This window comes from Paraburkholderia solitsugae (assembly GCF_013177695.1).
Lineage (GTDB): Bacteria > Pseudomonadota > Gammaproteobacteria > Burkholderiales > Burkholderiaceae > Paraburkholderia > Paraburkholderia solitsugae.
The window spans coordinates 1-57,671 of the sequence record NZ_WOEY01000090.1 but is presented as its reverse complement, the minus strand read 5'-3'; the positions used below and the strand labels follow the sequence as shown (position 1 = coordinate 57,671).

The following is a 57,671-nucleotide window of genomic DNA, read 5'->3' as shown; positions in this document are numbered from 1 at the left end:
TGTTCGCCGAACACCACGGGCTTCAGTCCGCCACCGAGGCGGCGATCGCCTGCGCGACTTTCGGCCTCGTGATGGGCGGCATTCTCGGCGGCCCAGTGGCGCGCGTGCTGATGCGGCAAGTCGCCAGGAAGGACGCCGCGCATCATGCAGCGAATCAAGCAGAGAGCCACGGCGACAGCCCCGTCGAGGCGCCGCTCGCCTTCGAAGAACCGAAGGCGGAACAAGCCACCACACCGGGCGCCTTCATCGAGACGCTGGCACTGATCGCGATCAGCCTCGCGGCCGGCGACGCGCTCGCACAAGTATTGGCCGGCACCGCGATCGAACTGCCGACTTTTGTCTGCGTGCTATTCGTCGGCGTGGTGCTAAGCAATGCACTCGGGCTCGCGGGCAAGCCCGTTCTCGATCACGCCGTCGCCCTGCTCGGCAACGTGAGCCTCGCGCTGTTCCTCGCCATGGCGCTGATGACGCTCAAGCTCTGGGACCTCGCCTCGCTAGCGCTGCCGGTCGTTTCGATTCTCGTTGCGCAGACCGTTTTGATGGCGCTCTATGCGATCTTCGTCACGTTCCGCGTGATGGGTCGCAACTATGATGCTGTCGTGCTCGCCTCCGGCCATTGCGGTTTCGGACTCGGCGCCACGCCCACGGCCATTGCCAACATGCAGGCCGTCACGGCCCGCTTCGGCCATTCGCACCTCGCCTTTCTGGTCGTGCCGATGGTGGGCGCTTTCTTTATCGACATCGCCAATGCGATCGTCATCAAGGGATATCTGGCCTTGCCGATCTTTCATTAGCCGATACGGCCGCGGCCGTTTCAGCGACATGCCAGCGCCGCGGCGCGTCATCGGTTCCTGGCACCGCAACGCGCCGCAGCCGATTTCAGATCACTTCCAACGCCAGCGCAATCCCCTGCCCACCGCCGATACACAACGTGACGACGCCGCGTTTCAGGCCGTCGCGGCGCATTGAATGCAGGAGACGCGTCGTCAATACCGCACCGGTCGCGCCGATCGGATGACCGTGCGCGATCGCGCCGCCTTGCACGTTGATCAGCTCATCCGCGATGCCGAGTCTGCGCGCCACCGCGAGCGGCACGGCTGCGAAGGCTTCATTGATCTCGAAGCGTTCGACGTCCTCGAGTTGCCAACCTGCGCGGGCCAAGGCCATTTGCACAGCCGGCACCGGACCGAGGCCGAACATGCCCGGCTCGACAGCCGCGACTCCATATGCCACCAGCCGCGCGAATGGCTCGATGCCACGCACCTCAGCGAACCCACGCTCAGCGACCAGCATGGCTGCCGCGCCGCTGTTCAAGCCCGGCGCGTTGCCCGCGGTAATCGTGCCGTCCGGACGGAATGCCGGACGCAGTTTGGCGAGCGTTTCGACGGTGGTATCCGGGCGCGGCTGTTCATCGCTCGAAAAATGTTGCGGACCTTTGCGCCCCGGGACTTCGACGGCGACCAGTTCAGCGTCGAAATCGCCGCGCGCCTGCGCTTGCGCAAAACGCTGTTGTGACCGCGCGGCCCAACGGTCCTGCGTTTCGCGCGTGAGGTCGAACTGCGTGACGAGGTCTTCGGTATGCCAGCCGGAATGCTCGCCGGAAAACGCGTCGTTCAGGCCGTCGCGCAGCAGGCTGTCGTGGATTTGCGCGTTGCCCATCCGGTAGCCCCAGCGGCTGCCGTCGAGCAGATACGGCGCGCGGTCCATGTTTTCCATGCCGCCGGCCACGGCTGCATCGCCGAGGCCAAGCCAGATTTCCTGGGCCGCCGACGCAATCGCCTGCGCGCCCGAACCGCACACACGATTGACCGTCAACGCAGGCACGGCCACCGGCACGCCGCCGCCAATCGATGCCTGACGTGCCGGATTCATCTTGTTGCCGGCCTGAATCACGTTGCCCATCACGACGGACGCCAACACGGCCGGATCGAGGCCGCTGCGACGCAGCGTCTCACGCACCGCGACCGCGCCGAGTTCGGTTGCGGGCACCTCTTTCAGCGATCCGCCGAATGCGCCAATCGGCGTTCTCACCGGATTGCAGATCACTACTTCTCGCTTACTCATCGTTCATCTCCAGTTGGACTACCCATTTCACCCATCTCGCCGCCACGTCCACGCGCATCAATTTGCTGATGCCGCCGTGACTGTGGCGGGCACATCCCAGCCGCCGCCGAGCGAGCGGTACAGCGCGACGGCTGCAAGCGCATGCTCGCGTTTGGCCTGATTTAGCGATTCCGCATCGCGCAGATACGCCTCCTGCGCGGTGAGCACATCGAGGAAATCCGTCGCGCCGTTCTTGTAGAGCTCAGTCGACAGATGCAGCGCATGATTCGATGCATCGAGCGCGCCGCCTAAGCGCTGCACCTGCACACCGCCACTCACCAGATCGCTGCGGTTGTCCTCGATTTCCTTGAGCGCTTGGAGCATGGTCTGCTGCAGGCCGAGCTGCGATTCGCGCATCCGGCTCTCGCTCGCGTCGATGTTCGCGGTGATGCGACCGGCGTTGAAGATCGGGCTCGTGGCATTTAATGCCGCGCTGAAGAGGTTATCGGTCAGCGTCGGCAAGCCGAGATAGGACGAGGCCAGTAGGCCGTCGGCGAGATTGAGCCTGAACTGCGGATAGCGCTGCGCTTTTGACACGCCCACTTCCGCCGCGCGCTGTTCGACCGTCGCGTAGGCATTGCGCACATCGGGCCGTTGCAACAGCGCGTCGGACGGCAGCGTCTGCGGCACGCTTTGCGCGGGCACCGGAATGTCGCGAGCCATATTTGGATCAGCCAGCAGCAAGCCATCGACGCTCTCCGGCGTGCGCCCCGAATACACCGCGATCAGACTCAACTGATGCTGCACGGCCGACTGCACGCGCGGGATCTGCGCCTGCAAATCCTCCAACTGGTTCTGCGCACGCGCAACGTCGAGTTGGGTCGACAGTCCGTAATGCAAGCGCTCCTGCGTGAGTTTCAACGCGCGCGCACGGATCTGTTCGTTGTCGCTGAGAATCTGCAATTGGGATTGCGCCCAGCGCAGATCGATATACGCCGCCGCTGTGTTCGCCGCGAGCGCCAGACGCAGTTGATTCAAAGCCGCCTGCCGACCTGACACTTGCGCCTGGGCTGCGAGCACTGCAAGCCGTTCGCCGCCGAAAACGTCCGGCGTCCAGCTCGCCGTCACGCCGAACCCGGCTTGACGCACGTAGCCGAGCGGCGGCGGCGTGTTCTGCCGGGAGTCGGATGCGCCCGCGCCGGCGTTCAGCTCCGGCAGCAAGGCCGCGCGATCTTGCGTCGCGAGATCCTGCGCCTGCTTGACGCGCTCCACCGCGGCCTGCACGTCGAGATTGCCCGTTAGCACCGATTCCACCAGCTGATGCATCACGGGATCGCCGAATTGGGCCCACCATGTGTCGGCGTTGATGCTGTCTTGAGGAGCATCGACATTCCACGCGGTCGGTGCAACGGTCTGAACCGTATGCTGGAGGTCCGCATGCGTTTCAGGCTGCACCGCGCATGCCGCTAGTGTCAGCAGTGCCGCGCTCGCGAGTACTTTCATAACGATGGGTTTCATGCTGATTTCCTCAATGCGCATCGGGCGGCGGTGCGGTATTGCCAAACGGGCGCGAAAACAGCACGCTTAGCAAACCAACGACAAAACAGAGCGACAGCGCAAAAAACGTGTCGGAGAACGTGAGCACGAGTGCTTCGCGCATCAGCAGCGCATGCAACGCGCCGAGGCCCGCATTGGCTGCATTCAGCGCATCGCCGCCGACTGCCGCGAAGTGCGCGCTTTGCTGCTGCAAGATCGACTCGATCACCGGACGGCCCGCGCTCAAATGCTCGTCGAGCCGCTCGTAGTGGAGATTCAACCGATCGTTGAGCATGGTGCTGCTCACGGCAATGCCAATCGCGCCGCCCAGATTGCGCATCAGGTTGAAGAGACCGCTGGCGGATCGAAGCCTCGACATCGGCAATGAACCGAGCGCCATCGTGACGATGGGCGGAATGCAGAACTGCTGGCCAATGCCGCGCAACGCCTGCGGGATCAGCAATTCCTGCCAGCCCCACTGATTGGTCAGTGGCACATACAGATAACAGCCGACGCCGAACAACACCAGGCCGAACACCAGCAACAAGCGCATATCGACGAAACGCGCGACCACCGAATACGCGACCATCGCGACCAATTGAAAACATCCCACCGACAGCAACGCCACGCCGATCTGCAACGAATCGAAGCCGCGCACACGCGACAGGAACACCGGTGTCAGGAACACCGCGCAGAAAATCCCGATCCCTGTGATGAAGGACAGCAGACTGCCAATGCCGAAGTTGCGGATCGCCAGTGCGCGCAAATCGACGATCGGCTCTTTTGCGGTGAACGCGTGCACGATGAACAGGAATCCGCAGATCGCCGCTACCCAGGTACACGTCAGGATCACGTCGTCGCCGAACCAGTTCTTGCGTGGCCCTTCCTCCAGTATGTATTCCAGGCACCCAAGAAAACCGGACATCAACAGGATGCCGAGATAGTCGCCTTTTTTCAGCAGCGAGAGATCGACGTTGTCGAAGTGCACGTACTTCGGCACCATCAGCGTGACGACGGTGCCCGGCACCAGGTTCAGATAGAACAGCCAGTGCCACGACCATTGCGATGTGATCCAGCCGCCGATCACCGGGCCGACCGTCGGTGCGAGCGTGGCGAGCGCGCTGATGGTGGTGGATGCAATAAGGCGCTGCTTGCCGGGGAACAGCACGAATGCCGTCGTGAACACGGTCGGAATCATCGCGGCGCCGAGCGCGCCCTGCAAACCGCGAAACAGGATCATCGAGTTGATGTCCCATGCAAGGCCGCACAGCATACTCGTGACCGTAAAACCCAGCGCGGAAAATGCGAACACCCAGCGTGTCGAGAACACACGCGTGAGCCAACCGGACATCGGGATCACGAGAATCTCCGCGATCAGATACGAGGTCTGCACCCACGAGAGCTCATCCTGACTCGCGGACAAGCCGCCGCCGATATCCTTGAGGGAAGACGCTACGATCTGAATATCGAGCGTCGCCATGAAAAAACCGAGACACATCAGCACGAACGCGAACACTTTGGTGCGCGTCGGCAGGTCGGCGGGATTGGCGAGGACCTGAGTCATGATCGTTTAACCGTGAGCAGCGTCGAGGTGCACTTTCACCGTCGCCGACAGGCCCGGGCGCAGTACGCCTTGCATGTCCTTCGGCACGTCGAGACGCACGCGCACCGGCACGCGCTGCACGATCTTCGTGAAGTTGCCGGTGGCGTTCTCCGCCGGCAACACGCTGAAGGTCGCGCCGGTCGCGGGCGCGAGACTCTCAACCACGCCGTGAATCCGGTTGCTCGATGCATCGAGATCGACGTCGACGCCGTCGCCAACGTGCATCTTCTTCAACTGGTCTTCCTTGAAATTGGCGTCGATCCACAGCCCGCTCGACGGCACCACCGTCAGCAGCGAAACACCCGTGTTCGCCAGCAGGCCGACGCGCGCAGTGCGATTGCCGACGTAACCGTCGATCGGCGAGCGGATCGTGGTGTACTCCACATTCAATGCCGCAACACGTTGTGCCGCCTGCGCGGTGGCGATGCGTGCCTGCGCATCGCCGATCTGCGCGTCGAGCACGGCGATCTGCCGTTGCGCGGCAATAAACGCCGCGCTGCTGCGGTCGACCGCGGCATGCGCCTTGGTCAGATCTGCGTCCGCGCGTTCGACGACCTGACTCGATACCGCGTCGTCCTTCACCAGTTCGCGATAGCGCGTCTGATCGGCGGCGCTGCGTGTCAACTCGGCGCCTGACGCCCGAACCTCGGCGGCCTGCTCGTTGATGGTGGCAAGCTGCAAGGACTTCTTCGCCTGCAGTTCGGTAACGGCGGCCTCTGCGCTCTCAACCTCCGCGCTGGCCTGCGCGAGGCGAGCGTCGTAATCGCGCGCATCGAGCCGGATCAGCACCTGATTCGCATGGACGAACTGGTTGTCGCGCACCAGCACGTCCGTGACGAAGCCGTTCACCTTCGGCGACATCACGGTCACATCCCCGCCGACGTAGGCATCGTCCGTCGTTTCGATAGAGCGGCCGACGAAGAACCAGTACGACGCGGCAAGCGCCAGCACGGCGACCACCGTGATGATTGCGAGCAGCATCCACGGAATGCGCCGGGCCGGTTTGGCGGCCTTGGCCACGCTGGGCGGTGCAATAGTCGAGGGTGTAGTGGACATGATGTTCGAATGTGTGTATGCACTCTTTGAGCTAAAAAAAACGGCGCGTTGTACTGCGCCGGGCTTGGCCCGCTCCACGCGGGCCTGATTCAAATGGGATCGCTTGTGACGGCGAACAACTCACTGCGCAATGCCGCCGCGCGCTGCTCGCCAAAGCGATCCTCGAACTCGGCTTGCGCCGCATCCCAATGCTTGCGGCCTGCGTGCAAACGCGCTTCGCCGGCTGCCGTGATTGCAATCCACAACGTCCGCGCGTCCGCCCCGCGTGTGTCGCTCGACACCAATCCGTTGCGCCGCAGCGGCTGAATCGTGCGGACAAGCGTGGTGCGTTGCATGCGCATGGCCTCGGCCAGTTCCTTCATGGTCAACGGACCGGTGCGTTTCAGACGCCCCATCAGCGAAAACTGCGTGATAGTCAGGCCGACGTTCCCCAGGTGGCGGTCGTAAAGCTGCGACACATAGCGCGCGGCCTGGCGGATCGCAAAGCAGTCGTCGTCGAAGAGTCCGTCCATCGCTGTACTTCCCTATCGTGAGTGCGTATGCACATAATCGGGCGTACCCAAGCTCGTCGGAACGAGCTCATAGGGTTTGTCTATCCGGTGATGCTGAACAGTTCGGAGCGCAACGCCTTGGCACGTGCGTGACCGAACTCTTCTTCGAACTCGCTCTGCGCAGCACGCCATGCGACGGCAGCCTGATCGAAGATCGTTTCGCCCTTCTCCGTAAGACTGAACAGAAGCGTGCGGCCGTCATGCTCCGCCGATTCGGCGACCACCAGCCCGTCGCGCTGCAACGGCTTCATGGCGCGGACCAGTGTGGTGCGCTCCATGACCATCGCGTCCGCAAGGTCCACCATCGGCAGGTTTGGCGTGCGCGCGAGCTTGGCGAGAATCGTGAACTGCGCGGCCGTGAGCCCGACCTGGCCGAGATGACGCTCGTAGATTTGCGTGACGTGCCGGGCCGCCTGGCGCAGCGCGAAACAGTTGCATTCGTCGTAAGAGAGAGGACGGTTCATGCTAGGCAGTCTATATGTGCATACGCACAGAGTCAAGTTTACGATCGCTCAGCAGGTACTTCGCAAGAATCGATAACGACTGCCTTCGAAGCAATAATCTATCCATACGCCCGTTTGAAATACGCGTGCCGGCACGGCGATCACCGGCGACTACGATACACCGATCGACGCGATGCGACACGGCGCGGCACAGTGCGGTGCGCTGCACTGCGGCGCCGCCCGCTGCCGTGCCGTGCGGCTAACGTGCGTTAAAGCAGCCGGTATGCCAGGCGCGCCGCCGCCCTCGCCGTGCGCTTATCCTGATCGAGCGACGGGTTGTACTCCGCAATATCCGCCACGCGCAGCTTGCCCGACGCCCGCACGCGCTGCACCATCGCTTCGACCACCGACAAGGGCACGCCCAGCGCGGCAGGCGCCGATACACCCGGCGCGGTAGCGGCCGGGAGCACATCGAGATCAATGGTCAGATAGACGTCGTCCGCTGCGTCCAGCACCTGCCGGAGATCGTCCAAACGCTGCGGCAATTGCGGTTCCTGCATGTCGATGTCGAGCACGTAGCGCACGCCGAGTCGTTCTGCATGCGCGAACAGCGAAGCAGTGTTACCCAGATCGCTGATGCCGAAACATACGTAGTTGAATGGCACACCTCGTTCGGCGCAGTCGCTGGCAATCTGATCGAACGGCGTGCCTGAATTCGCCGGCCGCTTCTGGCGCAGATCGAAGTGGGCGTCGAAGTTGATAATGAGGAGCTTGCGGGTTGCCGTTGCTGACGTGACGGTCGAAACCACACCTGCATTCGCTGCAGGAGCCACGGAGCTTGGTGAGGTGGCCGCGACGCCGGCGCCCGCTGCCCCGGCCACGCGATCCTGATGCAGGCGAAAACCGCTATACGTCCCCCACGCGACCTCATGGCCGCCGCCCAACACCAACGGCCGGCCGCCGCTCGCGAGCACGTCGCTCACCACGTTCGCGAGTTCCGCCTGCGCGCCTTCGAGGTCGCCGTCGTCGCACACCACATCGCCCGCATCGGCGAGCGTCACCATCGACGTTTTCGCCGGCAAGCCCGCCAGCACGCGACGCAGTTCCTTCGGCGCATGGGCCGCGCCGATACGCCCTTGATTACGCCGCACGCCTTCGTCGGAACCAAAGCCGATGATCACGGGCGCATCGCTTCCAGTAAGCGGCGCGGCGCGTAAAGCATCCTCATGCCGCAGCGCGCCGCCAAACGGCACCACCTGATTGAAAATACGCCGGGTGTCGCCGGGTTCTCCCTCGTCGGAACGGCCGCTCCACACCTTGCCATCGAATGGAACTCTCATGCGCGCGACAACACCGCCTGAAGGAAAGCGCGCGTGCGCGGCTGCGACGGCGCCGAGAAAATCTCAGCAGGGGGTCCCGCTTCGACGATCACGCCGCCGTCCATCACCACCACCACGTCAGCGACTTCTTTCGCGAAACCCATTTCGTGCGTGACGACGACCATCGTCATGCCCTCGCTCGCTAGCAGCTTCATCACTTGCAGCACTTCGCCAACCAGCTCGGGATCGAGCGCGGAAGTCGGCTCGTCGAACAACATCACGCGCGGCTGCATCGCCAACGCGCGAGCAATGGCAACACGCTGCTTCTGACCGCCCGACAAACTCGCCGGCATCACGTGCGCCTTGTGGGCGAGGCCCACTTTTTCCAGCAACGCGGTTGCAGTCGCTTCGGCTTCGGCCTTGCTGGCGCCACGCAACATCCGCGGACCGACCGTGATGTTATGCAGCACCGACAGATGCGGAAACAGATTGAACGACTGAAACACCATGCCCACTTCGGTGCGCAGCGCATTCAGCGAGCGCTCCTTGAGCATCGCCCCGTGATCCACCAGCCGGTGCCCGCAGATATCGATCGTGCCGCCTTCAGCCTCTTCAAGCCCGTTGCAGCAACGCAGGAAAGTACTTTTGCCCGAGCCGCTCGGCCCGATGACGACCACCACCTGCTGCGGCTGGATGTCGAAATCGATGCCGTTCAGCACCGTATGCGAGCCGAACGATTTGGTCAGTCCGCGAATGCTGACAATAGGTTCATCTACTTTTACGGTGTTCATTGCACCATCCCTCCTGCACGCAAGCGGCGCTCCACACGATGCAGTGCGTAATTGGTCACCTGCGTCAACACCAGATACACCAGCGCGATCGCCAGATACACTTCGAGCGAACGGTACGACACACTGATGATCTTCTGGCCTTCGTGCATCAGATCGTCGATCGTGAGCAGCGATACCAACGCCGAGTTCTTGATCAACGCGATGAACTCGTTGCCAAGCGGCGGGATCATCCGCACAATCGCCTGCGGCAGAATGATCGCGCGCATCGCCTGGCCCGACGACATGCCGATCGAACGCGCCGCTTCCATCTGCCCGCGATCCACCGACTGAATCGCACCGCGCACGATCTCCGATACATAGGCCGCCGAATACAAACCAAGCCCTAGCATCCCGCACACGAAAGCCGGCAACAGAATGCCGAATTGCGGCAAGCCGAAGAACAGCAGGAAAAGTTGCACGAGCAACGGCGTGCCGCGAAAGAACGTGAGGTACGCGGTACACAAGCCGTACATGATGCGCCGCTGCGGCGTGAGCCGGCCGATACCGATCAACAGACCCAGCACGCAGCTCAGCGCGAGCGCGGCGGCGGTCACTTCGACCGTCACCAGCGCGCCATGCATGATGTCCGGCCAGCCGGCAATCACCGGCGAAAAATCGAGGTCCATTATGTTTGCTCAGCCGGTTATTGCGCGGTGGCGCCGAACCACTTCTTGACGATTGCCGCATACGTGCCGTCGGCCTTGATCTTCGCCAGTGCCGTGTTGAATGCCGTCTTCAGTTGCGGTTCGTCCTTGCGCACGGCGATGCCGTAGGCTTCGGTCGTCAGCGGCTTGTCGAGCACGCGGAAACCGCCGCGCGTCTTCACGAGCTGATAGGCGGCAGGCTTGCCGGTCACGGCAGCGTCGGCACGGCCGATACCGACCAGGTCAAACATCTCCTGATTCTTCTCGACTTCGACGCGGTTAATTTGCGGGAAGTTGTCGCGCAGGAAGTTGACCGACTTCGTGCCCACCTGGACCGACACTTTCTTGCCGTTCAGGTCGGCGACCGACTTGATCGGCGAATCGGTTTTCACCAGCGCAACGAGGCCGCCCGCGTAATACGAGTCGGTGAAGTCGACCACTTTCGCGCGCTCATCAGTGATGTAGATGCCGGAGATCGCCGCGTCGAAACGATGCGCGATCAAGCCCGGAATCAGCCCTTTGAAGTCGATATCGGTCCATTGCACGCGTTTGCCCATGGCTTTCGCGAGCGCATTCATCATGTCGACGTCGAAACCGACGCGCGCGCCGTTTTCGGTGTATTCCATCGGCGGGAAAGTCGCGTCGGTGGCGACGTTCAGCACGTCCGGCGTTTGGGCGGACGCCGCACCGGAAAAGCCGGCAAACGTCACCGCAAACGTGACGCATGCGAGGGACAACAGTCGATTCAGTTTCATGGGAGGGCTCCTGGTGGTTCGTTCAGTTCGTTCGGTATCCAGATCGAATGCGGCCGCGAGCGGCTTTGCCCGATCAATCGGTTTGCATATGCTCGGAAATGGCGCGGGCCGTGCGTAGCGTCCCGTCTATGAATTGGCTTTCGCGGCCGATGGCGCGCGTGGACGGCGCCATCAACGTGATCGACGCGCTGCTGCCGATGCCGCGTCCGCTGCGGTGAAATACCGGCGCGCTCACGCCCCACACACCCGGGTCGACTTCGCTGTCGCTAACGGCGTAGCCCTGAGCGCGAATCTGTTCGAGTTCGGCTTCGATCGCGGCACGGCCGGCGGGGTCGTTGTCGAACACGCTGTCGAGTACTTCGGTGCGCGCCTTGTCGGCCATGAACGCCAGCAACGATTTCGCCGAAGCGCCGGCTTTCAGCGGCACGGCACGGCCTTTTTCGAACGAGCAACGCAACGAGTGCTGGCTGTCGACCATTTCCAGGCACATCACCTGATGCTTGACCGCAACCACCAGCCCGATGCTTTCCTGCGACGCGCGCGCCAGTTGCTGCATCTCCGAGCGGCTCGCTTCGACAAGCAGCGAATTCACGTCGAAGCCGAGCGCGAGTTGCAGGCTGATTGGACCCGGCGCGTAATAGCCCGCGTTTTCAGCGACGAAACCCCAGCGCTTGAGCAAGGCGATCTGCCGGTACAGCGTGCTTTGCGCGAGACCGGTGACAGCGAGCAGATCCTTGACCGACATGGCCTTGCCATGACTGGCGAGCGCCGCCAGCACCAGCAATACTCGTTCAGCCCCTGTCACACCCTGTTCCGCGTTCACGATGAAAACTACCCACAATGAATAATGGAATCAGAATGCCAGAACATTCTCGAATTTCAAAAAATGGATTCCCGGTGAGTGGGAATACGAGGAGAGGGTTTTCCCCGAACGCGGGTAAAAGAGCGTGCCGCGGCGGATACGCGGCTCGTTGATGGAAATCGTCTGACCACAACGTGGCGTATTGAAGGGTGAGAGCGGCAGGAAGTGATGGCTTGAAGCGGGGGGTAAAAGCGGGCAGTTAAAGCTGAGCGTAAAAGCGGCGGCTTAAAGCGCGAGCACCGTCACACCCACCTCCACCCGATGCGCCCCGCCCCCCAGGATCATCCCGCGCAGCAGGGATACGTCGCTGTAATCGCGGCCGATCGCGAGCGTCACGTGGTCCATATCGGCGAGCACGTCATTGGTGGGGTCGAGATCGATCCAGCCACTCTCCGGGCAATACACGGACACCCACGCATGCGAGGCATCCGCACCGATCAAGCGCGGTTGCCCAGGCGGCGGATCGTTACGCAGATAACCGCTCACATAGCGCGCCGGCAAGCCCAGCGAACGCAAACAGCCGATCATCACCTGCGCGAAGTCCTGGCACACCCCGCTCTTCAATTCGAAAGCGCGCTCGGCGGGCGTGTCGAACATCGTCGCCGAAGGTTTGTACGCGAAGTCTTCGTGAATCCGGTGCATCAGATCAATCGCGCCCGCCACGATCGGCATGCCGGGAGGGAAGCTCGGCAGTGCGTAAGCGCGCAACGACGGCCGCGGCACGATGTTCGGCGACGCAAAGCAGAACTCCACCTCGGGCCGGAACTCGCCACCGACCCAAAAGCGCAACGCGTCCGCCACCTCTTCCCATTCCGGCGTCTCGTCGGGGTCGAGGTCGGTCCAGCGCGGCATCAGCGCCACCGTCGTTTCGCTGACGAGTTGCAGGCGTTCGTGAGGCGCGTCCAAGGCGAAGTACAACACGTCGTTACCGAATGCATCGAGACGGCTAGTCTGATACGACGGCTCCGGTTCGATCTTTTCACTGTGCGAGACCACCCGCTGCCACGAACAGGCAATCGGACGGATCGTCGCGAGATGCTGGGCGGTCTCCACGTACGTGGAGTAGTGGTAGGTCGTGCGATGCGAGACGGACAACACGGTCGGCGCGTTCTTCATGACCACACCCTTGATGCGACCGTACTGGCATGACTGAAATAGCGCGCGCTGATCTCATGCGCCGCCGCGCCGACATAGCCGCCAATCTGATCGCACACTGCAATCAGCTCGGCGTATGAATCATCTTCGTCGATTGCGCACAGCGATTCGAGCGTCGGCAACGAAGCGGCAGGCGGCATCAATTCCGCAAATGGCCGATGCCGCATGCAGCCCGCCGCCACGGCGATCTCGTCGAGCTTTTTGCGCAGGCGTTCATAGACGCCGTAGATGCCGCGCGGATTGGTGGGCTCGATCACCAGCAGGTCGAGCAAAGCCGGCACTTCGAAACGGCCCGGATACAGCGAGCGATAGGTCAGCGTGCTGTCGAACAATTGCAACAGCAGATCGAACCCGGCCGGTGTCACGAGCTGGCCTTTATCGGCGACCACGCGCAGGAACGACGTCATCGCCGATACCCGCTCGATGTGCCGTCCGACGAAGAGCAGACGCCACGCTTCGTCGCGTGTCATGCGGTCGCCTTGCGCGCCGCTAATCGCCGACAATTGCACCGACAGGCGTTCGAGTGCATTCATCAGCGTCACGCGGTCATAACGATCGTAGCGTTCGCTGCGCTCAGCGCGGCCGTTGCCATTCGCGCCGCCCTGCGATGAACCACCGCCATTACCATTGCCAGTCCCATTGCCGTTGAAACCCGCGGCCGGCATCAAAGTCTGCAATGCATCGCGAAAGTCGTTGCGCGCCGCGAGAATCGTGCGCCAATGATCGTTCGACAAACGCCCCCGCACTTCACCGTTCGAACGCGCCTGGTAGTTGAGGTTCTGGCCGATGCTCGCAGCGCCCGTGCTCTCGATCAGATTCGCGACCAGCGCGCGCTCGAATGCCTGCGGCGAATACGGCGAGGACATATCGCCGGACTGCACAAGGCCGCAATGCAAGGCGAGCTCGACCAGCGTGGGGAACATCGCGTCGGCGTCGTTGCCTTCCAGCGAGCCGAGAATCAGGCGCAACAGCCGCACATTGTTTTCGGCGCGTTCGCCATAACGTCCGGCCCAGAACAGATTTTCCGCCGCGCGGCTCGACACGGTGCGATGCTTGCGCGCAAGGTCGGCGGGTTGCATCGGCGAAGGCAGCAGCGTGAAGGTCGAGGTCGGCTGACTCGACAGCACCCACGTATCGACGCTGCTGCCGCCATATTGCATCGACACCGTCGTCTGACGCTCGGCGGCCATACGCGTGAAGCCGCCGGGCATCACATGCCAGCCGCCGTTGAAGTCGGCGATCGCATAGACGCGCAGCACCGACGGACGGCGGCCGATGGTGCCATCCTCATAACGTGGCGTGCAGGAAAAGCGCAGCGGTTGCTGGATCGTATAGGTGTCGGGCATCGCTTCGATCCGTTCGCGCCATGTCGACAGCCGCTGTCTGCCCTGCTCGATCCCGGGCGGCGCATCGCGTGGCGCGACCGGCCATGTCGGCACGATGAACGCTTCGTCCTGACGCGCGAACGCATGCTCGCGCGCCGCCTTTTCGCCGCACCACCACGTCGCCACGCTCGGCAGCACGAGGTCTTCGTCGAGCAACACTTCGGCGATGCCCGGCAAAAAACCATGCAAGGCCGGCGATTCGACAAAACCCGAACCCGGCACGTTCGACACGATCACGTTGCCCGCTCGCATCACCTGCAACAGGCCCGGCACGCCGATGCTCGAATCCGCGCGCAGTTCGACCGGATCGCAGAACGCATCGTCCAGACGGCGCAGCACGACGTGCACACGTTCGAGGCCACCGAGCGTCTTCAGATACAGCATGTCGTCGCGTACCGTCAGGTCCTTGCCTTCGACCAGCGTGACGCCGAGATAGCGCGCCAGAAACACGTGCTCGAAGTAAGTCTCGCTAAACGGCCCGGGTGTGAGCAGCGCGATATGCGGCGAACGATCGGCCCTCGAACTGTCGGGCTCCATCGTGCACTGTGCGGCCTGCACGAGTGTCGCGATCAGCTGCGAATAAGTCGGCGCGAGGCGGCTCACGCGCATCGTGCGGAACGGATCGGCGAACAGCGTCGACACGATCAGGCGATTTTCCAGCGCATAACCGAGGCCGGATGGCGCCTCGGTGCGATGCGCCATCACGGTCCAGTTACCGCCGGGCGTACGCGCCAGATCGACGGCGACCACCTGCAGATATTGCCCGCCAGGCGGCGTGAAGCCCTTCACGGAGCGCAGATAACCCGGATGCCCGAACACCAGCGCAGGCGGCAACTGCCCACGTTCGAGCAAGGTCTGCGGCCCATAAATATCGGCGACGATCGCATTGAGCAGGTGCGCGCGCTGCGTCACGCCACGCTCGATATGCGCCCACTCGGCCTCGCTGATCAGGAACGGCAGCAGGTCGAGCGCCCACGGCCGCGGCTCGCCGTTGTCCGCGTAGACGTTGTAGCTGATGTCGTTGTCGCGGATCTGCTGCGCGATCGACGCGTAGTGATCCTCCAATCGCGCGATGCCGTCTTCGCCGAGCCGCTCGAAGAACTGCCGCCACGGTGCGCGCAACGCGCCTGAGGCATCGCGTAACTCGTCCCAATGTCCCTCGTAGGCCGGCAACAGCCGCAATAAGGACGAAGCGTCCGCGCGGGCGGCGGACGTTTCGAAAGGAAAAGTCGATTGAAAGGCCAAGGTCGTGTCGTTCTTAAAAGTATGTTGCCGCTTTTCAGTCTACCAGGTTACCAGGTTACCAGTACCGCAGGTCCAGCGTGAACGGAAACTCCAGGCTGCGCGGCGGCCTCTCGACCGTGAGCGGCCCCGGCGTATGCCCGGACGAGAAGAAGCGCGCGCGCCGCCGGCTTTCCGCCTCATAGGCGTTGACCGGGAAGGTCTCATAGTTGCGCCCGCCCGGATGAGCGACATGATACTGGCATCCGCCCACCGAGCGGCCAGTCCACGTATCGACCAGATCGAAGGTGAGCGGCGCATCCACGCCGATGGTCGGGTGCAGCGCCGACGGTTGCGACCACGCGCGAAAGCGCACGCCGGCCACATATTCGCTGACGCGGCCGGTCGGCTGAAGCGGAACCGGCACCCCGTTGACGGTCAGCACATGACGGTTGTCGTTCAAACCAAGCGCGTGCACTTCGAGCCTTTCCACCGACGAATCCACGTAACGCACCGTGCCGCCCGGCGAGCCCTCCTCGCCCATCACGTGCCAGGGTTCCAGCGCGTTGCGAATGGTCAGCGAGACGCCGTTCACCGTGGTCGCGCCGACCAGCGGGAAGCGGAATTCGAAGTGCGGCGCGAACCAGCTGCTCTCGAAGGCGAAGCCCGCCTGGTTGAGTTCGCCGAGCACGTCGTCGAAATCCATTTTCGCGAAGGTGCCGAGCAGAAAGCGGTCATGCAGTTCCGTGCCCCAGCGCGTGAGCCGCTGCGTGTACGGCGTGTGCCAGAAGCGCGCCACCAGCGCGCGCAGCAGCAACTGCTGCACGAGACTCATGCGCGCATGCGGCGGCATTTCAAAACCGCGCAATTCGAGCAGGCCGAGGCGGCCAGTCGGACCATCAGGCGAATAGAGTTTGTCGATGCAGAATTCGGCGCGGTGTGTGTTGCCCGTCACATCGATCAGAATGTTGCGCAACGAGCGGTCGATCATCCACGCCGGCAGATTCGCGCTGTCGCGGCCGCCGAGCAGATCGATCTGCCGCTGCAACTCGCGGAACGCCACTTCGAGTTCATACACCTGATCGTTGCGTGCTTCATCGACGCGCGGCGCCTGGCTCGTCGGCCCGATAAAGAGCCCGGAAAACAGATACGACAGCGAAGGATGGTTGTGCCAATACGCGATCAGACTCGCGAGCAGATCGGGGCGTCGCAGGAAAGGACTGTCGGCAGGCGTCGCGCCGCCGAGCACGAAGTGGTTGCCGCCGCCGGTTCCGGTATGCCGGCCGTCGGTCATGAACTTCTCGCTGCTCAAATAGCTCTCGGCCGCGGACTGATACAGGTACTCCGTGTTGTCGACCAGTTGCGCCCAGCTCGAAGCCGGATGAATGTTCACCTCGATCACACCCGGGTCCGGCGTCACCTGCAGGACTTTCAGGCGCGCATCGCGCGGCGGCGGGTAGCCCTCGAGCACCACCTTCATCTGCAACTCAGCCGCCGTCGCTTCGACCGCGGCGAGCAGGTCGAGATAATCATCGAGTTCCGTGAGCGGCGGCATGAACACATGCAGCAGCGAACGGCCGCTGCCGAACGCTTCGGTTTCCGCTTTCGGACCGGCGGCACGTTTCGGGTCGCGCGCTTCCACGCAGATCGCCGTACGCAATGTTTCCTTCGACGACTGCCCGCGCGCGGGCGCCTGCTCATCGCCCGGTTGCGGCGCAAACGCCAGCACCCCGCTGCCCGCCATGCCGCTCAGCAACTCCGCCGCTGACGACGACAAAGCCGCCGCCTGCCGCGCTTCGGCGGCGCTCAGGGTGCGGCGGGCCTCACCGTCGCCGTCGTATTGCATGCGCAATTGCGCGGCCGGGCGCAACGGCACCGGCGGCGCAAACGGATCGTGCGCGTGCTGATACGGATAGTCGGTCTTCGACACCCACGGCAGCGAGTCGAGCGGCAAGCGATAACCCATCGGCGAGTCGCCGGGAATCAGGAACATACGGTCGTCGCGGAAGAACCACCGGCCGCTAACCCACTTCGGCGCCTCGTGCGGCACATCGCGTTCGCGCGCGAGCGGCAGGACAAAACCGGTCGCGCCACCCAGGCCCGCATCGAACACGCGCCGCAGACGCACGCGTTCCAGCTCGTCGTCCAGACGCGCATCGAGCGGATCGACATTGACCGGCAGGCGGCGCTCGCGCCACAGGTAGTACCAGACGTCTTCGAAACCGGGCTGGATGCAGTCGTGGTCGACTCCCAGCTTGCTCGTCAGATGAGAGAGGAAACGTTGCGCGTCGGCTGCCGTGTAGGTGCCCGGCTCGCGTTCGTCGGCGAACAGCGTGGGGTCCTGCCAGCACGGTTCGCCATCGGCGCGCCAGTAGAGCGACATCGCCCAGCGCGGCAACTGCTCGCCCGGATACCACTTGCCCTGGCCGATGTGCAGAAAGCCGTTTGCGCCGTAGCGCGAGCGCAGCTTGTCCATCAGCGCGACCGCGTAGCCGCGTTTGGTGGGGCCGAGCGCGTCAGTGTTCCACTCGGCGGCGTCGCGATCGCGCACCGACACGAAGGTCGGCTCGCCGCCCATCGTCAGGCGCACGTCCATCTCGGTGAGGCGCTGGTCGACCTGTTCGCCCATTTTCAGCACGTCGCCCCACACCGCTTCGCTGAACGGCCTGGTGACGCGCGGCGTCTCCAGGACCCGTTCAATCGACATGGTGTGCTCGAACTCGACTTCGGATTCGTCGACCGCGCCTGAGATCGGCGCCGCGCTGCCGGGTTCGGGCGTGCAGGCGACCGGGATATGGCCTTCACCGGCGAGCAGGCCGGAGGTCGGATCGAGACCGATCCAGCCCGCACCCGGCAGGTACACCTCGCACCATGCGTGCAGGTCGGTGAAGTCGACTTCGGTGCCGCTCGGGCCGTCGATGGATTTGACGTCGGGCGCGAGCTGCAGCAGGTAGCCGGAGACGAAGCGCGCCGCCAGCCCCAATTGCCGCAGCGTCTCGACCAGCAGCCAGCCCGAATCGCGGCACGAGCCCGCGGCGCTCACCAGCGTTTCCTCGGGCGTCTGCACGCCGGGTTCCATGCGGATCAGGTAGCGGATCTCGCGTTGCAGCCGCTGATTCAGTGCGACGAGGAAGTCGGCCGTGATCATTGGCGTGCGGTCGATACTCGCGACGAACTCGGCAAAGCGTGGCGTCATGGGGCGCTTGACGCGGTACGGCGCGAGTTCCAGCGCGAGGCCGGGCGCATACTCGAACGGAAACTTTTCCGCCGACGGTTCGAGAAAGAAGTCGAACGGGTTATAGACGGCCATCTCGGCGACCAGATCCACGGTCACCTTGAATTCGCGCGTCTTCTCGGGGAAGACGAGGCGTGCCTGATAGTTGGCAAACGCGTCCTGCTGCCAGTTGATGAAGTGTTCGGCCGGTTCGACCCGCATCGAATAAGACAGAATGGGGGTCCGGCAATGCGGCGCAGGCCTGAGCCGCACGACCTGGGGCGACAGCGCAACCAGCCTGTCGTAGCGGTAATGTGTGACATGATTCAACGCGACGCGTATGGACACACCGGACTCCTGGACAAAGGATGGCAGCCCGCCAAAAAGCAAGCTTCATGCCGTTGATCGAAAAACCGCGTGAACTGCCTGACCCGCCCGGATTAGCGCCTGCTACGAAGTTTGCCGCGTCTACCGACCGTCCGGCCGATCGATCCACGCGCCTTTCCACTGCTTTTTCGAAGGCCGCGCACCAAAGCGGCGCAGCGCCAATGCACGATCATGTACGTAATGTGCGTTAAACCAGTGACGTCTGGCAAATGCGGCATGAAGATTGCACATCGCCTTCGCTCTTGCAGGCGCCTGGGGATGCCCGGCGACCGACATACGGCCTGCCGGCAAAGCGCCCCCCTGCTGCTCCATGACTGCCCCCACCCCTCCGGGCTCGATCGATGAAAACCTTCCACTGCAATCGCTGCTCGCATCTTGTGTTCTACGAAAACGTGCGCTGTGAACGGTGCGAGTCATTGCTCGGATACGTACCCGAACTGGCCGAAATCAGCGCCTTCGAAGAAGCCGATGACGAACGCTGGCGCAGTCTGCATCCGCGTGCCGAGGGCGCCCTGTTCCGGCAGTGCCACAACTACGCCGTCGAAAATGTCTGCAACTGGATGATCCCCGCCGACTCGCCCGACACATTGTGCCGTGCCTGCCAGCTCACGCGCACGATTCCGAATCTGAGCACGCCGGATAACCGGCTCTACTGGTATCGGCTGGAGATGGCGAAACGGCGTCTGCTGTACACGCTGGCCGCGCTCGGCCTCGACGTGCCGTCGCGCCAGGCCGATCCGGAGCATGGATTGGAATTCGAATTCCTCGAGGACGGCGAAGACGGTTCGCGCGTCATGACCGGCCACGACGACGGCCTTATCACGCTGAATATCGCCGAAGCCGACGACGCCTACCGCGAAAAGGTGCGCAGCGCGATGGGCGAGCCCTTCCGCACGCTGCTCGGCCACTTCCGCCATGAGACGGGCCACTACTACTTCAGCCAGTTGATCGAGAGCGATCCGCGCTGGCTCAAGCCGTTCCGCAAGCTGTTCGGCGACGAGCGTGCCGACTACGGCAAGGCGTTGACGGCCTACTACCGCGACGGCGCACCGGCGGACTGGCAGGCCTCGACGATCAGCGCCTATGCGACGACACATCCTTGGGAAGATTGGGCCGAGACGTGGGCGCACTACCTGCTGATCGTCGACGTGCTGGATACCTCGACGTCGTACGGCCTCGCCCTGTTGCCCGACGACCCGAGCGAGCCGACGCTGACTGACCGCACGCCGGTGGAAGACGCGAGCTTCGAAAATCTGATGAAGCGCTGGTTTCCGCTCACCTATGCGTTGAACAGCCTGAACCGCAGTCTCGGCATGCCCGACGCTTATCCGTTCACGCTGGCCTCGCCGGTGATGGACAAGTTGCGGTTCGTGCATCGGCTGATTGCGGCAGTCGGCGACAAAACGCAACCGCGCGAAGTGGCGACGCCGGCGGGTGGTGCCGGGGCGGTGCAGGCGCCGCAGCAATCCAAGCCCGCTGCCACCAAAACAGCACCCGCCAAGCGGGCCGCACGCCGGCGTTAGTCCAATTGCAATGCCCGCACGTGACACACTTCGCGCCCCCACAAAAAAGCCCGCTGCCGAATAAACCGGCAGCGGGCTTTTTCCCATCGGAGCGAAACCTGGCTATCGCTCAATACGCGACGTAAGGCCCCGTCCCGCCAGGCGTCGCCTGCTGCTCGACAGCGGCATACACGTTACGCCCGTAGAAGAACGGCAGGCCCCAGTCGAAAATCGACGACGTCACAAAGGCCGGTCCCGCCAGCAGCGGCAACGCCGAATCGCCGCTGTACGTCTGCGAAATGGTCGTCGCATTGCCGACGCTGAAGTTCACCGTGCTCGTCGTGCCGTTCACCCCCTGGATCATGGCACTCAACGACTGGGTCGACACCGGGCAGTAGTACGCGTTATTGGGGCTTGCGCATGCAGGCATTGCACTGGTCTGGAAGAACAGGCCGGTCGAGCCGCTGTCCAGAATACTGCTCGAATACGTCGTGCCGTTCTGCACCGTCGTAAAAGTGCCATTCGACGGACTCACACCGATCACCTGCGCGCTGCCTAGCGAATTGTTGCTCTGCGTGCCGATGCCGAACACCAATTGCCCACTCACCGACTGCGCGCCGCCCGACACCATCGGCAGGCTCAGCATCGAACCGTTGTTGTCGGTCGCAAAGTACGGAATCGGATTGGCGACCTGCAGCGGTTCAGCGAGCGGAATCGACGTGCATGCCGTGCCGTTGCAACCGTAGTACGTGCCGGCCACCGCATTCTGCACACAGTTCGCGCCGCAATCGTGCTTGAACACGCCGATGCCCAGAATGCCATTAGCCTGCAACGTAGCCGGTGTGTTGCGCGACGCACCGTAGCTCGCGCAATCGGACGGCAGCGAAGCGTAGTTCGGATCGATCACCTGGATCGGCAGCGAGGCCGCTTTTTCACCCGCGATCTGCAGGTCCGCGAGCTTCACCGAACCCCATGTGTAGCCGTCGAAGAACTGCATGCATTCGGCGACCAGATTGCCCGAGGCGTCCTTCTGCTGCGGCAGCGTCATCGAAGCGGGCAATTGCGAGGCGAACACGCGCACGCCCCATGAACCGGTATCCACCAGCATGTGGTCGATGGTCTGGCACTGGGTCGTGCCGGGCACGCAAATCGTGACGCTGACAAACGGCATGTTCGGCACGTTGCTCACGCCGGAGTCGACCGATACGAGGACCGCGTTGTCGGCTACCACTTGCGGCGAAGGCGAAGCATTGGTGACGGTGGGACCGGCCGACAGGCTCGTCGTACTGCTGGAACTCGCCGAGGGGCTGGAACCGCTGGAGCCGCCGCCTCCGCCGCCGCAGGCACTGACGAGCAACGCGAGCAGCGCCGCGCACAACACGGTCACGAACGAAGAAGATTGACGCATGATCCGCTCCGTTATTGAATGACGCCGACATCGACGCCCGCGGGCACCGCTTGCGGCAGATACGCATAGCCGGCGAACGCACGCAGGTGCCCGCCGGAGTAGACCACCAGATCGCTGGTGGACACCGCGAGCGGCGTGCCACGCCGCGTTGCGGTGACGGCGACGTACTGGTCGAACGACGTGCCCAGGATGGATTTCAGATCCGGCAATGTCGGGCCTTGCCACGCGACACCAAACGCGGTGCCGTTGGGCGCAACGTACTCACGTACGAGCGTGCCGGACGGCATCGTCATCAGGTGCACCGAATACGCGCTTTGCGTAGTTGCTGTATGCGTCACTGCGCGCAGGCGTGTCTGATCGCTGTCGACGGTGCTGACGTTCTGGCCGAGCGTGGCGTGCGCGGCAAACGACAGCGCGCAGCTTGCCCCGAGCATTGCGCGAGCAATGCTGATAGAGAGCTTCGGTTTCAAGAGATGTCCTTCGAGGTGAAACGCTCGTGGCCGGCGGGTGAGCCCATCACGAGCGGGAATCCAGGGGTGCACTCCGGACCGGTGGTGCCGGTACTGCATTCACACCGGTTGGGTTGCGTGAATGCGTCTACGGAGTGGCGGCGCGAAACTTTAGGCATCGCGACGTGGCACAGCAATCGTTTGCGGGACGATTTAAACCTTCCGCGAGCGCGATGCCGTTTCAGACTGTTTGAAATTTGCGGACCGGATCACCAAGGGGCGGCGTTTCGATGCATTTTTTTCCGCTTCTCCCTGTTTAAAGCGAACACCCTGAAAAAATAACGGGGCCGCAGCAGAAAAATATCGATGCGTGTAGCATGTGACGAGCGATGTAAGCGTTCGCTGAATAATTCGCGTTCGCGGGCCTGTTTCATCTGATCATTGCGGCGCGTGCAGACTGCATTTGTGTGAAGAGAAAATCGCGGGATGGGGGTGATTCGAGGCGAAAAAAATGCCGCGGATAATTTGATCGCCATCCGCGGCACCTGGCACTTCATTGCTGCTTCATTGCGAATTCATTGCGAATTCCGCGAGTGGCGCCGGATCCGAATCGAGCGATCCGACGCGGGCGCGCCGGTTACTTTTTCTGCTGCTGCAAGAGCGATTTGAGCTCCTGCACATTTTCTTCTACGCGTTTTGCGATCACCGCGTACGACTCAGCCTGCGTCTGATACGCGGCTTGCGCCAACTGCTGCATATCGGCGAGCGACTTATGCAGGCTTTGCTGGATCAGTTCGGCGGCTTTCGCCGGAGGCGCGGCGCCGCCGGCCGACAGCTGCCCCGTGAGCGACTGCAATTCGCCCAGCGTGGTACGCAGCATCTCGGTCTGTTTCTGCGCGAGCGACTGCATGCCCTGGAAGGCCGTCTGATTCGCTTGAACCAGTGCCTCCATATCCTTGCGTCGTGCTTCCATGATGGCGGGTACGTCGAAGCCGGGGAGCTTGAACTGCTCCAGCATTTTGGTGAAATCGCCAAACGGATTGGCGGCGTCAGGTCGGTCCATGCGAAATCCTCCTTAACGATTGAATACTCGCCCGCAGTGCATCGCCGCGATGGGCCTCTCCGGCATATGCACCCGTGGCGTCGCGTGCGCCGCGCCTCCCGCAGAGGCTTGCTGCTTCTAGGGTCGGACGGCACATTGCTTCAATCATGCGCCATCCAGCCACATTGCGCCAGCGGGCACACCCTGGCGTCGTCTGTCTTCGTGCCGACGCGCACACTCGTTCGCTTTGGGGCCCGGTCATTCCAAATCACGGAACGGAACACGGCAATCCATCCCGACGCAAGATCAGTTGGAAGCGCTCCCGCCAAAAAGCAGCGTAGCCATTCAGCAGGCTACGTTGGCTTTCGCACATAGCCGCCTCGCTGCCCACTTTTCATCTTCCCTCAGGTGATTAGGATAAGAACACCGCAACGCTAGTGCCAGGTGAAGAATGCGCTATCCGCTGAACATGGCCGTCGCCGCCGCGCTTCTCGTCTTCGTTCTTTGCTGCATCATCCAGCTCGCCTTGAGCTGATGTCCTCGCCGTCGCTTTCACCCCCTGCCTGAACCACCCCGCAGCGGCCTGTTTCGCCGTGACATAGCGCGAAATAATTGTTGAATGGAGTTTGGGAAGTGACTCACCCATACTTCGTTTCGCTGCCGGTGCGTACGAAAAAAGACGCATGAGATCAAGGGTGCTTTAGTGAAAATGCGCGTGCGAACGCGATCCCGATGATCACCGATCCCACGGTTGCCCGATCATCGGAAGATGCGTTCGAACATAACGGCACCCAGTGCCGACGACAGGATGAACATGTTGACTTCAGTGAGTTTCCTCAAAAAGAATGCCGCTCGTTTTGCATGCGTCGCGATGGTTTTCGGCAGCGCGCTCCTGACCGGCTGCGCCGGCGGCACCATCAGCAACGCGACCCAGACCAGCGCACAGCCGCAAGTGCGCCCGGACAACATTTATGTCTACACGTTCGACACCAATCCGGATCAGGTGAAACTGGACAATGGCGGCATGCTGAAGAAATTGAAATCGCAGCTCGACGGCTCGTCCCCCGCGGACAAGCAATCCGCCGATGCGATCGCCGTGCGTGAGCAGGTCGCCAACGAAATCGTGCATCAATTGCAGTCGATTGGGCTGCGCGCGATTCGCTCGGACATCCCCGCCCCCGCCGACCAGAACGTCCTGCTCGTACAAGGCAGCTTCGACACGATCGACCAGGGCAATCGCCGCCGCCGCGTGCTGATCGGCCTCGGCGCAGGCAAGAGCGAGGTTAGCAGCTCCGTGCAGATTCTGTACAAACCAGCGGGCGGCACCGCGCGGCTGGTGCAAAGTTTCAATGCCACCGGCGACAGCGGCAAGGCACCCGGTATGGCAGAAACAGCCGGCGTGGGCGCCGCGGTCGGGAGCGTCGCGACCTCAGCGGCTGTGGGCGGTGGCCTGCACGCTGTATCCGAAACCAAGAAGGCCGGTGTTTCAGCGGACGCGAAGCGTCTGGCCGACGCGGTGGCAAAACAGGTGGCGCAGATCGGCGTAAGCGGGGGCTGGCTCTCGACGGAGCACATCAAAGGATAAGCAACCCGCAGCAGGATTGATCTGCAAATAGCGCGCGGCAGGGTGTGTGGAATTCACACCCTGCCGCGCGCTTTATTACGCCCTCACCGCTTTCGCGTAGCGCAGCGCTTAAGCGACGGCGAAGCGGGGCTGGTGCGCACGCGCGTTGCCGGCACCGTGCATCAGAATTCGCTGCGGCGTGCCGAGCTGGACGCCGGGTTTCCAGGCTTGTTGGAAGCGGTCATCAAACAGATCGTCAATGAGCCGGCGTTGAGCGAACCGGCCTGATAGCCGGCTGAGGTACGCCTACGCGCCGCCCTTTTCCATCGCGCGTTGATAAGCGGGACGCGCCTCGATGCGATCGACGAACGCAGTGATATTCGGGAACGCGTCGCGTCCACAAAACTTCAGGCACGTCTGAGCCACGAAGGAGAGTTGGATATCGACACCAGTCAATTCATCGCCCATGAAGTAGTCGCGGCCGGCCAATTCCTGATTCAGAAAACCGAGGTGATTCTGCAACTCACTTTCGATTCTCGGTTGCAACGGAGCAGCACCGTCGCCAAGACGTGCCGTGTACACCTTCAACATCAATGGCAGCATGGCGGAGCCTTCCGCGTAGTGCAGAAACTGCGCGTAACGGTCGTACGCGTCGGTTCCGTATGCCGGGCTCAGGCGGCCGTTGCCATGGTGGCGAATCAGATAGTCGACAATCGCGCCCGACTCGAAAATCACCTTTTCGCCGTCACGAATCACGGGGGCCTTGCCCAGCGGATGGATCGCCATCAATTCCGGGGGAGCGAGACGGGTCTGCGGATTCCGCTGGTACTGAACGAGCTGATAGTCGAGGCCGAGTTCTTCGAGCAGCCACGTAATGCGGCGCGAACGGGATTCATTGAGGTGATGGACTTCGATCATGGATTGGGCTTTGGAGTCGACGAGAAAAAATGCGGCCAACGCCTGCCGTGCATCCGATCGATAGATTCGGACAGACAGCCAGGCGTTGGAGATAGCTTGCGAACTGGCATTGGGACGGTACTTCGCTACACGGCGCGGCGCGCGGTGCAGCGAAAAGGCCCGCTGCTTATTTAAACCGCAGCAGCACCTTGCCCTTGCGCGCGCTCTTCTCGCTCGCCGCTGCCGCTTGCGCCGCGTTTTCGACGTCGAAGACGGCTTCGACTGGCAGCTTCAACTCGCCCGATGCAGCGAGCTTCAGCAGTTCACCGATCATTCGCGCTTTATCCGCGCCAGACGTGACCTCGGACACCTTGGTCGCCCAGAAACCTTTGACGGTCGCCTGCTTGAAGATCGCGTCGCCGGAGCTGAGGCGCATCGGCTCACCGGACATGGCGCCAAACGAAACCAGCGTGCCGTTCTCGCCAAGCAGACTGAAGATGTCTCCGCTGGCATCGCCACCAACCGAATCGACACCCGCTACCAGCGGCGCATCGCCGACGATGCCACGAACCTGCTTCTTCCAGCCGTCGCTTTCGGTCGACACCGCATTGCCGATGCCCACCTCGGCCAATTCCGCAATGCCCGACTCGCGCCGGACCAGATTGACCACATTGATGCCGCGTGCGTTGGCCAGCATCGCCAGGGTCTTACCAACCGCACCGTTCGCCGTATTCTGGATGAACCACTGACCGGGCTCCAGATGCAGATACTCCAGCAACATCACCGCGCTCAACGGCATGGCGATCAACTGACAGCCTGTTTCGTCGTCGATCGCGTCGGGCAGCGGGATGACCGCTGCCGCCGGCGCCAGAACGTAATCGGCCCAGGCTTCGTAGATGCCGGCCACCACCACGCGCTGACCGACTTTCACGTGATCGACACCCTCGCCGATCGCGTCGATTACACCGGCGACTTCAGTGCCGCCCACAGCCGGCAGTTTCGGCTTGTAGCCGTATTGACCGCGAATCGTCCACAGGTCGTGATTGTGGATCGACGACATGGTGGATTTGATGCGCACCTGTCCTGCGCCGGGATTCGGCGTGGGGCGGTCCGCGACCTGCAGCACGTCGGTGGGATTGCCGAAAGAGGAATAGATAACGCTACGCACAATCAATCTCCTGGAATGTGCAACGGTAAGGACTCCGCTCTGCACGGAGTTAGTGGTTCTGCGAGTGATTTTGCGAGTGCTTCTTCAGCGAGCGCTTCTGTGAGTGCTTCTGCTGGTGCTTCTGTTCGAGAGGCGTCAATAGCGTCACGGTCTCGGCCTCGACCGCGGCACGGTCAAGGCGCGCGAAGTACGCTGACGGTGACCGCCATGGCTTGTGCCATCGCGCTTCCATCCTGTCGCAGCTTGGTGACGAGCGCCGCGCCGAGCCACATGTGATAAAGGAGTTCGGCGGCTTCCTTGGCCTTGATCTCCGGCGAAAGCGAGCCATCTGCTTTACCTTCTTCGATCACGGACGCCAGACGCGTCATCAAGCGGTCGACGCCGTCGCGCAGCACGATGCGCATCTCATCGGACAGGTCGCCGACTTCCGCGCTCAGCTTCACCACCAGACACTTTTCGTCGCCGTCCTGATCGAGTTGCGCCTGTTGCCAGGCGGCCCAATAACTCAGCAGCTTGTCGCGGCCGTTGAACCCGGGCTGACCGAACAGCTCGTCAAGGCGCGCCGCGTAGTCGGCGACATACTGCTGCAGCAACTCGCTGCCGAACGATTCCTTCGAGCCGAAGTAGTGATAGAACGACCCCTTCGGGATCTCGGCAGTGGTCAGAATCTCGTTCAGCCCGACCGCGACAAAGCCTTTGCGCGCGATCAGGGCGCGCCCGGCGTCGAGGATGTGCCGACGAATGTGGGGATGGCTAGCTCTCATAGGAACCGGATTATGGCTTCAATTAGACCAGTCGTCTAGAGCGCATAAATACGGCTGCGCATGGCCGAGGTTGAGCGCCCTATCCGGGCGGCAATCGTGGAAAGGCGAGCGGATCGCGTGTCGAAATGGATTTACAACCGGCTTGCGTTCCCCGCGTGCGTACGCTGTTCGATCAGGTTGCAGGGCGGATTCGTTGGGAAGCTGCTGGCGGCTCGGCTTAATGTGCCCGTCACCTTCCAGCAATATGGCGGTGTCATGATGATGCTTCGTACCCGCCCCTGCGGCTCGAGAAATTGCAGCCGGATGCGCTGCAGTCCGACACCGCCCGGGCGGGCACGACGCCAGCTAAATCTTGCATCGAACCACAATGCCAGGTTTAGCCCTTCGCGGGACGCCCCGTCTTCACCGTCTCGAGCGACGACACCGCAGCAAGCAGGCGCTGCGGCGCTGCCGACTCCAGCATCATCAAGCCTGCTCGCAACAGTTCGCTCTTCTTGACCGGCACGCCGGCGTCAAGGCACTTCTGCTTGAGCGACGCGATCTTGTCATAGTCCGATTTCGGCATCGTGAAGCTGTCGCGCACGACTTTCTCTTTCTTCGGCGCCTTGGCTTTCTTTGCTTCAGGAGTGGCGGCAGGCGTAGCTTCCGCGGTTGCCGAGCGCTTCGGCTTGGTTGCTTTCTTGACGACCGGCGCTGCTTCCGCTGCTACCGAACGCTTCGCTTTGGCCGCCTTCTTGGCGACCGGCACCGCTTCCACGGTTGCCGAACGCTTTGCTTTGGCCGCCTTCTTGACAACAGGCGCCGCTTCCGCCGTTGCCGAGCGCTTTGCTTTGGCTGCTTTCTTAACGGCAGGCGTCGCTTCCGAAGCCGCCGAGCGCTTCGCTTTACCCGCCTTCTTACCGGCAGGGGCCCCTTCCGCGGCTGCCGAGCGCTTCGTTTTGGCCGACTTCTTGACGACAGGCGCCGCTTCCGCCGGCTGTTCCGGCGCGACGTCCTGCGCCGCGCCGTCCGCCGCGTGCTTAGCCGAACTCTTCGGGAAATGGAACGCCTTCTTGGTGTGCTCCCGAGTGACGGGTGCTGTCATGTTTACCTCCGAATTGATAACTGTATAAACAGTATATATCGTTTATTTTGTGTCGGAGCCATCTGGCGACGGAATGGCCGATATGCGACCGGCCGTTTGCAAGGCCACATCTGCCTTTGCCGCAACGCCTTACGATGCACTCAGCGGTATCAGCCGCGGCTTTGTCAGGCTGTATGCGATTTGCCCGAACAGGGTATTCAGGCTGTTGGTTCCACCGGCGGCATTCGACCAGCGCACGCAACGGCGTGCAATGTAATGCGCGAGCACCCCGGATGTCATGGCAGTTGACCAGACTTTCAAATCATTCCTGGTCGAGAAATGGGCCGTTCCCCATGAAGAATCGGCAATATGCAAATGCGCACGTTCTATCGATATGTCCAGCGACGGTGTGTGACAAAAGTGAGCGGCGTTATCGTGCAAACGACCATCGCAATTCCTATCCACGGTCCGGCTCCTGCAGCGTGCGCCAGGTACGACACCAGACCGGTCAAAACGACACCGCCAAACGAAACGGCCGCAAATCGCCAGACGTTCCTGAGCCGAAGCGAATATGAGAAGCTCCAGAGCGTGTTCACCAGGTATGACCAACACGTCGCGCATGCGAACGCCACCGTGTTCGCCAACGTCGACGACGCACCAGCGTGCGATATCAGCACGACGGCCACGACGATATGCAAGCCCGTCGCCAGCACGCCGCAGACACCGAAGCGGACCACTCTTATAAACTCGGTGTTGTTTGCCATGGCTGTGTCACTTTACCGTCAGCACTGCGAGCAGCGACACGCCGCACGGCAACGTACGATGTGAAACCCAGTGACGCTCAGCGCTGAAGATGCGGTATAGGAACGTGTTCAGCACATCGGCCGGAGTAGCATCGCCGCTCGATTTATCGTGCTTAAGCAGGCGGTCGATAAAACGTACCGCAATCGCCAGCGGCAGCAGCAGCGTGTTGAAGTACGTGATGCGTTCGATGCGGTAACCTGCTTCGTCAGCGCACGCCGTCAGCGCCGCTCGGCTGTAGCGTCTGTGGTGCTGAAGAAACACGTCATGCGCGCTCCATAGCCATTGATATGCCGGCACGGTTACGACGACTTTTCCGCCGGGGGCCAGTACCTCCCGCATGCGCACGAGCGAGCCAACATCGTCGGCGATATGTTCGAGGCAATCGAAAAAACAGATCAGATCGAAGCGTTCGCAGTCGAAAGGCAAATCATCCGGGCAACGGCCTGCGCGGATATCGAAACGCTCTCCGGTGCTTTTTGCTGTCAGCACCCGCGCCGTCTCGTCCATCTCGATTCCACTCACGCTGCCGAACTCGGCCAGCATTTCCAGGTTGCCGCCGGTGCCCGAACCTACTTCGAGCACACGCGCGCGGGACGGTAACGCAAGGCGGCGCAACACCGAACTCAACACATCGCGCCGGCCGCGAAACCACCAATGTTCGGCCTCGGTCTCGGCCATCTGAAGATAAGCATCAGGGGACATGATTCATGCCTCCACGAATCAGCGGCCAGCGAACCGCACGCGCTTGCGCGAGGATTCGAGCCGCAGGGTGTTCGACATGCGCGAGCTGTTGCGCCCGACGGGCAGCGTGCTGATCTTGCTATTTTCCTGATAGCGGCGGCGCACGAGATAGACTGGCCGTCCCTTCGTCTCGTAGTAGATTCGGCCGATGTATTCGCCGACCACGCCGATCCCAATCAACTCGATACCCCCCATGAACAGCATCACGGAAAGCAGCGACGCGTAGCCGGGCACCGGGTTGCCGAGCCACAGCGTGCGGCCGATGATGAAGCCGCCATACACAAAAGCCACAGTGGCGATCGCAAGGCCAATATAGGTCCAGCTCCGCAGCGGCACGGTACTGAAACTCGTGATGCCTTCGAGCGCAAAATTCCACAACCGCCATCCGGAGAACTTCGAATGACCGGCGCTGCGCGGTTCGCGCTGGTACTCCACAATCACGGTCCGATAGCCGACCCACGCAAACAGCCCTTTCATGAAGCGCCGCCGCTCCGGCAAATTTCGCAGTGCGTTGACGACCTGACGGTCCATCAAACGAAAGTCGCCGACGTTTTCCGGAAGCTTCACTTCAGACAGCGCATTGTGAACGCGATAGTAGATCGCGGCAGCGGTACGCTTCGCGAAGGTGTCGCACGCCCGGTTAGTCCGTTTGGCGGCGACGACTTCCGCACCTTTCCGCCAATGTTCGACCATGACCGGAATCAGGCTCGGCGGATCCTGCAGATCGGCGTCGATAGGGATCACCGCGTCGCCCCACGCTTCGTCGATGCCGGCCGTCAGCGCTGCCTCCTTGCCGAAGTTTCGCGTCAGGTCGATAACACGTATGCGCGCATCGCGCGCGCTGGCGGCGATCAGCTTGTCGAGCGTACCGTCGCTGCTGCCATCATTGACGCAGACTATTTCGAAACGCGTTGACGCAATCCCCTCGAGAACCGGAACGATCTCGCTAAAGAACTGATCTACCGCCTCGCCTTCGTTGTAGAACGGCACTACCAGTGAAATCAGTGGAATATTATATTGTTCAAACATGATTACCTCCCCGTAATTCTGATTTGATGCTATGAGCCGGTGCGAATGTAGGCCGCACATCGCGCACGTTTTTCTCCGGCGTTTCCTTCTCTTGTGTAGTGGCCCTCACTCGTCGGCATAACGTTGGAAGACCGGGGCCGCGCGCCGTTCCAGCGCGATGCGCCGCAGCAGCATCCCGAGCGTTGTCAGCGAGATCAACGGCAAGAACTGGAACGGCCCACAGGCCATGATCAAAATGCCCCCGAGTGGCGCGATCCAGAGCACGGTCAGCCATTCCCGCTCGCCGCGCTCCCAACCCGCGACCAGCGCGTGCCGGCAATACCACGCGATCAACACACCGAACCAGGCGAGATCGTAGTCGTAGAGATACGGGCTCACGAGCAGGCTCGCGCAGATCAACGTTGCAGCACGCAGGGCATACGAGCATTCACGGCTCCACGCGTAACAGACGGCAGCCGCGGCGATCAGCGCACACGCGCCCTGCGCCGCGTAGGCGAGCCCAGCCGGCGCATGAACCAACGTAGCGAGCGCGAATACAGTCGGCACGCGTTCAAGCGTGGCGTGTGCGGACTCGATGCTGTAAGTGGCAATCCCGGTGTTATGCAGGAATGCCGTTAGCGTTTGGGCGCCGAACACGAGCATCGCAAGCGCGAGTGTGGCCCCGGCCGTCAACACGAAAGCAGCCAGCGCGCGCCAGGACCGGGAGCACAGCAGAGCCAGCGGAAACAGCAGGACCAGTTGCGGCTTCATGCACAACAGGCCCAGACAGACCCCTGCAGCAACCGGCCGGCGGCGCAACCATACAAGTCCGCACCCTGCGAGCGCGGCTGTCAGCAAGCCGTTTTGCCCGGTGCTGATGACGAAAAGCGCACCAGGAAAGAACAGCACGGGCAGGATAGCGTGCCGGTCTGGCACGATGGCCCGGATCACCTTGACGAAGAGCGCATACGCGCCGCCGAGCCATAGCACCGCAGCTGCCTTATAGGGAAGCAGCGCAAGCGGAGCAACCAGCAGCAGCGCGTTGGGCGGATACAGCCACGGCAGGATGCCGTTGACCGCGCCCAGGTACGGCACCGCGCCGATCTCGATCACGGAGAGCGCCTTTACGTTATAGGCATCGACTGCGTGCCCATGCAGGGCAAGAACTGCTGCACTCCAGAACGGCAGGAAATCGACCATGAATGGACTCATGCCGCTCATCCCGCTCTGCCCGCTTATCCGGACCAGAAAGATTGCGATGAATAATGTGTAGCACCCAAATACGATGATCGGGTATAGCCGCAGACGATCCGCGTTGAGCCAATGCGGACGCCTCGTCGGACCCGCTCCGTGCAATACCGGCAGCGGCCGGCATTTCGGCGCGGCATGACGGAACGTGTGCAGATTCATGCCGCCTCCTGTGTATCGAGCCGCACGCGCCGCACGATAACGAGCAGAGCGAGCAGCAGGACTACCGGTCCGATTTGCGGCAACAGGGTCAGGCGATTGAAGTACTCGTATAGCGGCAGCAGCCACGCCACCACCAGAATGGCCTGCTCGCCGCGCCGCCAGCCCTTTTCCAGACCACACACCGTCATACAGGCAAGCGCCACGCCAAGCCAGGTGAGTTCGTAGAACCATAGATAGGGGATGGCGAGCAGCGTCGCCACTGCCAGTACCGCAGCCCGCATACGCAGATCGTCTGTGCGTTTCCACACATAACAGGCTGCCACAGCCGCGATTAGTGCGACGCCGCCTTGCGCGATATAAGCCATGGCGATCGATGCATCGGCGAGGCGCAATGCGGCGAACGGGGTCGGAGACGCAAACAAGTACAGCGTGCGGTTCTCGAGTACCAACTCTCGGGCGAGGCGCGTGCTGGCCGCAAACGCGTGGAGCGATTGAGTGCCGCACACCAGCACACTGAGTCCTGTAAACGCCCCTGCGCTGATCGCTGCCACCCACATGGTTTTCCATGCACGCGCCGCGATCAGCACTACCGGAAACAGCACCGCCAATTGCGGCTTGATCGCTAGCAGGCCGATGCAAATACCAGCCAGTACGGGCTTTTTCTCGGTCCAGCGAACGGCGAAGGCCATCAGCGCGGCGGTCAGCAACGCATTCTGTCCAATGGAGGCTGCGACATAGACACCCGGATACGCCAGCACGACGAGCCCCGCAACCTGCGGACGACGAAAGTGCGTCGCGAAACCGCTGACACCTAACGTGCTCGTTGCGAACAACCAAGCGCCGACGCACACGAACAGTAAATAGCAAAGGGTGTAGGGCAGAAGAGCAAGCGGTGTGACGAGCAGCAGTAGCGTCGGCGGATAAAGCCACGGATAAAAACCATGATTCACATACGCACCGAGAAGTGCCGATTCTGCCCGTGCAAACGTAGGATAGTCGTAGACCGCCGCCGGTGAGCCGTTCAACATCATGTGCGATGCAGTCCAGAACACTGAGAAGTCGACGCCCGGCCGGGTGACGCCAGTCGCCATGAAACCGCCGCTAGTCCAACCCCATGCCGCCAGCAGGATGGCGCAAAGCACGAGCATCACGCAGCTATACAGCAACACGCGTTCGCGTGTGAGCCAGTTATGGATGCAACGTTCGGTACCGAACACTCCCCGACCTGAAAAGTACATGATCCCCGCCTCGCATGAGATCCGGATATTTTTTCGCATCCGGTCTATCTGATTTTTTTGTTTCCATTCCTAAGCGAACGAATGATTCATCGCGCGCTTGTGGTCGATTCATTGTTGTAGGAAATACTTTGACTTTCAAGGCATCGTTTTCCTCCCCGGCCGTGGCACCCGTCAAAGACACGCGTCACAGCGCAAATTCGACGCGTTTTTTAGCGACCTGGATGAGTCGCGTTTCAACATTGAAACGATTTTGGCCGGCGAGTCCGTGGAAATGCCGCCGATCTCATCGACACCGGCGTCCGAACCGAACCAGGGTAAATCGCGAGTATTTTCCGCAGAGCAACGAACGGCGGGCCTCTCCGGGATTCTGCCCCTGGCGGATCGGCGCCCGAAATCGTCGCAGATTAGAGACAACCTGTGCGTCGGAGGTGAGATTGAACAACCGGCAAACCGCCCTCACCGCCGTATTTCCTGGCATTTGGGGAAGCTGGCCCAGAGCTTGCGAAGGAAAGGGCGCGGAAGTCGACGACGTGACGACCGGCGCGATTCAGGTAGCAGGTACGAGGGAGAGCCTGAATCGTGACCGGAGTCAGCCACGGGGAAATCTCTTCACATACGCAGCTGCAATCATCAAAGACAGCGCGGGGAGAAAGAGAACAGCGGGTAGTCGCCGACTGACTAGCGGGCTCCGGCTTTGGCCGGAAGCCAATAACGAGCAACAGAATGCGAGGACCACGACATGAAGATCGATCAAACAAAACGACGGGCCCACCGTCGCCACAGCGACACTGGCTTCGCGTTCCCGGCAGCAACCACATCGATCATTCGCTGCGCGCACCATCGCGCCGGCAATGATCTCCACAGACCCTACGCCTGGCAATTCGCCTTGCACACGCTCCGTGGTCTGTTTACTCGCTGCGACTCTTCCGACCAGATCGGTTTGCACGCATCCGTGTGTACGCCGACACGGCCGGCCTAGACTCGGCGCCCCTTTTTTCCGCAGTGCCCGTAGTACCTTCCCTCAGCCAATTCAGGCCAAGGGTTTTTAATTAGTGATCCAAAGGAGTTAGCCATGCAACATATCATCGCCCAAGCCAAGCGTTTCGTTCGTGACGAAGATGGTGTAACCGCTATCGAATACGGGCTGATCGCATCATTGATCGCCGTCGCCATCATCGTCGCCGTAACGCTCGTCGGCACAAAGCTGAATGCGGTCTTTAACACAGTCGCGGCCGACCTATAAGCGGCGCGTCGACGGACAATGACTAGCCGTTGATTTGTCCGTCTCCGCCGGGTCCTCGATTCTGACAGCACTCCCCAACCAAGACAGGAGCGACCTATGAATGCGATGAGAGAAGCAGCACGACGCGTCGCGCTGCTGCAGTTCTTCAGGATTGACGCAGCGCGTACCAAACGTTTCGTGTTGGACAAACAAGGCGTGACAGCCATCGAGTACGGCCTTATCGCGGCACTAATTGCGGTGACCATCATCGTTGCCGTAGCGCTAGTCGGGACAGATCTGAACGCGGTGTTCAACACCATCTCAAGCGATCTGTAGAGACGGGATTTGACGGGTGGGCGGTTTTCCGTCTCTCCCGTCTTCCCCAGAATCATTGCGTGTTCCACCGTCGAGCGAGAGCGACGACGAATCAATTCGGGAGATAGCCATGCACGCATGGAGCGACATTGCGAAGCATCAGCGCATCGCGACCAAGGTCACGGCGGCGCTTTCATAAACGCAGACAAAACCCATCGAGACCCGCCATGTTTCTGCCCCCACAACCCATTCCTGCATGTGTGATTGCGCTGGCCATCGTGACAGCCAGCACCGATCTCACTTGCCGGCGAATTCCGAACCGGATCATCGCGATCGGCCTCGTCGCTGCACTTGTCGTGCAGGTCCGGCTGAACGGCCCGCTTGCCGGAAGTGCGGACTGGTTGGCCGGCGCCCTGACCGGGTTCGCGGTGTTGCTGCCCTTCTATCTGTTGCGGGGCATGGCCGCCGGCGACGTGAAACTGCTTCTGACGATCGGCGCCTGGGTCGGACCGGCGATGACCGTCCGTATCGCCCTGGCAACGTTCGTCGCGGGCGGGATCTGGTCACTGTGCGTCATCTTGCGTCACCGACGCACGCGGCAATTGCTCGTGAATCTCTGGTGCATCGTAAGCAGCATGTGGCACCCCGGACGACAGATGGCCGGGAATCCTCAGTACCAGCAGATCGAATCGGTTGGATCACTACCCTACGGCGTTGCCATTGCCGCGGGAACATTGGGTGTGTTGTTCGCATCGGCTGCGTAGCCGAAGAATCCGGGGTTGCCGCCAGCATGGACAGCCAGAGCCGTACAGCCTGTGATGCCGGTCGCAAACCGGTGCGGGAGAAAAGAGCGATGAACCAGCAGAACCTTGAAAGCGGGAGTGTCGCGCAAGTTACGCACCTGCCGGAGCCTGAGCCGTCGTATGGCCGTCAAGCGGAGGAATCCACCGTGTCGCTGCGTGCTCCACGCACGCTCGCCGAAACCGGACTGCCGCAGGAGTTCGTGACACGGCTCGTACTCAAGTCCGTCCTGCTGCACGGCAAGTCGAGTTTCGCGGATCTCGCCGAGCGGCACAAGCTGTCGGTGAGCGTACTCGACGACGTGCTGGCATTTCTTGTGCGCGAGCACCTCGTCGAGATCACCCACCGCGGGGCGAATGACATTGACGTGCAGCTTCGTCTCACAGACAGCGGCCGCAATCTCGCACAAGACGAAATGACGCGCTGCAGATATTGCGGCCCCGCCCCCGTCGCGTTCGACAGCTATGTTGCAAGTGTGCGCGAACACTCGATTCGTTGGATTCGCATCACACAAAGCAACGTAAGTTCGGCATTCCGCGACGTGGTCATCGATCACACGCTGCTCGATGCAGCTGCGGCCTCGCTCAATGCCGGACGGCCGTTGATGCTGCACGGCCTAGCAGGCAGCGGCAAGACGTTTCTTGCCGAACGGCTTGGCCTGCTGCTGCGCGGCAACGTGCCGATTCCCTATGCGCTCTACGTCGGCGGCGAAATCGTGCAGCTTTACGACCCACTCGTGCATCGCGATGCGCCCGAGCAAAGTCAGACGCAGGCAAGCGACCGGCGCTGGCGCATGTGCTGCCGCCCGATGGTGATCTCAGGCGGCGAACTGACGCTCGAAGCGCTCGACCTGCGCTATGACGCCACGGCCGGCTTCTACCAGGCGCCGCCGCACATGAAAGCGAACATGGGACTGTATATCGTCGACGATCTCGGGCGCCAGCGCATCGCGCCTCATGATCTGCTCAACCGCTGGTTGATGCCGCTCGATCGGGGTGTCGATCAGTTCACGCTGCAATCCGGCTCGCGCTTCATTGCACCTTTCGACGTATGGCCGGTGTTTTCGTCCAATCTCGCTCCGGCCCAATTCGACGACGCATTCCTGCGCCGGCTCGGCTCGAAGCTGTACGTCGGACCCTTGTCGGTCGACGACTATCGCGCGGTCTTCAACGCGCGTTGTGCTGCGCTCAAGCTCACTGCGGTGCAAACCTCATTCGACTACCTGCTCCACAACCTGCATCTCCCGAGCGGCAAGCCGTTCCTGGCCTGCTATCCAGGCGATCTGCTCAATCTGATCTCCGCCACGGCGCACTACCGCGGCACGGCGCGCGAAGTGACGGGGGAAGGACTGCGCGAAGCATGGCACAGCTATTTCGGCACCGCGCTGGACCACGACAGTACCTACCCACCTACGGCCGACCGGCCGGGCCACCAGTTGGCCGCCGGTTGACCGGCAAGTGTCCAACGACCTACGCAGGAGTATCACCATGAAAAACAGTCGCGCTTTAGTCATGCTGGCCGTCGCCATGCTGGCCGGTCTGGCCGCCGTGGTCTTTGCTTCTCGATGGCTGATACAAACCTCGTCGAATGCGGTCACGCCGATCGCGGTCGCGGCGGGCGACGTCAGTCTCGGCGAGCCGCTCAACGCCAGCCTGATCCGCACCGTCAACTGGCCGACGGGAAGTGTGCCGCCTGGTGCGTTCACCGATCCGAAAGCGCTCGATGGCCGTGTGGTGCGTACGAGTCTCGGGCGCGGCGAGCCCGTGATCGAGGCGAAGCTCGCACCGATCGGCACCAAAGGCGGCCTCTCCGCCGTCATCGGCGAAGGCAATCGCGCCATCACGGTCCGTGTCAACGACGTGGTCGGCGTAGCGGGCTTCGCGCTGCCGGGCAACTACGTCGACGTCATCGTGAACACCCAGGAACCGGGCAAGAGCGACGCTCAGCAAAGCATCTCGAAGATCGTGCTGGAAAAGATCCTGGTTCTCGCGGTGGCCCAGCAGGTCAATCGCGACGACACGGCACCGAAGGTCGTCAACGCGGTCACGCTCGAAGTCACGCCCGACCAGGCGGAAAAACTCGACCTCGCGCGCAGCGTCGGCACGTTATCGCTGGTACTGCGCAACCAGGTTGATAAGGCGACGCTACCGACCGACGGCGCCACGAAGTTCACGCTGCTCGGCACACCTGTAGCGGCACCGGCCTCGGCACCTGCCGCTTTGCCCGCACGTCCGGCGCGCGTGCACTACGCCGCACGACCAGCGGCGAAGCGAGACTGCGTCGGCGTGCTCTCCGGAGTGTTGGGCAGTATCGAATGTTTCTAGGGCGGATGCGGCGGCATCTGCGAAGACGAGCCGCTGCAACTGGCACCACCAAGGCAAATAACGGAAGTCTCGATCGACCGATGTCGAGAAACGGGGGCAGGAAAATGAAAACGAAACTGGGGTTCTCAACCGGTAGTGCGATGCGTGGCCGCTCGCTGAGCGGCGTCGTACTCGCGTCGGCGTTGTGCACCGGATTGCTTGTCGCACAGAGCGGCGTAGCGCAGGAAGCGGTCGAGGGCCCAGCGCTCGCGAAGGTCCGGCCGAATGCTCCGTTGCCGGTGGGCCGCGCGCCAACACCGATGATGGTCAGCATGGCGCCGATGCCGGCAGGTGGGGCTGCCGGCGCCTCCGCGCCGCTGCGCGGCCCGAACTGCACCGGCGAAATCCGCGAAGAAACCAGCGTCGTCGTGCCGGTCGGCAAGTCGACACTCCTGCCTCTCGCCGAACCGGCACGCAACCGCACGCTCGGCAATCCGACGATCGTGCAAGCCACGCTGGTGTCGCCGCGCACGCTTTACCTCGTCGGCATGGCGGTCGGCACGACCAACATGATCGTTCAGGGACGCAGCGGCGGATGCCAGATTATCGATGTGATCGTCAACATCGACGCCAACGGCTTGCAGCAATCGCTTGGGCAACTGATGCCCGGCGAGCGTGGCATCCGTGTATCGACCGCCGCGGGTAACCTGGTGCTCGGGGGGCACGCGTCAAGCTCGCCGGCTGCCCAGCAGGCGCTGGAGATCGCGAAGGCCTTTGCGAGCGCAGAGCCCACCCAGCAATCGCAGAACGGGTCCGGTGTCCTCGGCAACGGGACCCCCGTGAACCAGCAGAGTTCGAGCACCAGCAAGGCAGCCGATGTGATCAACATGATGACGGTCGACGCGCCCCAGCAGGTGATGCTCGAAGTCAAGGTCGCCGAGGTGTCGAAGACACTCATCAACCAGATGGGCGCGGCGCTCAACATTCAGGGCGGCTTCGGCTCATGGAGCGGTGCGCTCGTGAGCAATCTGCTGGCCGGCGTAACGAGCGCGATCGCGGGTAGCAAGGCGAACAACCGCCCGTTGAGCTTCGCGATCGATGCGCAGAAGACGGACGACCTCGTCAAGATCCTTGCCGAACCGAATCTGGTGGCGATCAGCGGCCAGGAGGCCAGCTTCCTCTCCGGTGGCAAGATCTTCATCCCGGTGCCGCAGAGCAGCAGCACGGGCGCCACGACCATCACGCTGCAGGAAGAGGAATTCGGTGTCGGTCTGAAGTTCACCCCGACCGTGCTCGCCAATGGCCGCATCAACCTGAAAGTCGCGCCTGAGGTGTCCGAGTTGTCGCCGACCGGCATCACGCTCAGCGCGACTAACGTGAGCGGCGTATCGATCCTGCCGCTCATTACGACGCGTCGCGCATCCACGGTTGTGCAGATGAACGATGGCGAGTCGTTTGCGATTGGCGGACTGATGAGCAGCAACGTGACCGGCGCGCTGAAAGCCATTCCCGGCATCGGCGAAGTGCCGGTGCTCGGAGCGCTGGCGCGCAGCACGTCATTCCAGCAGGACCTCACGGAACTCGTGTTCATCATCACGCCGCATCTCGTCAAGCCGCTGCAGACCGCCGACCTGCCGCTGCCTACGGACAGCTTCTCACAGCCGAACGAGGCCGACGTCTACGCGACCGGCAACATGGAAGGCCGTCATCCGAAAATGCGTGCCGCGCCTGACAGCGCTGCTCCGGCCGCTTCGCCCACGCCGGCCCCGGCCCCGGCCCCGGCTTCGGTGAGCCCGCAGGCACCGCTGCCCGCGCCCGCACCGGCGCCGCAACCGCCTGCCGGACCCGTTGCAACGGCGTTGCCGCAGCCCGGCCCGCAGACCGCGTCGTCCAGCGCCGACCGGGCACGCCCCATGCCGGATGCGGCGGCGGGCACGGCCGCGCCGCCATCCGCGCAGACCGAACAGGCGGCCCGCGCCGCCCGTATCGAAAGCGCCGCGGCACGGATCGCCTCCCGCAAGGTTCGGCAAGAAGTCGCGAACGCGGACGCTTCCAGCCACGCGGTCGACCATTGATGTGATGCCAAGGGGAATCTCATGAAACACGAACACTTTGCTTTCGCACGCTGGGCCGCGCTCATCGTGCCGGTCTGTGCAGCGCTGGGAGGTTGCATGTCCAGCACGCCGATCTGGGACGCGCATTTTGGCGAGGCGCTCAAAACCGTCACCAAGGCGCAGATCATCGATCCACACGCGGCAGAACACGCGCAGTCGGCTCAGGGCGTGGACGGCAAGTCCGCCGCTTCGGCGATGGACACCTACGACAAGTCATTTCAACAACCCGCACCGTCGCCGAACGCGTTTGTCATCGGAGTCGGAAGCGGCGGCGGGGCCAGCGGTCAGTAAGAACAATAGGCACGGGGGGCGTCATGCGTAGCGTTAATCAGTCAGGCAGGTGCGGTACAGCTCGTCGAGGCGAGCGCGGCGCCGTGTCCATCATCGTCGCGTTGTCGCTCGTCGCGCTGATCGGCTTCGTCGGCCTCGCGCTCGATCTCGGCAAGCTGTATGTGACCCGAAGCGAGTTGCAGAACAGCGCCGATGCCTGTGCGCTGGCCGCCGCACGTGATCTCACCGGTGCAACTATCAATCTGTCTGTCTCCGAGGCGTCCGGCATCACTGCCGGCCACCTCAACTACGCGCTGTTCCAGAGCAACGCCGTGCAGATGACAACAGACAGCAGCGTGCTGTACGGCGATTCGCTGACCAATCCGTTCCTGCCGAAGAGCTCCGTCGCCACCCCGGCAAACATGAAGTACGCAAAATGCACAACGTCCCTCGCGAACATTGCGAACTGGTTCATCCAGGTACTTGGCGCGTTCAGCGGCACGAGCATAGCCAATGCAACCGTTTCCGCTACGGCCGTTGCGACCGTCGGTGCCGCGCAAACCACTTGCGCGATTCCGGCTTTCGTCTGCAAGGCAGGAACGGAGACCACTCCGCCGACAGCAGGTGAAACGTATACGGTCGGGGAGTGGATCGCGTCGAAAAGCGGTGCATCGCCGGCATACGGTCCTGGCAACTTTGGCTGGGCCGCCCTCGACGGCAGCAACAGCGCCAATTCGATCAAGTCCGAATTGACGGGGAATTATTGCGCCCTGCCCGCTGTCGGCGCGAGCATTGGCTCGACAGGCAACATGGTCGCCGACTCAGGCGCCTGGAATACGCGCTTTGGTATCTACGGCACCTCGTACAAGGGACCTGCCGACGGCGAGCCCGATTTCACCGGATACGCTTACACCGCAACGACGTGGACAGCGCTGAGCAACGCCTATAGCGACTTCGTCAACGAGCGCAAAACGTTTCAGCCCTATCAGGGCGACAACGTCACCGGCTCCAGCACCAAAGGTACATACAGCGCCAGCAACTACCCACTTGGCGCCGACCGGCGTCTCGCACTCGCCCCCGAACTGGATTGCGGCGTGCTGGCGAGCAGCCACCAGGCTCCGGTCGTTTCCTGGGATTGTGTGCTGATGCTCGACCCGATGGACTCCGGCGGGAATCCCGGCCCCGTCCATCTGGAGTACCGCGGTTCGTCGTCATCGCCGGGAAGCCCCTGTGCCACGCAGGGCGTTCCTGGTTCCGGCAGCTCGGTCGGGCCGCAGGTACCCGTGTTGCTGCAATAGGGGACTGTCATGAACAAACGCTCTACCCGTCTAGCACGCATGCGCGGTGTCGCCGCGGTGGAATTCGCCATCGTGCTGATTCCGCTCGTGACGCTCGTCGCCGGCGTGGCCGAATTCGGCCACGCAATTTATCAGTATGAAGCGCTCACGAAAGCCACGCGCGATGCCGCGCGCTACCTGTCCACCTACCTGCCGACCGATAGCGCCTACCCGCTCGCGCAGGCCCAATGTCTCGCCGTCTATGGCAGTACGACCTGCGCGACGCCGGGAAGCGGAACGGAGCTCGTAACAGGTTTGACGACCTCGATGGTGATCGTGTGCGACAGCGCGCACACGACCAGTTGCGCCGATGCCTCCGACCCGGCGCAGTTCGCCAACGTCCCGACCTACGACAACAACAACGGAGCCGGCCCTTCGAACGCAGCCGGCAGCATCAACCTCGTCGAAGTCAAGATCAAGGGGTATCCGTACTCCCCGATCCTGAACTACTTCAATCTGTCGAATCTGACGTTCGGCAACATCGTCACCGTGATGAGGCAAGTGTCATGAACCCGAGCCTTGTTTCCCGCTCACCGCGGCTGCGCGCACAGTGCGGCGCTGCCGCCGTGGAGTTCGCGCTGGTCGCGGGCATTCTGTGCACTTTGCTGATCGGCATTTGCGAAATGGGCCGCGTGCTCTTTTACTGGAACACCGCGAGTGAAGCCGTGCGCCTCGGCGCACGTACCGCCGCGGTCTGCGATGCCGATGCCGCGGTGATCAAAACCAGGATAACAGGCCTGCTGCCTTTGCTCGCCGCGTCCAACGTGAGCGTCACGTACACACCGTCCGGTTGCGACTCCGACCCCACCACGGCACGCAACACGTGCGCGTTAGTCACCGTCAGCGTGACCAACGTCAGCGTGAAAACCATGATTCCGTTCGTGCCCCTCACGCTCACGATGCCACCGCTCACAACCACCCTGCCGCGCGAAAGTCTCGCGACGTCGACGGGCGGCAGCGTCTGTCAATAACACAACATACCCAGGCAGCCACGACCATGATCAACATTCTCATCACTTCGGAAAACGCCGCGCGGTTGTCCCAAATCGTGAGTCTGATCGGCGAATGCGGCAACTACCGCACGACCCGCGTGGCCGGCAGACCGTCGTCGCTAGTAGAGCGCGGCGACAGCCTGGACGCCTTCGACGTACTGATCGTCGACGCATCGTCGCTCGAAACCGCCGAGCTTCCGGTCGTCGGCAAGCTGTGCCATCGGCGCCCTCAGGTCACATCCATCCTGCTGATTCCCGATGCGTCGCCGCAGACGCTGATCGAAGCCATGCGCGCCGGCTTTCGCGACGTGCTCGGCTGGCCGCTCAACAAGACTTCGCTCTGTGAAGCGCTTTCACGCATCGAGAGTCAGCTGGCGCTGAATGGCACGCACGAAACACAGATCGTTTCGTTCCTCTCCTGCAAGGGTGGTGCGGGAACCAGCTTCATCGCCAGCAACGTGGCTCATGCGATCTCGGATAGCCAGCAAAAACGTGTGCTGCTGATCGACCTCAGTCAGCTCTTCGGGGATGCCGCATTTCTCGTCTCCGACGAAAAACCACCCTCGAGCTTGCCGCAGATGTGTGCGCAGGTAGAGCGGATGGACGCAGCCTTCTTCGACGCGTGCCTCGTGCACGTGAGCGACACGTTCCACATACTCGCCGGCGCCGGCGACCCTGTCAAAGCGTCGGAGATCAAGGAGGAAAGGCTCGAATGGATTCTGGGCATCGCCGTTCCGCGCTACGACGTGGTGATCTTCGATCTCGGCCAATCGATCAATCCGCTGTCCATACTGGCGCTCGATCGCAGCAACCAGATCCATCTCGTCTTGCAGGCGAGCATGCCGCATGTACGCGCGGGCCGGCGTCTGCAGGAAATTCTGGCGTCGCTCGCTTATCCGGCTGACCGTACCCGGCTGCTTCTGAACCGGTACACGCGCCATGGGGAACGCGCACGGGCCGCGCTGGAGGAAGTTCTCGGCATGCGTCCCTATCAGGTCATCCCGGAAGACACGGAGATCGTGTCGGAATCAGTGAACCACGGCGTGCCGGTGGCGAAGCTGAGCCGCAACAGCGCCGTGTCGCGCAGTCTGCTTGCGCTCGCGAGCAACATCGTCAGCCTTTCAGCGGGATCCGAGGAGGCGCGCTTAAAGGGTGAACCGCGACTCAGCCGCTTCTTCGGCCGCAGCCCGGCACCGAAACTCAAGGCTATGTGATGTACACCACTGGAGACCATCATGTCACTGCGTGAACAGATTTCCGCTCAACGCGTGCAGCCGTTTGGCGAGCGCGAAAACGGACACCACTCGCCGAACCACATGGCGCGGACTGCTTACCAGAAGCTGAAACGGGAAATACATCAGTGCGTGCTCGAGCGAGTCGAACTTGAACGGCTGGCGAGAATGCCACCTGAGCAGGTCCGCCATGAAATCGGCGCGCTCGTTACGCGCATCCTCGAAGAAGAGAAAGCACCGGCCAATGATCTCGAACGCCGGCAGTTGGTGATCGACGTCTACGACGAGATGTTCGGGTTCGGTCCTCTGGAAAGCCTGCTGCGCGATCCGACGATATCCGACATTCTCGTCAACACGTACCAGCGCACCTACGTCGAACGTAAAGGGCGGCTCGAGCTGACCGACGTGACGTTCTACGATGACGCGCACCTCATGAAGGTGATCGAAAAGATCGTATCGCGCGTCGGACGCCGGATCGATGAATCGAGCCCGATGGTCGACGCACGTCTTCCAGATGGCTCGCGGGTCAATGCAATCATTCCGCCATCCGCAGTGGACGGACCGCTGCTCTCGATCCGGCGCTTCGCGGTCAATCCACTGCAAGTCTCCGACCTGATCCAGTTGCAGAGCCTCACGCCGCCGATGGCGGAGGTGCTCGATGCACTGGCGCGCGCGAAGGTGAACATACTGGTGTCGGGAGGGACCGGCAGCGGCAAGACGACGCTGCTCAACGTCCTGTCGGGCTTCATTCCGGACGATGAGCGCATTGTGACCATCGAAGACGCGGCGGAACTGCAAATGCGGCAGCAGCATGTGCTGCGGCTCGAAACGCGCCCGCCGAACATCGAAGGGCGCGGCGAGATCACGCAGCGCACGCTGGTGCGCAACGCGCTGCGGATGCGGCCTGATCGCATCATCCTCGGTGAGGTGCGCGGCGCCGAGGCGCTCGACATGCTCAACGCGATGAACACCGGTCACGAAGGATCACTGGCCACCATCCACGCGAATACTCCGCGCGATGCGCTGACTCGTCTCGAAAACATGATCAACCTCGGCGGCCTGTCGCTGCCGACCAAAACCATGCGCCAGCAGGTTTCATCGGCCATCTCGGTCGTGATCCAGGCTGCCCGGCTGACCGACGGCCGACGCAAGATCGTTAGCATTCAGGAGATCACCGGCATGGAGGACGACATCATCAACATGCAGGAAATCTTCACGTTCAAGCGAACCGGTATCGATGAGAACGGCAACGTGCGTGGGCGGTTTTGCGCGACCGGCGTGCGGCCCAAATTCGCCGAGCGCTTGCAGGCGTTCGGCGTTGCATTGCCCGACGCTATCTACGATCCCGGACGGCATTTCGAAACCACGTGATCCGGCTGACCCGATCCGCTCATTGACTCGCTGCGGTCTGAGGAGACACGCATGACCCCGATCTTCTATGCATTCGCCATCTTGCTGTTCCTCGCTGTCGTGCTCGCGCTCGAGGGCGGTTACCAGTGGTGGAACAATCGTCACGGCCCTGCTGCCCGCCGGATCGAATCGCGTATCCGCGCACTATCCGCCGGCGGCCAGGTTCATAAGGAACGCTTGACGATCCTGAAGCAGCGCATGTTGAGCGAGTCGGCATTGCTCGACAAGCTGCTGATGAAACTGCCTCGCATCCAGACGCTCGACCTGTGGATCCAGCAATCCGGGCTCAAGTGGTCGATTGCGCGGTTGATCGGTACGACTTTCGTTCTGCCTGCAAGCGTGCTCGCTCTCGCCACGCTCACGCCCGTACCGACGATGTTCGCCGCACTCGGCGCCTTGTCTGCGTCAGTGCTGCCGTTCCTCTATGTGAGCCGGCGGCGTAGCAAGCGGCTGCGCCAACTTGAACGCCAGTTGCCTGACGTCGCCGACATGATTAGCCGCGCGCTACGCGCAGGACACGCGTTCTCTAGCGCAATCGGCATGGTCGGCACCGAATTCGCCGAGCCTATGGGGGGTGAATTCCGCATCACCTTCGACGAAATCAACTACGGTGTCTCACTGAACGAGGCCTTGATGAATCTCGCGACGCGCGTGCCGATCCGCGATCTGCGTTACTTCGTGATCGCCGTCCTCATTCAGCGGGAGACGGGTGGCAATCTCGCGGAGATACTGGACAGCATTGCAACGCTGATCCGCGAACGCATGAAGCTGTTCAACAAGATCCGCGTGCTGTCCGCCGAGGGCAAGTTGTCGGCGTGGATACTTGGCCTGCTGCCGTTTGTCACCGCGGGGCTCATGATGGTCCTTAACCCCACTTTCCTCGAAGTGCTGTGGCAGGACCCGGCCGGCATCAAGGTCATCGAAACAATGGCGTTCTCCATGTTATGCGGCGTGCTGTGGATGCGACGCATCGTGAAGATTCGCGTCTGATTGCACTTTTCGCACAGGCGCCGCAGATCAGGATAACAAGGAGCTGTCATGCAAACGCTCGACTCGATGCACATGCTGTTGCTGGTCGGCCTTTTCGCCGTGGTGTTCGGCGCGATATTCGCCGCAATGTTGCTATTCTCACCGCGCGATATGCGTCGGCGTATCGAACAGGCAGGTGGGACCAACCTCCCCATGTCCGACCCCGGCAGCATGCCGTCAGGCTCGGCATGGCTCGAAAAGCTCGCCGAGATTTCGCAGCCGATTTCGAAACTGTCGATCCCGACTGAGGGCTGGGAAAACTCGGCACTGCGCGTGCAAATGATGAATGCGGGTTGGCGCACGCAGGGCGCCGCCGCACTCTATTTCGCCGCGAAAACCCTGCTCGCGCTCGCGCTGCCGCTGATTGCACTTACGTGCCTGGCGAATACCTCGCTCGCGACGCAGCAGTACCTGTTGATGTCCCTGCTCGCCGTGCTCGGCGCGATCGGCTACTACATGCCGAATTTCGTGCTGGCGCGCCGCATTGCATGGCGCAAGCGTGCAATTTTCGAAGATTTTCCCGACGCGCTCGACCTGCTAACCGTGTGTGTCGAAGCGGGCCTCAGCCTCGACGCGGCGTTGATGAAAGTGGCGGGAGAAATCGAACTGCGCAGCCCGGTGGTCGCCAGCGAATTCCAACTGATGCTGCTCGAAATGCGCTCCGGGTTTTCCAAGGAGAAAGCGTTACGCAATCTTGCTTTGCGCACCGGTGTCGAGGATGTCGATTCCTTTTGCGCAATGTTGATTCAGGCCGAGCGTTTCGGCACGAGCATCGGCTCCTCATTGCGTGTTCTGTCGGACACCCTGCGCACACGCCGCCAGATGCGCGCAGAAGAGCAGGCGGCGAAGATCGCGTTGAAATTGCTGTTCCCACTCATCTTCTGCATCTTCCCGGCCCTGCTCACCGTCCTGCTAGGGCCCGCATTTATCCATATCTACCGGGTGTTATTGCCTACCTTTGGCGGCTGAGTTCAGATTTGCGGCCGCCGGGAAAACACCTATATATTTGCGGTCGAATCGAGACGCTATACGGGCATTGGCGCCCCGAGGATATTGCTGTGAGAATCGCCGCACCGATATTCTTTTTTTTCAGGGCCGGCAGCGAATAGTATCAATGTACCGGCCGTCGTTGCATAGCCGATATTCAGGCGTGCAACAATGCAAAAAAGAAGGGGGGGAATATCGTGCCAAAATCACCAGGTCGCGTCCGAACGACCGTTTGCGTGACGGCCGACTCTGCGCAGTCCGCTCCCCCGCTCCAACCGGACACCCAGCGACGTCTGATCTGCGTTGCTCGCGCACCGAGCGACGTGCTGCTGGAGAATATGCGCTCAGCCGGCTGGGATATTACTGTGGCAAAAACCGCAGCCGGTGCAGTAGCCGCGACGACCAAAACAGGCGTGGCAGCGGGTCTCATCGATTTCGACGGCTTCGCGCCACGCGACTTTGCCGCTCTCAAGGCGTGCCTGAGTCAATCGACCATCGGCTGGGTGGCGATCACGGCTGAATGCCAGTCGGTAAACCACGCGGTACGCGAACTGATTCGCAATTATTGTTTCGATTACATCACGCTGCCGCTGCCGTATGAGTGGATCTCCCATGTGCTCGGGCATGCCCGAGGCATGGCGGCGTTGGATTATCTTGACAATGCCGCCGAAGCCAATGTCCCAGGGAACAACGAGATGTTTGGCACCTGCGACGCCATGCAGCAGCTTTTTAGCAAAATCCGCAAGGTCGCCAATACCAACGCGAGCGTCTTCATTTCCGGCGAATCGGGGACTGGCAAAGAGCTCACCGCTCTCGCGATCCATGAGCACTCGCCGCGGCGCAAGGCGCCGTTCATTGCGATCAATTGCGGCGCAATTAATCACCAACTTCTTCAGTCGGAACTGTTCGGCTACGAACGCGGCGCGTTCACCGGCGCGGAGCAGCTCAAGATCGGCCGTATCGAATCGGCGAACGGAGGCACCCTGTTTCTCGATGAAATCGGCGACATGCCGCTCGCGGCGCAGGCTAGCCTGTTGCGCTTCCTGCAGGAAGGCAAGATCGAACGCCTGGGTGGCAATGCATCGCTTCCCGTCGACGTACGCGTTATTTCGGCGACCCACGTCGACCTTGCCGCCGCAATCCTCGACGGGCGCTTCCGCGCGGATCTGTTCCATCGTCTATGTGTGCTGCATGTCGACGAGCCGCCGCTGCGAGCACGCGGCAAGGACATCGAAATACTCGCGCATCACGTCCTGCAGAAGTACAAGATCGACAGCACTCGCAAGATCCACGGCTTCACGCCATCGGCGATCGACGCCATGTACAGGTACCACTGGCCCGGCAACGTGCGCGAGCTCATCAATCGCGTGCGACGTGCGCTTGTGATGGCTGAAGGCAGACTACTGACGCCTCGTGACCTTGACCTCGAATCGCCAATCGACAAGGAAACGCCGACGCTCGACCATGTACGCGAAGTGGCCGAACGCCGCGCGATCGAAACCGCATTGCTGCGCCACGATTACCGGGTGGGAAAAGCGGCGACGGCGCTCGGAATCTCGCGGGTCACGCTGTATCGGCTGATGGTTGAGTACGAAATGCGTCACTCAGCATGCGAGGCCGTGGACGATACGGATGAGGAAGCGAACGAAAAATAATCCGTTTGATTGATGCCTTTTCGAGGTCTTCGTGCTGCTCACGTTGCACCTGACCACCCACCTGTACCGGACACCATCCCCAAAACCGTACAGGTACTGTACCGGCATGGTTCGCTAGAATGCTCCAAAGGTCTTATCGACCGACACCGGAGCCACCCATGTCTTACCTCAGCCTCAGCGCGCTTCCCGCCGGCATTCTGTTCGCGCTCGTCACCACTATCACGCCGGGTCCGAATAACACCATGTTGCTGGCCTCGGGCGTCAACTTCGGCTTTCGCCGCACGCTGCCGCATCTTTCCGGAATCAGTGCCGGAGTCGTGCTGTTGATGCTGTCGGTCGGGATTGGTCTGGGCGAAGCCTTCGTGCACTTTCCCGTGCTGTACACGGTGCTCGAAGTCGCGAGCGTCGCGTACTTGCTGTATCTCGCGTGGAAAATCGGCACGTCGGGCGAACTGAAGGTCAAGAAAGGCGATCGCCGGCCCATGAAGTTTCATGAAGCCATCGCGTTCCAGTGGATCAATCCGAAAGCGTGGATGATGGTGCTGACCGCCGCCACGACGATCCACCTCAGCGAGAGCTACAGCATGAACGCCGTCGCGATGGCGGTGATCTTCTACGTCATCGGGTTTCCGTGCATCTGCCTGTGGGCCGGTTTCGGCACCGCGATGCGCGAGGTGCTGTCGGACCCGAAGCGGCTACGCATTTTCAATGTGGCGATGGCGTTGCTGCTGGTGCTCTCGCTGTATCCGATCGCGCTGAAGCTGCTCGGCCAGTCAGCATAAGATTGAGCGACGCTAGATCGCACCCTGCCCCACTCGCTCGATGAAGCGCCATAACGCGTCGTCGGTCGAGTACGGGGCGTTGAAACGGAACCAGGCGCTCGGGGCATCGTCGGGACGGAAGTAGGAGCCGGGCGCGAGCCAGATGCCATGCGCGAGCGCGGCCGTCGCCACCTCCCCCGCGCACTCGGCTTCGATCGGCAGGCGAGCCCACAGGAACAAGCCAGCTCGCGGCCGGTGAAACAGTTCGAGGCCGAGCGAATCGAGCCGCTCCTCGACGGTCGCATGCGCGAGCTTGAGCCGCTCGTTCACGGCTTCGACGTGGCGCGCATAGCGTCCTTCGAGCAACACCTTGTCGACGATCCGCTCGATCGCTTCCGACGAGGTCAATCCCACCGCCATCTTCGTGCGCGCCAGTTCGCGCAACACCGCCCGCTCGGCGACCACGTAGCCGCAGCGCAGCCCCGGCGTCACCGTCTTCGAAAAACCGCCGACATATAGCACGCGCTGCAAGCCTTCCATCGCGGCAAACAAAGGCGCGCCAGGCGGCGCCAGCTCGCGGCTGACATCGTCTTCGATCACCCACATGCGCTGACGCTCCGCGATCTGCAACAGACGAAACGCCGCCGACATGCCGAAGGTCGCGCCGGTCGGATTCTGCAGCGTGGTGTTGACGAAAATCGCCTTTGGCTTGTGCTGCGCGACCAGCGCTTCGAGCACGTCGGTATCGACGCCGGCCGGCGTGCGCGGCACCCCATGCACCTCCAGCCCCGCCAGCTTGAGAATCTGCAGCAGATTGCAGTAACCCGGATCTTCGACAATCACGGCGTCACCCGCGCGCAGCAGCGTGCGGACGATCAGATCCAGCCCTTGCGTCGCGCCCTGGGTGAGCAGCACGTTGGAGACGTCGACCGGCAAACCGCGCCGGTCGAGTTGCTCGGCGATCCGCTCGCGCAGCGGCGCGAAGCCGTACGGATGCCCGTAGTCACCGAGGCGCGCCGCCGGCACCCGGCTCATTGCACGCAGCGCGTGCTGCAAACCTGTCTCGTTGATCCATTCGTTCGGCAGCCAGCCGCCACCCGCCTTGATCGGCACCGAATGGTCGGCGAACACGTCGGACAATAGCCAGGTCGCGGTCAGGCTCGGCGGCTGCCAGTCGGTCGGCGCGACCCGCGCGGACTGGGAGCGCGCCGCCACGCGATAACCCGATCCGCGCCGCGCCACCACGAGCCCCATCGAAACAAGACGGTTGTAGGCCTCGGTGACCGTGAAGGTGCTCAGTTCATGGCTTTGCGCCAACTGCCGCACCGACGGCAACAGCGCGCCAGCGCGCAGCGATTGCGCCTCGATAGCGCGCGCGAAGCCCTGCACGACCTGCTCGACGAGCGTGGGGGCGGCGCGCCGGTCGCGCTCAAGTTGTAGTTCGATCATGGTAGGAATGAGGAGTCGGCACAGTTATCGCAATTCCACCAGCACAGTTAGCACCACACTGCGTCAACTGTTTATGCCGCCATTAAACCGCGAACGCTACAGTTTTGGCTATGCCCCGAAGGAAGTCCCTTGGGGGACCACTTCGAGGAAAAAACCATGACTTCGCGCCCCGTCATCGACGACCTGTCGTCTTTCTGGATGCCCTTCACCGCCAATCGCCAGTTCAAGGCTGCGCCGCGCCTGCTGGAATCGGCCAAGGGTATGTACTACCGCACCACGGACGGGCGTGAAGTGCTCGACGGCTGCGCCGGCCTCTGGTGCGTGAACGCCGGCCACGGCCGCGACGAGATCGTCGCCGCAATCACCCAGCAGCTGTCCACGCTCGATTTCGCGCCGACCTTCCAGATGGGCCACCCGCTGGCATTCGAAGCGGCCACGAAAGTCGCCGAATTGATGCCGAACGGCCTCGACCGCATCTTCTTCACGAACTCCGGCTCGGAATCGGTCGACACCGCCCTGAAAATCGCGCTGGCGTACCACCGTTCGCGCGGCGAAGGCCAGCGCACGCGTCTGATCGGCCGCGAGCGCGGCTATCACGGTGTGGGCTTCGGCGGCATTTCGGTCGGCGGCATCGCACCGAACCGCAAGACGTTCTCCGGCGCGCTGCTGCCGGCGGTCGATCACCTGCCGCACACGCATAACCTCGAACACAACGCGTTTTCGAAGGGTCAGCCCGCCTGGGGCGCGCATCTCGCCGACGAACTCGAGCGCATTGTCACGCTGCACGATGCGTCGACGATCGCCGCGGTGATTGTCGAACCGGTGGCCGGCTCGACGGGCGTGCTGATTCCGCCGCAAGGCTATCTGCAGAAGCTGCGCGAGATCTGCACGAAGCACGGCATCCTGCTGATTTTCGACGAAGTGATTACCGCTTTCGGCCGCGTCGGTAAGGCGACGGCGAGCGAATACTTCGGTGTGACGCCGGACCTGATCACGATGGCCAAGGCGATCAACAACGCCGCGATCCCGATGGGCGCCGTGGCCGCGAGCCGCACGATCCACGATACGATCGTCAACAGCGGCGCGCAGGGCGCGATCGAACTGTTCCACGGCTATACGTATTCGGCCCACCCGGCCGCAGCCGCGGCCGCGGTTGCAACGCTCGACCTGTATCGCCGTGAGGGCCTGTTCGAGCGCGCGGCGACGCTGGCGCCGAAGTTCGAAGCCGCCGCTCACTCGCTGCGCGGCGCGAAGCAAGTGAAGGACGTTCGCAACCTTGGCATGATTGCGGGCGTCGAGCTCGAGTCGCGCGACGGCGCGCCGGGCGCGCGTGCTTACGAAGCGTTCGTGAAGTGCTTCGAGGCGGGCGTGCTGGTGCGCTTTACCGGCGACATCCTCGCGTTCTCGCCGCCGCTCATCATCGACGAAGAGCAGATTGCGCACATCTTCAAGACGGTGGGCGACGTGCTGGCGACGGTGCAGTAAGACTGCTGGCGAGATGCGGTGCGCAGGGGTTGCGCGCGCCGCATTGCCAGCGGCGCGAATGAGGCGGCAGCGCTTTTACGGCGTGCTTCCAACTGGCCGATAGCTATCGCCTGCTTGGCCGACCTGATGCCGTACTTGCCGGTGCACGCCTTATCGACCTGTTCCTTGATGAATTCCCCGGCTTGGGGAGGCTCGTTGCAACGCAGCGAAACTTCAGGAAATTGCCCTGGAAGGCTCGCGCCTGGCGCCTGGACGGCGTATGGTGATGGCAAGGGTTGGCGCCGTGGTCCGACCTGACGGGAGACTTCCATGAAGATACCTACCGTTCGCGCGGGCGCGCATATCGAAGGCGTGCATTGGATTGCCGAGTACGCTGAAGACGTTCACGAGATTCGCGTGTTTCGCGAAGGCCAGGAAGTGGATGTGCATAATGCGCCGTCCTCGTTGTTTGGCGATGAGGAAAATGCGGGGTCGAAGAATACCGCTGACCATCGGGCTGTGGAAGCCGCTGTGCTGGCTTATTTGAGGCGGTTTGTGATTGAGCATGATGCAGAGGAATAGGGTTTTTGCCTGCGCGGCGCTTAGTGTCTGGTTGCCTGCGGCGTTGGGGTTTTCTTGATCTGTTTTGCCTGCGCGGCGCTTGTTTTTCTGTTTGCCTGTGGCGTTGGCCTTTTCTTGTTTTCTTATTGGTCTATTAGTGTTGCCCCTGTGCGGGGCGGCACTGTAGTGGTTCAATGAACCCGGACACCTCTAAAGGGGATAATTCTCCAACTGAGGTGAGAAATGAGCAGACGGAACATTCCTGAAGAATTCAAGGCAGAAGCAGTCCAGCTGGTGGTCAGCAAGGGCTATTCGTTTTCCCAGGCCTGCGAAGCGCTGGGCGTTGGCGACACGGCGTTGCGTCGCTGGGTCGCGCGGTGGCGCGAGGAGCAGGCCAAACCGCCGCGCACAGCGATAGAGATCGAGACCGACGCGCGCCGCATTCGCGAGCTCGAGGCGAAGGTCGCTGATCTCGAGAGGGAACGCGACATTCTAAAAAACACCCCAAGGGACGCGCCCCTGCCCGAAGGGCAGAAACTCCCGGGCACCGCTACACTGACTGCTCCCAGAGGGAGCGGCCGTCAGACTTTTGGTGATTCATCCCGTTAAAAAACGTGGCCCAGGGACTGACGCGGACCCAGCATTGGTGACGCCGCCAGGCGATCCCGTTCAGGAAGGTGATCGATTCCGCTGTCCCGCCCTCTGCCCATTCTGATGGCGGAGGTCTGGCATGACGGCAACGAACTCCCGACGCGCCGGCAGTGCGGCGCAGATTACGGTGGTGCATCACCATGCTGCGGCGATCGACATCGGCGCACAGTTTCATGTGGTGGCAGTGGGACCGGAGCGTGACCCGCAACCGGTTCGTTCATTCCGCAGTTTCACCAAAGAGCTGCACGATCTCGCCAACTGGCTCAAACAAGTTGGAATCACGACCGTCGCCATGGAGTCAACCGGCGTCTACTGGATCCCCGCGTTCGAGATCCTGGAGGCGCACGGCTTTGAGGTGGTACTGGTCAACGCGCGCGACGCGAAGAACGTGCCGGGTCGCAAGACGGATGTGAGCGATGCGCAGTGGCTGCAGAAGCTTCACGCATACGGGCTGCTGCGCGCCAGTTTCCGCCCGCGGCACGACGTGGCCACGCTGCGCTCCTATCTGCGGCAACGGGAACGCCTGCTCGAATATGCCGCTGCACATATCCAGCACATGCAGAAGGCGCTGATGCAAATGAACCTGCAACTGCATCACGTCGTGAAGGACGTCACGGGCGCCACCGGCATGAAGATCATCCGCGCCATCGTGGCCGGCGAACGCAATGCCGGGGAACTCGCCCGACATCGCGATGTGCGTTGCAAGGCATCGATTGAGACCATCCGCGACGCGCTGATCGGCAACTATAAAGCCGAGCACGTGTTCGAGCTGACCCAGGCGCTTTCGCTATACGATTTTTACCAGACCCAGGTCGCGCAATGCGATGAGCGTATCGAACGCACGCTTCGGCAACTGCAGACCGGTGCCGAACCACCCGCCGCGCCATTGCCCGCAGCGCGGTACCGGACCAGGCAACCTAACGGCTTCTCCTTTGATGTGCGTGCCGCACTGTACGCCATGCTCGGCGTCGACCTGACACAGATTCACGGCCTCGGACCCTACGTGGCGCTCAAGCTTGTGGCCGAATGCGGTAATGACATGTCGCGCTGGCCCACGGCAAAGCACTTCACGTCGTGGCTGTGCCTCGCTCCAGGCAACAAGATCTCCGGCGGCAAGATCCTGTCGTCAAAGACGCGCCGCTCCTCCAGCAAGGCTGCTGCTGCGCTGCGTCTTGCAGCAGTCGCGATCGGCAAGACGGACACCGCGCTGGGCGGCTTTTACCGACGACTGTCGGCGCGGATCGGCAACGCCAAGGCCGTCACCGCCACCGCCCGCAAGATCGCGGTGCTCTTCTACAACACACTGCGCTACGGCATCGAATATGTGGATCCCGGCGCCGCGTATTACGAAGAGCGCTACCGGCAGCGGGTCCTCAACAACCTGACCCGACGCGCCGAATCACTTGGCTACGTGCTGCAGGCCAAACCAGCCTGATGGCTCGGGTTTCTCAGGAAGTCTACGGCCTTCTTCGTCAAGGAAATGGATCGCTTCCCGAAGTGATCCAGTCACTGAAGAAGGCCTGGCCTGTGAGGGTGATGTGTGAGGTGATGAAAGTGGCGCGCAGCAGCTATTACGCGTTCGCGGGGCGCCCGTCGGCTAGCCCTACGCCCTGCCCGCAGATCGCCGAGGCGCGTGAAATTCATCGCGAAACCCGCTGCAGTTATGGCAGCCGAAGGATGTCGGAGGAGCTTCAGAGGCGTGGTCACAAGGTGGGGCGTTATCGTGCCCGCACGCTGATGCAGCGCGCGCAGCTGGTGGTTACCAGAAAGCGCACGCACCGCTATCAGAAGAGCAATGGCGAGGCGCTGGTGGCGCCGAATCTGCTGGCGCGTCACTTCGAGCCGCCGTCCATCAACCAGGTGTGGGCAGGAGATATTACTTATGTGAGGACGCTTCAGGGCTGGTCGTATCTGGCCATCGTGATGGACCTGTATTCGCGCCGTATCGTCGGCTGGGCGTTTGCGCTGCTGCCTGATACAGCACTGGTCATCAGGGCTTTGCAGCAGGCGCGCGACCAGCGACGTCCGCCGCCGGGGCTGATGTTCCACTCGGATCAGGGATGCCAGTACACCAGCGCGCACTTCGTTGAAGACCTGAAGGCCAACGGCATGGTGCAGAGCATGAGCAGAAAGGGGAATTGCTGGGATAACGCACCGGTGGAGCGTTTCTTTAGAAGCCTGAAAAGCGAATGGATCGACGAGAAAGGGTACCCCGATCACGCGCACGCCGAACACGACATCGGGGCCTACATCGACGACTTTTATAACTACCGTCGCATCCATTCGGCAGCAGGCGGTCAGCCGCCGGCACGATGTGAAGCTTCACTTTTTTAAATATTCCCCTTTCCGGGTGTCCAGGTTTACTTGACCACTACACACTTACTTTCTTTGCCGCCGCAAAGAAAGATAAGCAAAGAAAGCGGCTCAAACCGCTAATTCTTAAGCGGGTCCCCCGCACAGCCGCGGTAGTGGTGCATCTGGAATCTGTGTCCTCGCACATTCAACGTTCGTGACCAGGCAGTCATACTTCCCGCCTCGCACTACGTGCTCGCCGGAAGGGTTCATCATGCAAACCCATGGCTTCGTTTGGACTTGGTGGGGACCGTCGGCTTCGCCTCGGCGAAATGCCAACGGACCCAGCGTCTCGGAATCGCCTCCGGTATCCAACAGGACTAGCCGCATACGAAGTACGACTGGCCGCTGAAAACGGCAGGCAGCTTTGTGAAGTGCCGCTGAGCGTAAGCGGCGGGGGGGTTGCTGAAGTACCGCGTCGGCGCGCGCAGCGCCGCCGGAAGTATGACTGCCTTGTCACTCGCGCCGAATGCGCGAGGACACAGATTCCAGATGCACCACTGCCGTAACTGTGCGGGGGACCCGCTTAAGAATTAGCGGTTTGAGCCGCTTTCTTTGCTTATCTTTCTTTGCGGCGGCGTAACTATTCAGCGGCAGTCAGAGGCGAAACGACGATTCCGGCAAAGCTCAAGGCCAGCGCATCGATTAGCGAACGGTTCTGTTTGCGCAAGGTGGCGAGGTAGGAGCGGATCGTGCAGAACGCC

At 62.1% G+C, this 57,671-nt stretch carries 55 protein-coding genes (1 of these 55 running past the window's edge); 25 read left to right on the top strand and 30 right to left on the bottom strand.

From position 1 onward, the window contains the following. Positions 1-794, top strand: the 3' portion of a protein-coding gene (gene gltS, locus GNZ12_RS23185) for a sodium/glutamate symporter (RefSeq protein ID WP_172314031.1). Its footprint begins 436 nt before the window's first position; 794 of the gene's 1,230 nt are visible here — the last part of the coding sequence; its start codon lies off the left edge, out of view; its stop codon occupies positions 792-794. An 85-nt stretch (positions 795-879) separates the two neighbouring features. Here gltS and GNZ12_RS23180 read toward each other — a convergent pair whose 3' ends face one another. From GNZ12_RS23180 to GNZ12_RS23115, 14 genes are all read right to left on the bottom strand, one after another. Further along, complete coding sequence (locus tag GNZ12_RS23180; protein WP_172314029.1) at positions 880-2,064, bottom strand: thiolase family protein; 1,185 nt, start codon at positions 2,062-2,064, stop codon at positions 880-882. A gap of 57 nt (positions 2,065-2,121) precedes the next feature. Further along, a complete protein-coding gene (locus GNZ12_RS23175; RefSeq protein WP_172314027.1) occupies positions 2,122-3,561 on the bottom strand; it encodes an efflux transporter outer membrane subunit in 1,440 nt (479 codons plus the stop codon). A 10-nt stretch (positions 3,562-3,571) separates the two neighbouring features. Next, positions 3,572-5,143 carry a DHA2 family efflux MFS transporter permease subunit gene (locus GNZ12_RS23170; protein WP_172314026.1) on the bottom strand — a complete coding sequence of 524 codons (1,572 nt, stop codon included), beginning with the start codon at positions 5,141-5,143 and terminating at the stop codon, positions 3,572-3,574. A gap of 6 nt (positions 5,144-5,149) precedes the next feature. Next, a complete protein-coding gene (locus GNZ12_RS23165; RefSeq protein WP_172314024.1) occupies positions 5,150-6,238 on the bottom strand; it encodes an HlyD family secretion protein in 1,089 nt (362 codons plus the stop codon). A gap of 89 nt (positions 6,239-6,327) precedes the next feature. Then, complete coding sequence (locus GNZ12_RS23160) at positions 6,328-6,750, bottom strand: MarR family winged helix-turn-helix transcriptional regulator (RefSeq protein WP_172314022.1); 423 nt, start codon at positions 6,748-6,750, stop codon at positions 6,328-6,330. An 80-nt stretch (positions 6,751-6,830) separates the two neighbouring features. Continuing rightward, on the bottom strand, positions 6,831-7,253 hold the full coding sequence (locus tag GNZ12_RS23155) for a MarR family winged helix-turn-helix transcriptional regulator (RefSeq protein ID WP_172314020.1): 423 nt from the start codon (positions 7,251-7,253) through the stop codon (positions 6,831-6,833). A 248-nt stretch (positions 7,254-7,501) separates the two neighbouring features. Then, complete coding sequence (locus GNZ12_RS23150) at positions 7,502-8,572, bottom strand: formimidoylglutamase (RefSeq protein ID WP_172314018.1); 1,071 nt, start codon at positions 8,570-8,572, stop codon at positions 7,502-7,504. Further along, on the bottom strand, positions 8,569-9,342 hold the full coding sequence (locus tag GNZ12_RS23145) for an amino acid ABC transporter ATP-binding protein (RefSeq protein WP_074286582.1): 774 nt from the start codon (positions 9,340-9,342) through the stop codon (positions 8,569-8,571). The genes GNZ12_RS23150 and GNZ12_RS23145 overlap by 4 nt, the downstream gene beginning before the upstream one ends. Continuing rightward, complete coding sequence (locus GNZ12_RS23140) at positions 9,339-10,007, bottom strand: amino acid ABC transporter permease (RefSeq protein WP_172314017.1); 669 nt, start codon at positions 10,005-10,007, stop codon at positions 9,339-9,341. Before GNZ12_RS23140 ends, GNZ12_RS23145 begins: the two co-directional genes overlap by 4 nt. A gap of 17 nt (positions 10,008-10,024) precedes the next feature. Then, positions 10,025-10,780 carry a transporter substrate-binding domain-containing protein gene (locus tag GNZ12_RS23135; RefSeq protein ID WP_172314015.1) on the bottom strand — a complete coding sequence of 252 codons (756 nt, stop codon included), beginning with the start codon at positions 10,778-10,780 and terminating at the stop codon, positions 10,025-10,027. Positions 10,781-10,853: 73 nt separating this feature from the next. Next, positions 10,854-11,603, bottom strand: coding sequence for an IclR family transcriptional regulator (locus GNZ12_RS23130; protein ID WP_172314013.1), 750 nt, complete (start codon positions 11,601-11,603; stop codon positions 10,854-10,856). 264 nt (positions 11,604-11,867) lie between these two features. Then, the gene (locus GNZ12_RS23125) at positions 11,868-12,758 is read right to left on the bottom strand and encodes a transglutaminase family protein (RefSeq protein WP_172314011.1); all 891 of its coding nucleotides are present in this window, start codon (positions 12,756-12,758) and stop codon (positions 11,868-11,870) included. After that, a complete protein-coding gene (locus GNZ12_RS23120) occupies positions 12,755-15,427 on the bottom strand; it encodes a circularly permuted type 2 ATP-grasp protein (protein WP_172314010.1) in 2,673 nt (890 codons plus the stop codon). Before GNZ12_RS23120 ends, GNZ12_RS23125 begins: the two co-directional genes overlap by 4 nt. A gap of 55 nt (positions 15,428-15,482) precedes the next feature. Continuing rightward, complete coding sequence (locus tag GNZ12_RS23115) at positions 15,483-18,965, bottom strand: transglutaminase family protein (protein WP_172314008.1); 3,483 nt, start codon at positions 18,963-18,965, stop codon at positions 15,483-15,485. A 380-nt stretch (positions 18,966-19,345) separates the two neighbouring features. Between GNZ12_RS23115 and GNZ12_RS23110 the strand changes: the two genes are divergently transcribed. After that, positions 19,346-20,527 carry a zinc-binding metallopeptidase family protein gene (locus GNZ12_RS23110; protein ID WP_172314006.1) on the top strand — a complete coding sequence of 394 codons (1,182 nt, stop codon included), beginning with the start codon at positions 19,346-19,348 and terminating at the stop codon, positions 20,525-20,527. A gap of 109 nt (positions 20,528-20,636) precedes the next feature. On the opposite strand, the gene GNZ12_RS23105 is transcribed toward GNZ12_RS23110, so the two are convergent. From GNZ12_RS23105 to GNZ12_RS23085, 5 genes are all read right to left on the bottom strand, one after another. After that, positions 20,637-21,914 (bottom strand): DUF3443 domain-containing protein, encoded by a 1,278-nt coding sequence (locus tag GNZ12_RS23105; protein ID WP_172314004.1) that lies wholly within the window; start codon positions 21,912-21,914, stop codon positions 20,637-20,639. Between the two features lie 11 nt (positions 21,915-21,925). Then, on the bottom strand, positions 21,926-22,348 hold the full coding sequence (locus tag GNZ12_RS23100; protein WP_172314132.1) for a DUF2844 domain-containing protein: 423 nt from the start codon (positions 22,346-22,348) through the stop codon (positions 21,926-21,928). Positions 22,349-22,632: 284 nt separating this feature from the next. Then, complete coding sequence (locus tag GNZ12_RS23095) at positions 22,633-22,899, bottom strand: hypothetical protein (RefSeq protein ID WP_172314002.1); 267 nt, start codon at positions 22,897-22,899, stop codon at positions 22,633-22,635. Positions 22,900-23,000: 101 nt separating this feature from the next. Then, positions 23,001-23,426, bottom strand: coding sequence for a phasin family protein (gene phaP, locus GNZ12_RS23090; RefSeq protein WP_074286572.1), 426 nt, complete (start codon positions 23,424-23,426; stop codon positions 23,001-23,003). 391 nt (positions 23,427-23,817) lie between these two features. Further along, the gene (locus GNZ12_RS23085) at positions 23,818-24,051 is read right to left on the bottom strand and encodes a hypothetical protein (RefSeq protein WP_172314000.1); all 234 of its coding nucleotides are present in this window, start codon (positions 24,049-24,051) and stop codon (positions 23,818-23,820) included. Between the two features lie 168 nt (positions 24,052-24,219). Between GNZ12_RS23085 and GNZ12_RS23080 the strand changes: the two genes are divergently transcribed. Continuing rightward, positions 24,220-24,990: a DUF4410 domain-containing protein gene (locus tag GNZ12_RS23080; protein ID WP_172313998.1), complete on the top strand. Its 771-nt coding sequence runs from the start codon at positions 24,220-24,222 to the stop codon at positions 24,988-24,990. 132 nt (positions 24,991-25,122) lie between these two features. Next, positions 25,123-25,257, top strand: coding sequence for a hypothetical protein (locus GNZ12_RS45070; RefSeq protein ID WP_268959047.1), 135 nt, complete (start codon positions 25,123-25,125; stop codon positions 25,255-25,257). Positions 25,258-25,275: 18 nt separating this feature from the next. Here GNZ12_RS45070 and GNZ12_RS23070 read toward each other — a convergent pair whose 3' ends face one another. The 10 genes from GNZ12_RS23070 to GNZ12_RS23025 all read right to left on the bottom strand — a co-directional run bounded on the left by GNZ12_RS23070 (position 25,276) and on the right by GNZ12_RS23025 (position 34,062). After that, complete coding sequence (locus tag GNZ12_RS23070; RefSeq protein ID WP_172313996.1) at positions 25,276-25,887, bottom strand: glutathione S-transferase family protein; 612 nt, start codon at positions 25,885-25,887, stop codon at positions 25,276-25,278. Positions 25,888-26,053: 166 nt separating this feature from the next. Next, positions 26,054-27,034, bottom strand: coding sequence for a zinc-binding dehydrogenase (locus tag GNZ12_RS23065; protein ID WP_172313994.1), 981 nt, complete (start codon positions 27,032-27,034; stop codon positions 26,054-26,056). 173 nt (positions 27,035-27,207) lie between these two features. Then, the gene (locus GNZ12_RS23060) at positions 27,208-27,798 is read right to left on the bottom strand and encodes a TetR/AcrR family transcriptional regulator (RefSeq protein ID WP_172313992.1); all 591 of its coding nucleotides are present in this window, start codon (positions 27,796-27,798) and stop codon (positions 27,208-27,210) included. Positions 27,799-28,174: 376 nt separating this feature from the next. Continuing rightward, positions 28,175-28,882: a hypothetical protein gene (locus tag GNZ12_RS45585; RefSeq protein WP_172313990.1), complete on the bottom strand. Its 708-nt coding sequence runs from the start codon at positions 28,880-28,882 to the stop codon at positions 28,175-28,177. 129 nt (positions 28,883-29,011) lie between these two features. After that, complete coding sequence (locus tag GNZ12_RS23050) at positions 29,012-29,326, bottom strand: hypothetical protein (RefSeq protein WP_172313945.1); 315 nt, start codon at positions 29,324-29,326, stop codon at positions 29,012-29,014. Beyond that, on the bottom strand, positions 29,248-29,625 hold the full coding sequence (locus tag GNZ12_RS23045) for a GtrA family protein (protein ID WP_172313988.1): 378 nt from the start codon (positions 29,623-29,625) through the stop codon (positions 29,248-29,250). Before GNZ12_RS23045 ends, GNZ12_RS23050 begins: the two co-directional genes overlap by 79 nt. A gap of 7 nt (positions 29,626-29,632) precedes the next feature. Next, positions 29,633-30,367 carry a class I SAM-dependent methyltransferase gene (locus GNZ12_RS23040; RefSeq protein ID WP_172313986.1) on the bottom strand — a complete coding sequence of 245 codons (735 nt, stop codon included), beginning with the start codon at positions 30,365-30,367 and terminating at the stop codon, positions 29,633-29,635. Between the two features lie 18 nt (positions 30,368-30,385). Then, a complete protein-coding gene (locus GNZ12_RS23035) occupies positions 30,386-31,435 on the bottom strand; it encodes a glycosyltransferase (protein WP_172313984.1) in 1,050 nt (349 codons plus the stop codon). A 105-nt stretch (positions 31,436-31,540) separates the two neighbouring features. Further along, entirely contained in the window at positions 31,541-32,824 is a 1,284-nt protein-coding gene (locus GNZ12_RS23030) for a glycosyltransferase family 87 protein (protein WP_172313982.1), read from the bottom strand. Continuing rightward, a complete protein-coding gene (locus GNZ12_RS23025; protein ID WP_172313980.1) occupies positions 32,821-34,062 on the bottom strand; it encodes a glycosyltransferase family 87 protein in 1,242 nt (413 codons plus the stop codon). The genes GNZ12_RS23030 and GNZ12_RS23025 overlap by 4 nt, the downstream gene beginning before the upstream one ends. Positions 34,063-35,134: 1,072 nt before the next feature. Between GNZ12_RS23025 and GNZ12_RS23020 the strand changes: the two genes are divergently transcribed. From GNZ12_RS23020 to GNZ12_RS22945, 16 genes are all read left to right on the top strand, one after another. Next, positions 35,135-35,305 (top strand): Flp family type IVb pilin, encoded by a 171-nt coding sequence (locus tag GNZ12_RS23020; protein WP_172313979.1) that lies wholly within the window; start codon positions 35,135-35,137, stop codon positions 35,303-35,305. A 150-nt stretch (positions 35,306-35,455) separates the two neighbouring features. Beyond that, entirely contained in the window at positions 35,456-35,620 is a 165-nt protein-coding gene (locus tag GNZ12_RS23015; RefSeq protein ID WP_328806057.1) for a Flp family type IVb pilin, read from the top strand. A 206-nt stretch (positions 35,621-35,826) separates the two neighbouring features. Next, the gene (locus tag GNZ12_RS23010) at positions 35,827-36,363 is read left to right on the top strand and encodes an A24 family peptidase (protein ID WP_172313977.1); all 537 of its coding nucleotides are present in this window, start codon (positions 35,827-35,829) and stop codon (positions 36,361-36,363) included. A gap of 89 nt (positions 36,364-36,452) precedes the next feature. Then, positions 36,453-37,850 carry an ATP-binding protein gene (locus GNZ12_RS23005; RefSeq protein ID WP_172313975.1) on the top strand — a complete coding sequence of 466 codons (1,398 nt, stop codon included), beginning with the start codon at positions 36,453-36,455 and terminating at the stop codon, positions 37,848-37,850. A gap of 37 nt (positions 37,851-37,887) precedes the next feature. Then, positions 37,888-38,724: a Flp pilus assembly protein CpaB gene (cpaB, locus tag GNZ12_RS23000; RefSeq protein WP_172313973.1), complete on the top strand. Its 837-nt coding sequence runs from the start codon at positions 37,888-37,890 to the stop codon at positions 38,722-38,724. A 104-nt stretch (positions 38,725-38,828) separates the two neighbouring features. Beyond that, positions 38,829-40,778: a type II and III secretion system protein family protein gene (locus GNZ12_RS22995; RefSeq protein WP_172313971.1), complete on the top strand. Its 1,950-nt coding sequence runs from the start codon at positions 38,829-38,831 to the stop codon at positions 40,776-40,778. A gap of 21 nt (positions 40,779-40,799) precedes the next feature. Then, a complete protein-coding gene (locus GNZ12_RS22990) occupies positions 40,800-41,108 on the top strand; it encodes a hypothetical protein (RefSeq protein ID WP_172313969.1) in 309 nt (102 codons plus the stop codon). 23 nt (positions 41,109-41,131) lie between these two features. Then, positions 41,132-42,385: a TadE/TadG family type IV pilus assembly protein gene (locus GNZ12_RS22985; protein WP_172313967.1), complete on the top strand. Its 1,254-nt coding sequence runs from the start codon at positions 41,132-41,134 to the stop codon at positions 42,383-42,385. Positions 42,386-42,424: 39 nt separating this feature from the next. Then, a complete protein-coding gene (locus tag GNZ12_RS22980) occupies positions 42,425-42,934 on the top strand; it encodes a TadE/TadG family type IV pilus assembly protein (protein ID WP_172314128.1) in 510 nt (169 codons plus the stop codon). Further along, positions 42,931-43,395 carry a TadE family protein gene (locus GNZ12_RS22975; protein ID WP_172313965.1) on the top strand — a complete coding sequence of 155 codons (465 nt, stop codon included), beginning with the start codon at positions 42,931-42,933 and terminating at the stop codon, positions 43,393-43,395. The genes GNZ12_RS22980 and GNZ12_RS22975 overlap by 4 nt, the downstream gene beginning before the upstream one ends. Before the next feature lie 26 nt (positions 43,396-43,421). Further along, the gene (locus tag GNZ12_RS22970) at positions 43,422-44,630 is read left to right on the top strand and encodes an AAA family ATPase (protein WP_172313963.1); all 1,209 of its coding nucleotides are present in this window, start codon (positions 43,422-43,424) and stop codon (positions 44,628-44,630) included. Between the two features lie 21 nt (positions 44,631-44,651). After that, complete coding sequence (locus GNZ12_RS22965; RefSeq protein ID WP_172313961.1) at positions 44,652-46,019, top strand: CpaF family protein; 1,368 nt, start codon at positions 44,652-44,654, stop codon at positions 46,017-46,019. Positions 46,020-46,070: 51 nt separating this feature from the next. Continuing rightward, positions 46,071-47,048 (top strand): type II secretion system F family protein, encoded by a 978-nt coding sequence (locus GNZ12_RS22960; RefSeq protein WP_172313959.1) that lies wholly within the window; start codon positions 46,071-46,073, stop codon positions 47,046-47,048. A gap of 48 nt (positions 47,049-47,096) precedes the next feature. Then, positions 47,097-48,056, top strand: coding sequence for a type II secretion system F family protein (locus GNZ12_RS22955; protein ID WP_172313957.1), 960 nt, complete (start codon positions 47,097-47,099; stop codon positions 48,054-48,056). Between the two features lie 254 nt (positions 48,057-48,310). Next, positions 48,311-49,729: a sigma-54 dependent transcriptional regulator gene (locus tag GNZ12_RS22950; RefSeq protein ID WP_328806055.1), complete on the top strand. Its 1,419-nt coding sequence runs from the start codon at positions 48,311-48,313 to the stop codon at positions 49,727-49,729. Positions 49,730-49,887: 158 nt separating this feature from the next. Beyond that, complete coding sequence (locus GNZ12_RS22945; RefSeq protein ID WP_172313955.1) at positions 49,888-50,511, top strand: LysE family translocator; 624 nt, start codon at positions 49,888-49,890, stop codon at positions 50,509-50,511. Between the two features lie 12 nt (positions 50,512-50,523). Here the strand turns inward: GNZ12_RS22945 and GNZ12_RS22940 are convergent, their stop codons facing one another. Further along, complete coding sequence (locus GNZ12_RS22940; protein ID WP_172313953.1) at positions 50,524-51,939, bottom strand: aminotransferase-like domain-containing protein; 1,416 nt, start codon at positions 51,937-51,939, stop codon at positions 50,524-50,526. Between the two features lie 156 nt (positions 51,940-52,095). On the opposite strand from GNZ12_RS22940, the gene GNZ12_RS22935 reads away from it, so the two are divergent. From GNZ12_RS22935 to GNZ12_RS22915, 5 genes are all read left to right on the top strand, one after another. After that, positions 52,096-53,424, top strand: coding sequence for an aspartate aminotransferase family protein (locus tag GNZ12_RS22935; protein WP_172313951.1), 1,329 nt, complete (start codon positions 52,096-52,098; stop codon positions 53,422-53,424). 309 nt (positions 53,425-53,733) lie between these two features. Continuing rightward, positions 53,734-53,985 (top strand): hypothetical protein, encoded by a 252-nt coding sequence (locus tag GNZ12_RS22930; protein WP_172313949.1) that lies wholly within the window; start codon positions 53,734-53,736, stop codon positions 53,983-53,985. 222 nt (positions 53,986-54,207) lie between these two features. Beyond that, entirely contained in the window at positions 54,208-54,573 is a 366-nt protein-coding gene (locus tag GNZ12_RS22925) for a transposase (RefSeq protein WP_216673326.1), read from the top strand. Positions 54,574-54,694: 121 nt separating this feature from the next. Further along, positions 54,695-56,050, top strand: coding sequence for an IS110 family RNA-guided transposase (locus GNZ12_RS22920; protein WP_172313947.1), 1,356 nt, complete (start codon positions 54,695-54,697; stop codon positions 56,048-56,050). Further along, a complete protein-coding gene (locus GNZ12_RS22915; RefSeq protein WP_407947724.1) occupies positions 56,050-56,949 on the top strand; it encodes an IS3 family transposase in 900 nt (299 codons plus the stop codon). The genes GNZ12_RS22920 and GNZ12_RS22915 overlap by 1 nt, the downstream gene beginning before the upstream one ends. Positions 56,950-57,671 lie beyond the last annotated feature (722 nt).

Excerpts from the sequence above, each read along its gene's own strand:
- GNZ12_RS23105 (WP_172314004.1), bottom strand. The coding sequence starts at position 21,914 with ATGCGTCAATCTTCTTCGTTCGTGACCGTGTTGTGCGCGGCGCTGCTC.
- GNZ12_RS23095 (WP_172314002.1), bottom strand. The coding sequence starts at position 22,899 with ATGGCGATCAAATTATCCGCGGCATTTTTTTCGCCTCGAATCACCCCC.
- GNZ12_RS22940 (WP_172313953.1), bottom strand. The coding sequence starts at position 51,939 with ATGATCGAACTACAACTTGAGCGCGACCGGCGCGCCGCCCCCACGCTC.
- GNZ12_RS22945 (WP_172313955.1), top strand. The coding sequence starts at position 49,888 with ATGTCTTACCTCAGCCTCAGCGCGCTTCCCGCCGGCATTCTGTTCGCG.
- GNZ12_RS22965 (WP_172313961.1), top strand. The coding sequence starts at position 44,652 with ATGTCACTGCGTGAACAGATTTCCGCTCAACGCGTGCAGCCGTTTGGC.
- GNZ12_RS22930 (WP_172313949.1), top strand. The coding sequence starts at position 53,734 with ATGAAGATACCTACCGTTCGCGCGGGCGCGCATATCGAAGGCGTGCAT.
- GNZ12_RS22920 (WP_172313947.1), top strand. The coding sequence starts at position 54,695 with ATGACGGCAACGAACTCCCGACGCGCCGGCAGTGCGGCGCAGATTACG.
- GNZ12_RS23140 (WP_172314017.1), bottom strand. The coding sequence starts at position 10,007 with ATGGACCTCGATTTTTCGCCGGTGATTGCCGGCTGGCCGGACATCATG.
- GNZ12_RS23030 (WP_172313982.1), bottom strand. The coding sequence starts at position 32,824 with ATGAATCTGCACACGTTCCGTCATGCCGCGCCGAAATGCCGGCCGCTG.
- GNZ12_RS22960 (WP_172313959.1), top strand. The coding sequence starts at position 46,071 with ATGACCCCGATCTTCTATGCATTCGCCATCTTGCTGTTCCTCGCTGTC.
- cpaB (WP_172313973.1), top strand. The coding sequence starts at position 37,888 with ATGAAAAACAGTCGCGCTTTAGTCATGCTGGCCGTCGCCATGCTGGCC.
- GNZ12_RS23035 (WP_172313984.1), bottom strand. The coding sequence starts at position 31,435 with ATGTTTGAACAATATAATATTCCACTGATTTCACTGGTAGTGCCGTTC.
- GNZ12_RS23020 (WP_172313979.1), top strand. The coding sequence starts at position 35,135 with ATGCAACATATCATCGCCCAAGCCAAGCGTTTCGTTCGTGACGAAGAT.
- GNZ12_RS23085 (WP_172314000.1), bottom strand. The coding sequence starts at position 24,051 with ATGGGTGAGTCACTTCCCAAACTCCATTCAACAATTATTTCGCGCTAT.
- GNZ12_RS22995 (WP_172313971.1), top strand. The coding sequence starts at position 38,829 with ATGAAAACGAAACTGGGGTTCTCAACCGGTAGTGCGATGCGTGGCCGC.
- GNZ12_RS23150 (WP_172314018.1), bottom strand. The coding sequence starts at position 8,572 with ATGAGAGTTCCATTCGATGGCAAGGTGTGGAGCGGCCGTTCCGACGAG.
- GNZ12_RS23005 (WP_172313975.1), top strand. The coding sequence starts at position 36,453 with ATGAACCAGCAGAACCTTGAAAGCGGGAGTGTCGCGCAAGTTACGCAC.
- GNZ12_RS23135 (WP_172314015.1), bottom strand. The coding sequence starts at position 10,780 with ATGAAACTGAATCGACTGTTGTCCCTCGCATGCGTCACGTTTGCGGTG.
- GNZ12_RS22990 (WP_172313969.1), top strand. The coding sequence starts at position 40,800 with ATGAAACACGAACACTTTGCTTTCGCACGCTGGGCCGCGCTCATCGTG.
- GNZ12_RS45585 (WP_172313990.1), bottom strand. The coding sequence starts at position 28,882 with ATGACAGCACCCGTCACTCGGGAGCACACCAAGAAGGCGTTCCATTTC.
- GNZ12_RS22915 (WP_407947724.1), top strand. The coding sequence starts at position 56,050 with ATGGCTCGGGTTTCTCAGGAAGTCTACGGCCTTCTTCGTCAAGGAAAT.
- GNZ12_RS22980 (WP_172314128.1), top strand. The coding sequence starts at position 42,425 with ATGCGCGGTGTCGCCGCGGTGGAATTCGCCATCGTGCTGATTCCGCTC.
- GNZ12_RS23100 (WP_172314132.1), bottom strand. The coding sequence starts at position 22,348 with ATGCTCGGGGCAAGCTGCGCGCTGTCGTTTGCCGCGCACGCCACGCTC.
- GNZ12_RS23125 (WP_172314011.1), bottom strand. The coding sequence starts at position 12,758 with ATGAAGAACGCGCCGACCGTGTTGTCCGTCTCGCATCGCACGACCTAC.
- GNZ12_RS23110 (WP_172314006.1), top strand. The coding sequence starts at position 19,346 with ATGAAAACCTTCCACTGCAATCGCTGCTCGCATCTTGTGTTCTACGAA.
- GNZ12_RS23170 (WP_172314026.1), bottom strand. The coding sequence starts at position 5,143 with ATGACTCAGGTCCTCGCCAATCCCGCCGACCTGCCGACGCGCACCAAA.
- GNZ12_RS23070 (WP_172313996.1), bottom strand. The coding sequence starts at position 25,887 with ATGATCGAAGTCCATCACCTCAATGAATCCCGTTCGCGCCGCATTACG.
- phaP (WP_074286572.1), bottom strand. The coding sequence starts at position 23,426 with ATGGACCGACCTGACGCCGCCAATCCGTTTGGCGATTTCACCAAAATG.
- GNZ12_RS23080 (WP_172313998.1), top strand. The coding sequence starts at position 24,220 with ATGTTGACTTCAGTGAGTTTCCTCAAAAAGAATGCCGCTCGTTTTGCA.
- GNZ12_RS23165 (WP_172314024.1), bottom strand. The coding sequence starts at position 6,238 with ATGTCCACTACACCCTCGACTATTGCACCGCCCAGCGTGGCCAAGGCC.
- GNZ12_RS22970 (WP_172313963.1), top strand. The coding sequence starts at position 43,422 with ATGATCAACATTCTCATCACTTCGGAAAACGCCGCGCGGTTGTCCCAA.
- GNZ12_RS22925 (WP_216673326.1), top strand. The coding sequence starts at position 54,208 with ATGAGCAGACGGAACATTCCTGAAGAATTCAAGGCAGAAGCAGTCCAG.
- GNZ12_RS22955 (WP_172313957.1), top strand. The coding sequence starts at position 47,097 with ATGCAAACGCTCGACTCGATGCACATGCTGTTGCTGGTCGGCCTTTTC.
- GNZ12_RS23160 (WP_172314022.1), bottom strand. The coding sequence starts at position 6,750 with ATGGACGGACTCTTCGACGACGACTGCTTTGCGATCCGCCAGGCCGCG.
- GNZ12_RS23040 (WP_172313986.1), bottom strand. The coding sequence starts at position 30,367 with ATGTCCCCTGATGCTTATCTTCAGATGGCCGAGACCGAGGCCGAACAT.
- GNZ12_RS23180 (WP_172314029.1), bottom strand. The coding sequence starts at position 2,064 with ATGAGTAAGCGAGAAGTAGTGATCTGCAATCCGGTGAGAACGCCGATT.
- GNZ12_RS23175 (WP_172314027.1), bottom strand. The coding sequence starts at position 3,561 with ATGAAACCCATCGTTATGAAAGTACTCGCGAGCGCGGCACTGCTGACA.
- GNZ12_RS23045 (WP_172313988.1), bottom strand. The coding sequence starts at position 29,625 with ATGGCAAACAACACCGAGTTTATAAGAGTGGTCCGCTTCGGTGTCTGC.
- GNZ12_RS23145 (WP_074286582.1), bottom strand. The coding sequence starts at position 9,342 with ATGAACACCGTAAAAGTAGATGAACCTATTGTCAGCATTCGCGGACTG.
- GNZ12_RS23060 (WP_172313992.1), bottom strand. The coding sequence starts at position 27,798 with ATGAGAGCTAGCCATCCCCACATTCGTCGGCACATCCTCGACGCCGGG.
- GNZ12_RS22935 (WP_172313951.1), top strand. The coding sequence starts at position 52,096 with ATGACTTCGCGCCCCGTCATCGACGACCTGTCGTCTTTCTGGATGCCC.
- GNZ12_RS23010 (WP_172313977.1), top strand. The coding sequence starts at position 35,827 with ATGTTTCTGCCCCCACAACCCATTCCTGCATGTGTGATTGCGCTGGCC.
- GNZ12_RS22985 (WP_172313967.1), top strand. The coding sequence starts at position 41,132 with ATGCGTAGCGTTAATCAGTCAGGCAGGTGCGGTACAGCTCGTCGAGGC.
- GNZ12_RS23025 (WP_172313980.1), bottom strand. The coding sequence starts at position 34,062 with ATGTACTTTTCAGGTCGGGGAGTGTTCGGTACCGAACGTTGCATCCAT.
- GNZ12_RS23155 (WP_172314020.1), bottom strand. The coding sequence starts at position 7,253 with ATGAACCGTCCTCTCTCTTACGACGAATGCAACTGTTTCGCGCTGCGC.
- GNZ12_RS22975 (WP_172313965.1), top strand. The coding sequence starts at position 42,931 with ATGAACCCGAGCCTTGTTTCCCGCTCACCGCGGCTGCGCGCACAGTGC.